This window comes from Candidatus Eremiobacteraceae bacterium (assembly GCA_035314825.1).
Classification (GTDB): domain Bacteria; phylum Vulcanimicrobiota; class Vulcanimicrobiia; order Eremiobacterales; family Eremiobacteraceae; genus JAFAHD01.
This window is the reverse complement of record DATFYX010000044.1, coordinates 1-57,671: the sequence shown is the minus strand read 5'-3', so window position 1 is coordinate 57,671 and position 57,671 is coordinate 1. Positions and strand designations below refer to the sequence as shown.

The following is a 57,671-nucleotide window of genomic DNA, read 5'->3' as shown; positions in this document are numbered from 1 at the left end:
CCGCGCTCTATGCTACCAAGTTCTTGAGGACCTTGCCGCCCTGGATGACCAGCACCACTCGCGTGGGGTCGTCGAAGAGCGCCGGCTCCGCCAGTGGATCGCCGCGGACCGCGATGACGTCGGCGAGTTTGCCTTTCTCGACCGAACCGAGGCGCGCGTCTTGGCGCATGATCTTCGCATTGGACAGGGTGGCGCAGACGATCGCTTCCATCGGACTCAGGATCTTGGCCTTGATGACCAGTTCGAGTCCGCGGCGGTTCTGCTCCGAACCGAGCAGATCGGATCCCGACCCGGTGAGGACGCCCGCAGCGCGCGCGATCCGGACAGCGTCGGACATCATCTGCTCGCAGCGCTCGATGCGCGGCACGACCGATTCCGGCAGTTTCCATTCGCGCCAGGAATCGGCCATGAGGCGGCACACGGCGAAGGTCGGATCGAGCGCAGCACCCGCGCGCTTCATCGCGGCTGCGGTCTTCTCGTCGAGCATCGTGCCGTGCTCGAAGCATTCCAGCCCAGCCTCCAGGCCGTTCATGATGGCTTGGCAATTGTGCGCGTGGCCGGAGACGTACGTATCCCGCGCGCGCGCTTCGAGCACCGCCGCGCGCAGCTCTTCGACCGTGAGCTGCGTGTCTTCGAGCCGGTCGGTGGTGGACACGACGCCGCCGCTGATGAACGCCTTTAGCTGCGTGGCGCCGCGCCGGAAGTTGAGGCGCGCCTGGTGGCGCACTGCGTCGGCGCCGTCGCACAGCGCGATCATCTGCACGAGGCCCGGAAACTCCAACAACTGGTCGACCTGGCAATACGGTCCGCTGATGTGGCCGTGCCCGCCGGTCTGCACGATGGCCGCGCCGGACGGGAACACGCGTGGACCGCGCACCAGGCCGCTCGCCACGGTGTGCGCCAGGCCGCCGTCGACGCCGCACATATCGCGCACGGTCGTGAAGCCCGCGTCGATGCACAGCTCGCAATTGCGGAACGTGCGCGCAGCGATCTCAGCCGACGACATCGCGCCGGGATCCGCCGTGAAGTCGGTGACCAAGCCGAGATGCGCGTGCGCGTCGATGAGACCCGGCAGCAGCGTGAGCCCCGCGAGGTCGATGGTTTGGCCGCCCGCTCGCCGCGTGCCGCCCTTGCCGACCGACGCGATGGTATCGCCGTCGATCGCGACGCTCGCGTGAGCGAGCGGGTCGGCGCCGGTGCCGTCAATGAGTGTCGCGCCTTCGAGTGTAAGTGCCATGTCATGCCCTCTGCCCGCCCTGTACGCTTTCGAAGCGTCGCGTGCCTCGTGCTGCTGGCGATCGTGTCGGCCTACGGCTGCGGGCCGCAGGCGACCAAGGGCGAGTCCGACACCCTCGTCTTCGGACGCAACAAGGATGCGCTCACGCTCGATCCGGCCGTCTCATCCGACGGCATGTCGCTGACCGTCACGCACGTCATCTACGAGGGCCTCACCCGCTACAGACCCGGGAGCTTCGATATCGAGCCTTCGCTTGCCACCTCGTGGTCGTCAAGCGCCGACGGCCGCACGTGGACGTTTCATCTGCGCCGGAACGTCCGGTTCCACGACGGCACGCCATTCGACGCCGCGGCGGTCAAGTTCAATTTCGAGCGCTGGCGCGACCCGCGCAATCCCTATCATGCCTGGGGATTTTTCACCTACTACGGCAGCCAGTTCGGCGGGTTCCCCGGGCGCATCAAAGCGGTCGTCGCGCGCGACGCGCAGACGGTGGAGATCGTCTTGAGCGAGCCGGTCGCGCCGCTGCTCGCCGACCTCGCGATGCCCGCGTTCGGCATCGCATCCCCGACGGCATTGGCGAAGGAACGCGAGCATTTCGCGCAAGCGCCCGTGGGCACTGGGCCGTACGAGTTGGCCGAGTGGGTGAAGGACGACCACATCACGCTGGCGCGCTTCGACGGATACTGGGGACGCAAGGCGCGGATCCGCACCGTCGTGTTGCGCGACATCCCCGATGCAGCGACGACGATGCTGCTGCTGCGCCGCGGCGATCTCGACGGGTGGGAGTATCCGACGCCTGATTCGCTCGAGCAGGTCGCAGCCGATCCGCACCTGCGCATCTTTCACCAGCCGCCCAACGCCGTGAGCTTCGTCGCGCTCAACAATCTCAAACACCCTTTCGACGATGCGCGCGTGCGCCTCGCCATCAACCAGGCGATCGATCGCGCTTCGATCGTCGCGCATTTCTACGACCCGACGGCGTCGGTCGCGCGCGACTTCTTGCCCGCTGCGGTCTGGCCGAGCGGCGGCGAGGTCGCGCATGCATACGATCCGGCCGCCGCGCGCCGCCTGCTCGCGCGAGCCGGCTATCCGCACGGCTTCACCACGACGCTTTGGTACGCGACCACGCCGCGGCCGTATCTGCCGGAACCTGAGCGCGTCGCGGAGGCGATCCAAGCGGACCTGCGCGACGTGGGCATCGACGCGCGCCTGCAAGGTTTCGAGTGGGGCGTCTACCTGCAAAAGGTCGAGAACGCCGAACACGATATCTGCCTGTCCGGGTGGACCGGCGACAACGGCGACCCCGATAATTTCCTCTACGTCCCCCTGGACGAGGACAACGCACATCCACCGGGCGCCTACAACCTGGCCTTTTGGCGCAACAGCGCCTTCCACGCGGACGTCATCGCCGCGCAGCGCGTCTCGGGCCTTGCGCAGCGAAGCCGGCTGTATCTGCAGGCGCTGGCGATCGTGCGCGATCAGAGCCCGGTCGTCACGATCGCTCACACGAGTGCGCCGATCATCTTCCGCGCGGACGTCCGCGGCTACGTGCCGTCGCCCGACAGCATGGTCTCGTTCCAAGACCTCTCGTTCGCCGGGCGGTAGGGCGCCCGCCGCCCGTCCGATAAGAGTCCGTCATGCTGCGCTTGCCGCCATTCACCTATATCCCGGCGCACACCGCCGACGAGGCCGTCGCGCTGCTGGCCCAGCACGGCGCGGACGCGCTGCCGGTCTCCGGCGGCACCGACCTGTACGCCAACATGAAGCAGCGCCTGTTCACGCCCAAGGTACTGGTCGGGCTGCGGCCTATCACCAACTTAGGCTTCATCCGCTACAACGACGTCAGCGGCCTGACGCTCGGCGCGCTCGCATCGCTCAGCTCGATCGCGGACAGCGACGTCGTGCGCAGCCGCTATCCCGCGCTGGCGATGGCCGCAGCATCGATCTCCACGCCGCAGCTGCGCAACATGGGCACCATCGGCGGCAACATCTGCGTGGACACGCGCTGCAACTATTACAATCAGAACCTCGATTGGCGCAAAGCGTTGGGCTACTGCATGAAAAAGGATGGCGACATCTGCCGCGTCGCCACCAGCAGCCCGAAATGCCTTGCGGTCAATTCCTCCGACACGGCGCCGGTGCTGCAGGCGTACGGCGCGCGCGTCCATCTCGCCGGTCCCGGCGGCGAGCGCGAGCTGTCGATCGAGGACTTCTACGTCAATGACGGCATCAACGCGTGGGCCAAGGGTCCCGGCGACATCGTGACGCGCATCTCCGTGCCGCCGCATGGCGCGCGCACGCGCGGCTCGTATCGCAAGCTGCGCCTGCGCAACTCCTTCGATTTCCCGATCCTCGGCGTCGCTGCGGTCGTGGAGCTCGACGACGCAGGCGTGTGCGTCGACGCGCGACTCGTCCTCAACGCGGTCGCTTCCAAACCCGTCGACGTCCCCGCCGCGGCCCGCTGCCTGATCGGCACGCGCCTGGAGAGCGAAGCGCTCGAGGCTGCGGCCGACGCCGCATTCGCCGCCGGCAAGCCGCTCGACAACACGAGCGCCACCATCCCCTATCGCAAGCGGATGGTGCGCGTCTTCGCGCGCCGCGCCTTAGACGACGTGGCGGCGGTCTAGCGCTCGGGGCTCTTGGTGAAGATGTAGGTCACGTCGAAGTAGAAGGCGCGCCGGTCGTGCCCCACTGGGCATTCGGCGGTGACCTTCGCGTAGTTGTGCCGGTGCTCGGACGTGATGTCTTGTCCGGTGACCCGATACTGCGAGGCGCCGCCGGCGCACGAAACGTTTTCGACGAACTTGTACATGTAGTCGAAGCCGGTCGCCATGTCGGGCGCGCGCACGACGATCGCGGTCTCGATCGAGCTGCCGTCGGCAGGTTGCGGCGTCGGCGTGCCTGCTGCGCCTGGCGCGGCAGGTGCCGTCGTCGCGGCGGCGACCGGCGTTGCACTCGGCTTGGGCGTCGGGCGCGGCGGACCTGGACTGGGATTGGGCGTGGCGATGGCGATGCCCGGCACCGGCGTCGGCGAACTGGTCGCTTCAGGTGTGGCGCCGGCATTTGGCGCCGGCGTGTGCGTGGTCGGCGCCGGCGTGCCGTGTATCACGGCGACGTGATGCGTCGGCGGCGGCGTGCCGCGCAACACAAGACCGGGCCGGCCCGGCGGTCCGGCCGGCTGCGACGGTTTGGGCGCGACGAGCGTGATCGCCACGATCACGGAGCTGTGCACCGAATAGATCCAGCGATCGTCGTCTGGGCCGCCGAAGATCGTCGACGAATCGTCGGGACCATCGTCGTACATGCGGTTCGGCTCGCCGCGGATGGCGAGCAGGCGCGTGACGCTGTCGCCTAGATTGACGCCGAACGGATCTCCGATCGGCAGGCTCAGCTGTCTGGGCGCGGCGGCTTCGACGCGGATCGACGTCACCTGCTTGTCCGTCGTCTCGAGGACGAGGGAACCTTCGCCGCCGTGGATCGGATACTCGACCAGCATCGATCCCTGGATGACTTTGCGATTGAAATCAGGGGCGCCCAGCCGCGCGCGCACTGCCTCGATGCTCTCGCCCAAGGTGACGCCTTGCCATTGCAGCGGCTTGATCGTAGGGGCCGGGGCCGGAGCCATCGCCGCGGGTGCGGCCGATGCCGCGGGCGAGGGTGAGAGGTCGGCGACGACATCGGGGCGCGGCAATAGGCCGGCCAGCGCAATGAAAAGCACGAGCTGGATCATGATGTGCGCTTAGGCGAGCAGGCCGTCGCGACCTTGCCTCGCGGTCCTCGGTCGACTAAAGTCGACCGCTCCATTGGATCAGCGACTGCGCGTCGCGTACAGGCGCAGCAAGAGCATGTCGTCCGGAAGGTCGGCCGCTTGCGGATCGAGTTTGGGCCGCACCACGGCGGCCACGCGCGCCGCTGTCGCGGCCGCGACCGGCGGCGGTAAGGTCGCGCGCCGTTCGACGTAACGCACGATCAACGCCCACTCGTCCGGGCTCAGCGCTTGGCTGCCGGCGAGCGGCGGCACGTCGGGGGCGTTGTCGCCATGCAACCACGTCTGCGGCGCGGTGACTTCAAACGCCTGATCGCGCACCACGATCGTGCCCGCTGCATAGTCGCCGATGCGCTTGTTCTGCGGCGACAGAATCGCGCAGACGGCCGACGGCACGTAGAAGAACGCCAACTCGGCGATGCGGATGAGGTTGCGCAGCACCGAGCTGCCCAGATCGATCGGATAGCCGCCGTCGCGCACCACGCGGATGCCGAACAGCCGCTTGCCCGGTGTCTGGCCGTTCCAAAGCATTTCGAAGACCACGAAATAGGCGAAGAAGATGATGAACAAGAGGATGACGCCAAGCGCGGCAAACGCCGAGGCGATCTGTGCCCCGTTTAAATGCAGTGCTGCGCCGATCTGGGCGCCACGCAACCCCGCGAGCGAGATGAGCAAGATGACCACGATCCCGAGAAGCACTTGGATGATGAAATCGATCGCGACGGCCAAAAAGCGGCTGCCAAGCCCAGCCAGCTCGTAATGGAAGGCGATACTCTCGGGCGTCCGTACGGTGACCGTTCGTTCCACTGTGCGCTCCGTCGCCGCGCTGGGCCAGAGGCGCATTCGCGCAGGCGCGAGAAATCGCCCGCATGCGGCAATCGGTTTTCGTCGAGCGCCGGCGGCCCGGCTGGCAGCGCCTGGAGGTACTGCTCGCCGCGGTCGAGCGGCGCGGTTTGCGCGCGTTGCCGCCCGAGGAGATCGAAGAGCTCGGCCGGCTGTACCGCTGGGTCACGTCGGACCTCGCGTTCGCCGGCGGACGCAAGTACGATTCGAACCTACAGGCCTACCTGCACCGCCTGACCGCGCGCTCGCACGCGCAGGTGTACGCGGGCAACATCGAGGGTGGCTGGAGCCGCATCGTGCGCTTCGTCGTCCACGATTTCCCCTCGGAGGTGCGCAGGTCGCGCTGGTACATCCTCGCGTGCGCCGGCGTGTTCGTCGTCGCCGCGTTCGCTTCGTACGCGCTTGTCACCGCGGTGCCTACCGACGCGTACGTCATCTTGCCCGATCAGTTGATCCGCCCGATCCACGAAAAGATCCATGACACGAACTTCGGCTTTGACCGAGATTATGCGTCGACGATGTCGGCCCTCATCATGACCAACAACATCAAGGTCGCGATCACCGCCTTCGGCGCCGGCCTCGTGACGCTGGGCGTCATCACGCTGTATCTCGTGTTCTTCAACGGCGTGATGCTGGGCGCGATGGGTGCGATGTACACAGCCAGCGGATTCGGCTACGATTTTTGGGCGACCGTCGCGCCGCACGGCGTCATCGAGCTGACGGCGATCCAGATCGCTGCCGCCGCAGGACTGCTGCTTGCCGCCGCGATCCTCAACCCGGGCCGCTTGCGGCGACTCGACGCGCTCAAGCGCAACGCGCGGCGCTCGCTCACGCTCATCGTCGGCGTCATGCTCATGCTCGGATGCGCCGCGCTCATCGAGGGATTCGTCTCGCCGCAACGGGTGTCGCCCGAGCTGCGGCTCGCCGTCGGCGGGTTGACCGGGCTGGTGCTGCTCTTCTACTTCGTGTTCGTCGGGCGTGCTCCCGACGGGCAGCCGGTGGACTCGCACGCGGCGTTATAACAGGTCGCGCGCCTTCACGTCGATATACGCGTTGATCAGCGACACGGTGAGCTGCGCGGCAGGCACGTCGATCACCGCGATGCCCCGCTGCTGCAGCAATGCGGCTGCCTTGCGCCGTTCGGCCGCGAGCGTGGCGGCGACGCTGGCCCGGTAGGCATCGGCCGCCGTCTCCGGAACGGCCTGCAGCGCCCTCGAGACCGCTTCATCATTCATCAGCACGCAGACGACCAAGTGGCGGGGCGAGAGCACCGCGACATTGGCCAGCACGCTGGCCGACGCGACCGGATCGAACATGTCGGTGAAGAACACGACCAAGCTGCGTTTGGGCTGGCGCCGCCGCAAATAGGCGAACGCGCCCGCATAATCGGATTCCTCAAAGCGCGGCTGCAGGTCGTACAGGCGCTGCACGAGGCCTGCGACGTGGCGGCTGCCCGCGCGCGGCGCGATGTGCTCGCGGATATCGCCGGCAAAGGCGAGCACGCCGACCTTGTCGTCCACGAGCGACGCGATCGAGGCCACCGACAGCGCCGCGGTCACCGCGTAGTCGAACTTGCGCTGCCCCCCGATGCGCGGCGTCATCAAGCGTCCGGCGTCGAGCACGAGCATGACCGTCTGGCTGCGCTCGACGTCGTATTGCGCGACCATGAGCTTGTTGCGCCGCGCCGTCGCTTTCCAATCGATCGAGCGGAACTCGTCGTCCGGCTGCCACTCGCGCAGGCTGTCGAACTCGCCGCCGCCCCCGCGCAGGCGCAGTTTGCGGAAGCCCGCCTCCACGAGCCGCCCGCGCCGCGCCAGCATTCCGTAGCGCTCGACCGCGGACAGATCCGGATAGATATGCGCGGGGGTGTCCGCCGGGATGCGCCAGCGCCGGCGCACCAGGCCGAGCGGATTGTCGGCGCTCAGGTAAAGATCGCCCAGCGTCGTATCGCCGCGCTCGAGCGGCGTCACCGCAAGCTCGACGACCTTGCGCCGATCCGGTCCGACGCTGCCCTGGACTGCGTCTTCAGGCATGTCAAGGATGTCAACCGGCGTATCGACGAGCGAGTAACGCACCGGCATGCGGGCGCGATTGACGATCGCGTAGCGCAGCGCACCGGTCGAGCGCAGCGCGAGGTGTTCGATCGGCTCGCGTGTGACCGTGATGTCACCGCGGCGCGGGCCGGACGCGAGATCGACGGACAGGAAGCCGAGCAGCACGAGCAGGCCGAACGATCCGAGATAGACGAGCGGTGTCCATAGAGCGCCGAACCCGATGACGAACGCGATCGCCACGAGCCAGGCGACGAAGCGCGGTGTGACCCACGGGAACGCCGCATCGAGACCGTAGCGGCGCGGTTTCGTGGGCGCGCTGGACTTGGCCACGCTACTCGCCGGCGGTCGCAGGCGGCGTGACGGCTTCCTTCGGCACCGGCACCGCGTCGAGCACGCGCCGCACGACGTCGCCGGCGGTCAAGCCCTCCACTTCGGCCTCGGGGCGCACGAGCAGGCGATGGGTCAGCACCAGCGGCGCGGTTGACTTGACGTCGTCTGGCGTCGCGAAAACGCGGTCGTCGATGGCCGCGGCGGCCTGCGATGCGACCAGCAACTGGATGCCCGCGCGCGGGCTCGCTCCCAGGCTCGTGTCGGCCGCCTCGCGCGTGCGTTTGACGATCTCCAACACGTAACGCTGCAGCGCCGGCGCGACGTGCACCGCGCGCACGTCTTGGCGGGCTGCGATGATCTCGGCCTCGGTGACCGCGGCGACGATCCCCTCGCGCTCGAGAAAGCGGGAATCGAAGCCTGCGGCGACGCGCTCGAGCAGTTGCGTCTCCTCGGCCACGCTCGGATAGTCGGTGCTGCATTTGACCATGAAGCGGTCGAGTTGCGCTTCCGGCAACGGATACGTGCCCTCGTATTCGACCGGGTTCTGGGTCGCGCACACCATGAACAGCGGCGAAAGCGGGAAAGACACGCCGTCGATCGTGACCTGGCGCTCCTCCATCGCCTCGAGCAGCGCGCTTTGGGTCTTGGGCGGCGTGCGGTTGATCTCGTCGGCGAGCAGCAGGTTGGTGAAGATCGGGCCCTTGCGCGTGAAGAACTCGCCCGACTTGGGATTGAAGACCGTCGTGCCGACGACGTCGGACGGCATCAAATCGGGCGTGAACTGGATGCGCCGGAACTGCGCGCCCAGCAGCAGCGCCAGCACGCGCACGAGCAGCGTCTTGGCCGTGCCGGGCACGCCTTCGACCAGCGCGTGGCCGGACGAGAGCAACGCGATCTGCAGCGCGAAGATCGCCTCGTCCTGGCCGACGATGACCTTACGCAGACCGTCGGAGAGGCGCTGCGCGACGACCGAAGCCGATGCGGCCATAGGGCGCGTATTCCTTTCGTAGTGCTGCGCACAGCTGGGCTGCGCGCAGGAGATCTTTGTCGTTCGGGCCCGACAGCGTCCGCAGCCTGTCCAACTCCTCGAGCTGCGAGGCGCGGGCGTCGCCGTCTTGTGCGACCTGGACGCGCGCGACGATATCGCGAATCGAAGCCCGGTCTGAAAGCCCCAGCCCAGTCGCCACGTCGTTGAGCGTGACCGTCGCCAGGTCGCGCAAGGCTTTTCTTGCGGCGTGACCGCGCGCCAGCAACTGCGCCATCGACGAGAGATATTCCGCCGACGTCCGTTCCGTCGTCTCGGGCAGGCGCGCCGTCGGGCCGAACCGCAACGCCGCGCCGAACAGCAAGAGCAGCAAGCCGGCGCCGATGACGATCAAACCGGCCCGCACCGGAACCGGCAAAATCGTCCACCACGACGAACCGGACACGTATCCGTGGACATATTCGTCGAACGCCACCGCGCCGGCGCTACCGGCGGCCAGATCGTAGGCGAGGCGCGCATTGTCGCCATCCGACAGCCGTTTGTTGTCGAACAGGCTTTGGTCCGTGACGACGACGATGCTGCCTTTGCCGAGGCGGCGCAGCGCGACGACCGCGCCCCCGGAGTCAGCGATGAGCGGCACGTACGCGGGAGATCCGCTCACGCGCCGCCGGCTCGTGCCCGAGACCGCGTTGACCCCGTCGGTCAGCGGCGCGAGCGCGACCGTGACCGCTGCGTCGTGCTCCGGCCCCGCTTCACTATCGGTGTCCAGGTCCAGCCAGTCGTCCCATGTACCGTCTGTGATCCAGATAAGGCGCCCGCCGTTTTTGACCCAGGCGCGCAGATTGTCGAAGTCGATGGCCTGCGGCTGTCCGATCTGCTGATGGGTCTGCTCCGTACGCAGGACCGACTCGCGCAGATTCGGCGCGACGATCAGCGTGCCGATGGAGTCGTCCAGGAAGGCCGGGCGCTGCTCGAAGCGCTCGACGCGCATCCCCTCGCGGCCCAACAGCTCGTACCACGCCCGATAGCCGCCCGAATGCGCGTCGAATGAGGAGAACGTGTCGAAGCGCGGCGCGATGGCCTGCTGGTGCCGGTATCCGGCGTAGATCGTGCCCAGCATGATCGCGCCGGCGATCGCGAGCACGACGATTTCGGTCCAAGGGAAGTCGCGCGCTCTCATGCAGCCGGCCTTGCGCCGCGCTCGATCACGGCAGGCTCGAAATCTTGGTACGCGATATCGGCGGCGTACCAATCGCTTTCGGCGACCGGTGCCTGCGCGTAGGTCGCCAGCGTGAACGTGTGCGCCAGCGCATCAAAGGGCTTCGCGGCGACGGCGCAATCCCTGCGCACCGCACGTCGATATTCGCCCGCGGTGCGCGCGGCGTCGTACGCTATGACGCCGCTGGCATCCAGCCGGCGCAACGCGGCACGGAACAGCATGGAGATCGCGCGCGCATAGTCGCCGGCCCTCGCCGCCGCGCGCGCCATGTCCAGCAGCTCGGACGGGCTGGCGCGATGAACGAGCAGTTCGCCCTCGTCCTCATCCGAGGCGACGCGGCGCGTGCGCAAGAGGTAGCGCGCGAGCCGCGTGGCGACATACACGATCAACGCGGCGAGCGCGGCCAGCGTCACGTACACGACGAGCTTGCCGATCCATGGGATTTCCGCCGCCGCCGTGAACAGCCCGCCGAAGAGCCGCTGGAATAGTCCCGCGAGCCAGTCGAGGAAGCGCTGCCACCACGTCTCGTGCACTTGCGCCTCAACCGCGGATTCGGTCTCATGATATGCGGGCTGCGCGAGGATCGCCGCCAAGGTGGGCGCGAGATCGCGCGCGGGACCCTGTGACCCGGTGGAGCCTGCGACTCGAGCCGCTTCGCGCAGCGAGGCCGCGGCATCGCGCAGCATCTGCGCGCGCCGCTTCGCATTTTTCTCTTGGCGCACCGTGGTGAGCAGATCGTGCAGCCACCCGCCGAGCGACGGAGAGAAGCGCGGCGGACCGGGCAGCGGCGCCGGCGGCACGCTGATCTCGGGCACGCTGGCACCGGCACGCTGGTGCGCTGCCGCGACATCGAGCGCATTCGCGGCTGACCGCAGGGCGCTGACGTACGAGGTGGCGACGTCCCGATCGTCCGCGAAGGCCGCGGTCGTCATCGCAAGCGCGAGCCCGACCGCGTAGACGAGGGCGCGCATCACGGAGCCGGCGGCGTCGGCGGTGCGGTCGCTGAGAGCTGCTCGGCGAGCAGTTGGATATCGAAGCCTTCGCGCCGGATGCGGATATCGTAATAGTACAGCGACACGAGCACGAAGGCGAACCCGACGTAGAACACGTTGATGATCTGCGCGATGGCGAGGTACAAGAACCAGGATTTGGTGAGATACAGCGCGAGCAGCGCCAGGAACGATGCCACCAGCGAGAAGCCGACGAAGACCAGCGCGATGAAGAGAGCGACCGCCATCGAGCGCCAGAAAAGCTCGCGCCCGAAGATGCGCGTGACGCCGACGGTGAACGCACGGACCGGGTCGACCTTCTCGAGCACGCAGGCGATGAATGACGAAGCGAACGCCATGTAGCCCATGACCGCCAGCCCGACTGACGCGATCACGAAGGCGATGCCGATGAGGGCGCCGATGATCGCGCCGACCACGTGCAGTCCGGCTGCGAGAGCCACGATGATGAACGTCAGCAGCAAGAAGACGACGAAGAACGCCATCCCAAGGCCGATCAGGACGAAGACCCACAGCAGCGAGAGCAGCATCACGTAGCCCCAACGCTTGATCGCGTCGGCGTAGCACAGCTTGAAGCGGACGGGCAGCCCGAGGTACGCGCGCGATACGCCCGAGACCACCGCCGCGTTGGCGAGCGGCAGAACGATCAACGCGACAAGATAGTTGAGTCCCGACAGCGCGTAGACCGCCAGCATACTGGCCGGATTGAAGCCGGCGACCGCCGCTTGCACTTTGGTGAGGTCCGGCGGCGTGCCCGGGTGTCTGATGGCCGAATCGAGCAGCCCGGCATACGCGTCGAGCACGTCGCGCTGCAGCAGCAGCTGGAAGTATGCGATGATCACCAGCGGCACGGTGGCGACGAACAGCACGGCCGCGAACGTCAAGATGTGCCGGAAATACAGCGTGAAGCCGCGATCGAAGAGCTCGCCGATGCTCAACGGGCGCAGGACGGGAGGCCCGGACGGCGCGAGCATGGACGCAGGCGTTTGAGGCGCATCCCACGACATGGCGCCCGTGGCTTCTTGGGTCTTACAAGGCCGACCTCTGCATCGAGGCTTTGCACGTCGGGGATGCGAACGACGGTGGCCTTGAGCGACACGCATCACGTCCCTGCGCCGTTCGACACAGGAAGCCGGCCGGCCGTGCTCGTCACCCGCGGCGGCATCGTCGAAAGCGAGCATTTCGTCCGTCACGCGCTCGCGCGGCCCGACGGCACGATCCTCTCATCGACCGGCGACATCGACGGGCCGACGTTCATGCGCTCGTCGGCCAAACCGCTCATCTGCGCGGTGGTCGTCGCGTCCGGCGCCGCGGATCGTTTCGGTTTCACCGATCGGGAGCTCGCGGTCGCCGCGGGCTCGCATAGCGGCGAACCCTATCACGTCGCCGCGGTGCGCAGCATGCTCGCGAAGATCGGGCTTACCGAGGACGCGCTGGCCTGCGGACCGCATCCGCCGCTGCATGAGGGTTCGGCGCGCGCGCTCGGGGCGTCGGGCGTGCAGCCGGGCCGCATCCACAACAATTGCTCCGGAAAGCACGCCTCGATCCTCGCCCTCGCGGTGCTTCGCGGCGCGTCGCCCGGCGGGTATCTGGCGGCGGACCATCCGGCGCAAGTCGAGATCATCGATGGCTGCGCGGCGCTGCTCGGCATTCCCGCCGCGTCGATGGCGATCGGCGTCGACGGCTGCGGTATTCCGGTGATCGGCGTGCCGATGCGCGCCGCCGCGACCTGTTTTGCGCGCTTCGCGGAGCCGGAGTCGTTCCCCGCGGCGTTACGCGCGCCGATCCGCCGCGTCGTCGGCGCGATGACGGCGTATCCGCGTTACGTGGCAGGCACCGGACGGTACGATACGGATCTCATGGAGGCCGGCGCGGGCGGAATCGTGTGCAAAGGCGGCGCCGAAGGCTATCACGCGACCGGGGCGCTGCACGCGCGGCTCGGGTTGAGCGCAAAGGTCGCGGACGGCAACTACCGCGCGATACCGCCGTTCGTCACCGCGATGCTCGCGCGACACGGAGCGCTCGACGCCGCGCAAACGGAATCGCTGGCGCGCCACGCGCGGCCGATCATCAAGAACTATGCCGGCGCGGAAGTCGGGGAGATCCTGGCCCTCTAGTCGTTCGTGTAGACGAGCTCGCCGCCGACGAATACGTGCGAGATGCGGTTGCGGCGGTCCCACACCGCCAGATCGGCGCGCAGACCTTCGCGCAGCATTCCCATCTCGGCATCCAAACCGATGGCCCTGGCCGGCGCCCACGTCGCGCAGGCGATCGCCTGCGCAAGCGAGACGCCGGTCGCGTTGACGAGATTGCGCACCGCCTCATCGGGCTGCAGACGGCTGCCGGCGATCACGCCGTCCATGTCGCGCACCACACCGCCGTCCTCGACCAAGCCCTCGGTCACCGGCATCGCGTCGGTCGCCAGCACGAGATTGACGCCCTTCAAACGATAGAGCAGCGCGATGTGCTCGGGCGAGACGTGCGCACCGTCGGCGATCGCCTCGCAGAAGACCGCCGGGTCGAGCATGTAGGCCACTAATATAGAAGAAGCGCGATGGTGCAATCCCGGCATCGCGTTGAATGAATGGGTGAGGATGCGATAGCCGTCCTCGATCGCGTCGAGGCCGACGGCGAAGGTCGCCGCCGTGTGGCCGGCCGACAGCACGACGCCGCGCCGCCGCAGTTCGGCAGCCGCGCGCGGTGCGTCGTCCACCTCAGGCGCCATCGTCACGCGGCATCGCCCGCTCGTCCACGTCTCGAGCAGCGCCTCGATCCGCCCCGGTGTCGGCGTGAGCAGATACTCGGCGGGATGGAAGCGGCGATACTCGGCACTGAGAAACGGCCCTTCGAAGTGCACGCCGAGCGCGCGCGCGCCGTCGGACGGCAGTTCGATCCGGCGATAGATCTCTCGCGCGCAGTGCAGCATCCGATCCCACGGTCCGGTGATGATCGTCGGCAGATAGGCGGTGAGCCCGGAGCGCAGGCCGTTGGTCGAAAGCGCGCGCATGGCGTCGAGCGGCTCGCGGTTGAACCAGTGCCCGGCCGCCCCATTGACGTGCAGGTCGATCAGTCCCGGCGTGATCGTGCTCCCGACCGGCAGCTCGTAGTCGAGATGATGCGGTCCATCATCGAGACGAGCGATGAGCCCGTTCTCGATGCGGATGCTGCCTTGATGCGAGGTGCCGTCGCCGATCGCCAGAAGCGCGTGACCGATCGTCCGTCCGCCCATGCCCGACGGTTTAGCGGACAAGCCTCAGAATTCCGCGCTCAGGCGGCCCGGCGCAAAGGCTGGTTGCCGACGAAGAGCGCTGAGTAGAGCGCCAAGAGCGCTCCCGCCAGGATGAACAGGGGTCTGACGGTGAGCGCGCCCACCGCGAAGCCCGCCACCGCGCTCGAGAACGGCAGGGCGGCGGTGTTGAGGATCATCGAGGCACTGATGGTGCGGGCGAGCAGCTCGGGGGGCGGCGTGCGCTGGCGCAGCTCGGACATCCAGATGAAAAAGCCTGCGTCGATCACGCCGATCACGAACAGCACCACGCACGCGAGCGCCAGGGTCGGTGTGAACCCGAGCAGGAGGAGCAGCAACCCGACCAGCGCCGACGAGACGATCAGCGAGATGCCGCGCGGGTATGGCCAGCGGCCGGTGCCGAGCGCGATGCTGGCCAGCAGCGATCCGACCGACACCGCTGCCAGCATGAAGCCCTGGCCGGCCGCACCGGTGCCGAATGCGTCTTTGCTCAGGAACGCCAGACCGACGACGCAAGCCCCGAAGAGGAAGTTGCTAAAGGTGACTAAGAGCGTCAATCCGCGCAGCAGCGGCTGCTCGAAGATGTAGCGCGCGCCGGCGAGCTCTTCGCCGAGCGAGAGCTCTCTCGCCGCGGGCGGGATGCCGGCGTCGATCGCGCCTGCCGGGATGAATGACGCGATCGCCACGAACAGCATGAAGCACAGCGCGCCGATCGCCATCGTCCAATTGGTTCCCAGGCTTGCGGTGACGACGCCGGCGAGCGCAGGCCCCGCGATTCCGGCGAGCTGATACAGCGACGAGTCGACCGCAAACGCGGTCACGATCAGCTCCTCGGGCACCATCGTCGGCAGATAGACGCGCATCCCGACGATCGTGATCGTGCTCGAGATGGCGGCCAGGCATGCGAGCCCGGCGAGCAGCCAGATATTGAGCACGTGGCCGAATCCGGCGAGCGCGATTCCGCCGACGCACAATGCGCGCACGAGGTTGTCTGCGAGCATGAGCGGCTTGCGCGGGTAGCGGTCCAGCAGCGACGCGGCGAAGAAGCCGGCCGCGATGACGCCGCCGGTGTACGCCATGAGGACGAGGCCGGTGGCGGTGGCGCTGTGCGTCAGCTCGAGCGCGGCCCAGAGCAGACCGATCGCGACGAACTGATCGCCCGTGCGCGCGAACGTCTGCGCCGTCACGAGCAGCGCGACGGCGCGATTGGCGAACAGCGCGCCGTAGCGGTCGAGACTCAAGCGCCGGCGCTACTCGCGTATGATCGACAGGAGCGCATCGCGTTTGGCCGCCAGCGTCGCGGCATCATCGGCTTCGACGTTGAGCCGGAGCAGCGGCTCGGTGTTCGAGGGCCTGATGTTGGCCCACCACGTCGGATATTGGATGGTCAGCCCGTCGAGATGGTCGATCTGCGCGTCGGGGAAGCGGCGTTCCAGCTCGACGAGTTTGGCCGGCGCATCGGCCACCTTGCTGTTGATCTCACCGCTGCGCACGCGCGTGTCGATCGGGCGCAGCAGCTCGCTCACCGGTTTGTCCTCGAGCGAGAGCAGTTCGAGCACGAACAGCAGCGCGATCATGCCGGAGTCCGCGAAGAAGTTGTCGCGGAAGTAGAAATGCCCGGAATGCTCGCCGCCGAAGATCGCGTTCTGTTCGCGCATGATCGCCTTGATGTGCGAATGCCCGACGCGCGTGCGGACGGGCACACCGCCATTTGCCGCGATGACCTCGGGCACCGAGCGCGAGCAGATCAGGTTGTAGAGGATCGTGGCGTGCGGATGGGTGCGCAGCAGGTTCTTGGCGACCAGCGCCGTGACCATGTCGCCGCCCACGAGTTTGCCGTGTTCGTCGGTGATGAACACGCGGTCGGCATCGCCGTCAAAGGCGGCGCCGAGATCCGCTCCGTTCTTGACGACCGCGGCTTGCAGCGCCGTCATGTTCGCGGGTTCTATCGGGCTCGCAGGGTGGTTCGGGAACGTGCCGTCGAGCTCGAAGAACAGCGGTATGAGCTGAACGGGCAGATGTTTGAAGACCGCCGGCACGATGAGACCCGCCATGCCGTTGCCGGCATCCACCGCTACCTTCAGCGGTTTGATCTCTTTCACGTCGATGAAGGACAGGCAGTGCTGGACGAACGCGGGCAGCGGGTCGCGCGCACTGATGGTGCCGGGCTTGGCAGCCGGCACGAAGTTATCGGCCATCGCCAGGTCGCGGATCGCGAACACGCCGGTCTCGCCCGACAACGCGATCGCGTTCTCGCGGGTCAGTTTAAAGCCGTTATAATCGCTCGGGTTGTGCGATGCGGTGATCATCACGCCGGCCGGATAGCCGAAATGCCCGATCGCGAAATAGAGCTCATCGGTGGAGGTCAGCCCCAGATCGACGACGTCGGCGCCTTGCATGGTCGCGCCCTTGGCGAAGGCTTTGAACAGCGGCTCCGACGACGGGCGCATGTCGCGCCCGATCGCGACCGTCGGCGCGTGCAGGTACTCGACGAATGCCCGCCCTACACGGAACGCGACGTCCTCGTTGAGCTCTGCCGGATAGATACCGCGGATGTCGTAGCTCTTGAAGATATCAGGATTCAATGCGCACCGTTGAGGACGGCATAGCGGTGCAGCCACCAGATGGCGAAGATGGCGAGCGCGAGCAACAGCAGCAAACGCCACAATTTCGGCGGCTTATCCATGGCGCTTCAGCTTGAACGAGGCTTGACGTGTGCCCTGTCTATTTCGCCGGGACGTGCGCCGCACTTCGGTACTGGGCGTTGGGCTCCAGGACGATGCGTGAGTTCGGGTAGTCGAAGTAGAGATTGAAGTAGTGCAGGAACTGATAGCCGATGAGCCCGTCGAGGTCGTGATCCGGGTACTTCGCATCCGATTGGAACACTTGCACGATGAAGTTGCTGAACGGCACGCCGAAATTGAAGACCTTCAGCTGGGTGGGGACGACCTCTTGGACCCCGCTGACGCCGATGGCGTAGTTATCCCCGAAATCGATCTGGCGCTTGCGCCCAAGGCCCTCGTCCGAGAGCACGTCTTTGTGTTGGCGCGCGAACGCAGGGAAGATGTACACGTCGTCAGCGCCGGTGTCGATCAGGAAGTGATCGCTTGCTGCGTTGCCGATCGACGCGCTGACGTACGGGACGAGGTCGTCAAGCAGCACCGGCAGGGTGACCGCCGTCTGCGGCATCGGCATTGTGCCGGGCGCGAACGCAGTGACTTGGCGGTTGTCCCAGTCGACCTTGAGGCCCACGTTTGAGATGAAGTCGTAGCCGAGTATCCCGACTACTTTCTCGGTGTCGGCCATGCGCATGCCGAACGGTTGGGAATACACGACGATGTTTTTCATGGTCAGATCGCCGACCCGTAATTCGGGCAACGTGACCAGCGAAGCTCCGGTCGGGCCTCCGAAGATCTGGCTGCCCAGCGGATACTGAGTCAGGTTGAGCTCGTCGACGACATCCTTATCGATCAAAATGTTGCTGGCGCCCGAATCGAGCAAGAAGTCCAGTCCGCGTCCGTTGATCATCACGCGCACGACGATGTGCCGCTTGAACGCGCTACCTGCGGTGGTGAAGTCGTTATCCAGGAGAACGACTTTGTTGTGGGCCGGATCCGGCATAGAAACGGGCAGCTGCACGCTCGTCACGCCGGCCGGAAAGTCGACGAGCCGGCGCGTGCTCTGCGGCAGATTGATCTGTGAGGGTTGCACGGGAACGTTCAGGCGCAACGATACGAGCGTCTCCGTCCGATCGCCGGCGAACTCTCCGTCGGTCGTCTCGACCACCCTCGCCACGGTCGCGCCATCGGTCGTCCGAAAATCTTTGAACGTCCGAGTGAAGCGGATGTCGTTGGAGATCCCTTCCTCACGTGCGATCAGTCCCGTTGATTTGTCGATGAACAGCCAGGTTGGCGGGTCGCTGGGCGGCTGCACTTGCACGATGTACGCGGCAACCGGTGACGTCACTTCGCCGAGCAACGTGACAGCATCGCCGGCGGTGCCGGCGCGCGCAGCGGCCATCGTGTCGTCAAAGCGCTCGTCCTCCTGGTGGATGCCGCCCTGTATCACGAGCATTCCGTTGACGTTCTGGCGCCAGCGGACACCGCCGATGCGGCCTTCGCGGCTGACGATTGGACCCCAGGCGTCCGTCGTTTCGAAATCCTTGCCTGACCAGACCGTCGTCGTGATCTCGTCGGAGCCGCCGGAGCGCGTCGACCATTCTTCGATGCGTGTCGCGAACGAATCCAACTGCTTGCCCTCGCCCTTCGCGTTGAGCGCCATGACGTCGGCGAGTGTGGCGGTCGTCGGCGTGATCCCATCGGGCGGGCCGAGCCGCCGGTCGAGGTCGGCCAAAGCTAAGGCGGGCGCCGTCATAAGAAACGCCGCAAACAGCGGAGCGAAGTATCCCTTCATGCTGCGTGACCTCTGCGGCGGTGGCTTCGCGTCGCCCCCGGGGCGCCCTTTTGGAGCCGCCTACCTTAGAGGTCGAGCCGGTAGGTCCGGTCGCACGAGCCACCCGGCTCAGGACCGCGTTTCCAACCGGTGGATTCGTAGAGATGAACGGCTGCCTCGAATTGAGCACGCGTCTCGAGGTCGAGGGTGCGCAAACGTCGCCTTCCGGCTTCATCCACCGCGAGCCGCAGCAGCGTTTTGCCGATGCCGCGGCCTCGCGCCGCTTGCTCGACGAACAGTTTGGAGATCCGTCCGCTGCCATCGCCCCGGTCGCGCAGCGCGATCGAGCCGACCACGCAGCCGCCCGTCTCGGCGACGTATTCCACGACCGCCGGATCCTCCACGCGGCCGAACTCCATCGCGTCGGCATCGAGACCCATCGGTTCGGGTTCGATGCCGAACGAGCGCAGCGTGTCGAAGATCAGCGCGACGACGGCGTCGCGATCATCGGGCCGCGCCCGCCGGAAGGCCGTCTCACAGGTCGTAATAGAGGTAGAACTCGTATGGCGTCGGCCGGATGCGCACTTCCTGGAGCTCCTTGGTCCGCTTGTAGTCGATCCACGTGCGGATCAGGTCCTCTGAGAAGACGCCGCCCGCGAGCATGAAATCGTGATCGCGTTCGAGCGCCGCCAGGGTCTCATCGAGGCTGCCGGGCACCGACTTGATGCGCCGCGCCTCGGCCTTGGGAAGTTCGTAGATGTTCTTATCGAGCGGACCGAAGCCGGCCTTGGTCGGGTCGATCTTGCGTTTGATGCCGTCCAAACCGGCCATCAGCATCGCCGAGAAGGCGAGGTATGGATTCGCAGCCGGATCAGGCGGGCGGAACTCGATGCGCTTGGATTTCGAGAAGCGTGGGCCTTTGAAGAAGATCGGGATGCGCACCGCCGCCGAGCGGTTGCCCATCGAGAACGCGACGTTCACGGGCGCCTCGTAGTGCGGCACCAGTCGCTTGTACGAGTTGGTGGTCGGCGCGCACAGCGCGAGCAGCGCGTCGATGTGCGTGAGCAGCCCGCCGATGTAGTACAGCCCGAGCTTCGACAGCTCGGCATAGCCCTTCGGATCGTAGAACAGATTGGTGCCGGCTTTCCAGATGCTCTGGTGGACGTGCATGCCCGATCCGTTATCGCCGAACAGCGGCTTGGGCATGAACGTCACGGTCTTGCCGTGCCGGCGCGCGACGTTGCGCGTGACGTACTTGTAGACCATCACGTTGTCGGATTGCTGCAGCAAGGTGTTGTAGCGGATGTCGATCTCGGTCTGCCCGCCGGTCGCGACCTCGTGGTGGTGCATCTCCACCGGCACGCCCCACTCTTTGAGGCTGAGCACCATCTCCGAGCGGATGTCCATGTGCTTGTCCGACGGCTGCACGGGGAAGTAGCCTTCTTTGGGACGCAGCGTGTAGCCGAGGTTGGGCTGATCGTCGTTGCCCGAGTTCCAGTGCGCCTCTTCCGAGTCGAGCGCGTAGCCGCTCATGTACGGCAAGTTGTCGTAGCTGACGTGATCGAAGATGTAGAACTCGAGCTCGGGGCCGAAGTATGCGGTGTCGCCGATGCCCGTCTTCCTCAAGTACGCCTGCGCGCGCTTGGCCACGTTGCGCGGGTCGCGGTCGTAGAGCGTTTGGGTGCGCGGGTCGAACACGTCGCAGATGAACGACGCGGTCGGGATGGAGCAAAAACCGTCGAGGCGGGCGCTCTCCGGGTCGGGGAGCAGCACCATATCGCTCTCTTGGATCTCTTGGAAGCCGCGGATGCTCGATCCGTCGAACCCGATGCCGTGTTCAAACGTCGCTTCATCGACGACATCGGCCGGAATCGACGTGTGCTGCCACATGCCCGGGATGTCGATGAACTTGAAGTCGACGATCTTCGCGTTGTGCTTCTTGATGAAATCGAGCGCGCTCTTGCTCGAGTTGCGAGGCGGCACTGGCATCCTCCCTCTCGGCCGCATGCATCCGGCCGCTCACAAAAAAAAGAAAATCCGGGATCAGGCGATCCCGGGAAGAAGCATGCGACGCCGCGCGCCGCAGGGCATTTATCCTTTGGTGTAAGCGCGCGTCAGGTCGGTTGGCCCAGCGTTGGGATGTGCATAACTGCGTGCGTTGTGGATAACTCTAACGCGCGACGACCGCCTCGGGCTTGGACGAAGCCACGTTGATCCCATACACGTTTGCCGGGGCGTATCCCAAACTGCCGTCGCTCTGGATGGCGAACAGCGTCACGCCGCTATTCAACACGTCCACCACGACGAGCAGGTTGCCGGCGGAGCTGACGGACAGATATGCGCTTTGCACGGCCTGGGTCTGGAAGGGCGCTCCGTTGACGCGCATCAGCGCGCCACCGACGCCGACGGCGTACGCGTCGACCGCTTGCGAGCCGGCGCACGCGAGATATAACGTCTGACCGTTAGGGCGCAGTGCGACGCCGATCGGAGCGGTTGCCGTGTTGGTGAAGAATGAGACGACGAGTTGACCCCCGGGGGCGATCGCGAAGACGCCGACGCCGTTTTGCGCCTGGCTCGCTGCGAAGGCGATTCCTGCAGAAGAAACCACGATGCCTTGGAAGGTTGTAGCCACTCCGTTCGTCGTCTGCGCCAGCGTGGTCAGCGCGCCGGTGGGGCTGACGTTGAACTCGGAGATCCCGGCGTTCAATGATGTGTTGGTGACGTACAGATGCATGCCGTCGGGAGAGAAGGCGCAATCCGCCGGGGCATTGAGCATATTCTGTCCGGAGGTAGTCATGCTCGCGAATGTGAGCGCGCCGGTGCCTCCGATGGAATAGGTCTCTACCTGGTTGCTGCTGCTGTCGACGACGGCTGCGAATGTGCTCGTCGGGTTGATGCAAATGCCTTGCGGCAAAGTACCCGCCGTCGTCACCGTGCCCAATGGCGGCGTGACGAGCGTGCCGTCAGGGTTGACGGTAAATGCGTCAACGCTGCTGCTGTCATAGTTGACCTCGTAGAGAACCGTGCCACCTTTCGCGAGGGCCATGCCGAACGGTGCGCCGGACATGCTGCTGGCAGACCCCAGATACGGTGAGTTTGGAAGAGGCGATGGCACGCCGCCGGACGCTATCGGAGCCGAATTGAATGCCGCGACCCTGTTCGGGTTGGTGCCGGCGTTGACGTAGTAGATCCCGGCCGGGATCGGCGGGGTCGGCGTCGGGTTGCCGCCGCCTCCGGGCCCTGTGCTCGAATTGGTACAGCCGGCCCCGGCAGCGATGGCGCCGGCCAATCCGACCGCCACGCAAAACTGGATCAGATGCTCTCGTGTCATGCGTTGCGGTTCTGCGTCGCCTAACCTAAACCTGGCACGCGCGGCAATAGTAGGTCGCTTCGCCGCCCGGATGCACCACCGAGACGCGGTGCCCGCAGCGCGGACACTCGGTCTTCTTGCGCCCGTGTATTTTCATGAAGCCGCGGTCCTGTTTGTGCAGCGGATGCTTGCGATCCGCGTATTGCTGCGCGGTGATCTCCGTCGCGTCGCGCAGCGTCGTGCGCATCGCGTCGTAGAGCGCGCGGCGCTGTGCGTCGTCGAGCGTGCCTGCGCGGCGCAGCGGCCGTAGCCGCGCCGCGAAGAGGATCTCATCCGCGTACGCGTTGCCGATCCCTGAGACGAACACTTGATTGCGCAGCGCGTTCTTTAGCTCTCCGCGGTGTTTGCGCAGCCGGGCGGCGAACGCGTCATACGTCAGATCCGGATCGAGCGCGTCAGGACCCAGCTGCGCGAACGACGGCACGTCGTTGTCAGGATCGGCGGTCAGGTAGATGCGCGCCATCAGCGTCGAATCCAAAAAGCGGATGTCCATGGCTTTGCCCAATTGCATGGTGAAGCACGTGGATGGCAGCGACGGGGCCGCTCGACTGCACACCGCGAACCGGCCGCCGAGCATCGGGTTGACGATGAGCTGCTTGTCGAAGCCGGCAAAGGAGAAGATGAGGAATTTCCCGCGCCGCTGCACGCCGGCGATCGTCTTGCCGCGCAGCTCGCGGGCGAACTCGAGCGGCGGATACCGGATGATGAACGCGCGTTTCGGATCGAGGACGACGCTGAGGATCGTGGCGCCCGCGCCGTGCTTGTCCAGCGTGGCGCGCAGCAGCTCGAGTTCTGGCAGCTCAGGCATGCCGGCGCGCCGCCGCGATCAGCTCGACGGGTACATCAAGATGGTGACGGGGTAGTTCTGGTTCTCCGTCGTGACGTTGACCGGCACCGCCGGACCGTTCAAGCCGGGTGCCGACGCATACACGGACTGCGGGCCGACCGGCACTTGGACGATCGTGCACGTTCCGCCGGCAGCTGTGGTGCAGTTCCCGCTCGGCCCGGTATTCAGGATGACGAGCGCGCCGACCACCGGCTGGTTGTTGCTGGCCAGCACGACGGTCGCCGTGACGGTGCCGAATTTCTGCACACCGATGGCATTGGGATTGGGGCAGCCCGTGAGCCCGAGCGCGGCCAGACAGACGGCCGCGAGCAACGCGTGACGCATGGGTTGGTCGGTTTGGCGCGGGCCATGGGGAGCCCTGGCGGGGCGGTTGTGCGTTGCACCGGCGGCCCCGCCGGGGTATACTTCAAGGTACACGGGCGCACTCACCAGCCGAAGCGAGTATTGACGCCATGTCCACCCGATTTCATGTGCCATTCTTCTTAGCTGCAGTGGGGGCCGCAGGCATTCTGACGGCGCCCGCGCTGGCTCGTGCCGACAGCGCAACGCCTGGTCCGAGCTATCCGTCCATGGCCGTGCCCGCCGGCGCCCATTCGGCGTCGGCTTCGGCGCTGCTCACCGCCGCCCAGGTCGACGCGGATCGGGGCGACAACGAAGCCGCCGCCGAGAAGCTGCATCGCGCCGCGGCGCTGGAGCCGCGCAACATCGAGATCCAACGCTTGCTCGGCGACGTGGAATACCGCCTGCAGCAGTATCAAGCTGCAGAGGCCGCCTATCAAGCGGTGCTCGCCGTCGATCCGGGCAACCGCGACGTCGAGAACCGCCTCGGCGGCGTCTACTCCGCGGAAGACCGCTACGACGACGCGATCGCCGCGTTTCGCAAGAGCCTGCCGTCGAAGGAGGGGTTTGCGAACCTCATCCTCGCGTATCAGGACGAGGGCAGACTTGGCGAACTTGAGTCCGAGTACAAGCTCGAGGAGACGCGCAACCCGTACGAACCATCCAATCATTATAACCTCGCCTCGATCTACAAGGCCGAGAAGCACTACGATGCGGCGATCGCGCAGCTGCAGTACGCGCTTGACCGCGATGCGCGCTACGTGGACGCATACAACCTGCTCGGCAACGTCTACGGCGAGCTGGAGCGTTATGACGACGCGATCGCGCAGTATCACAAGGCGATCGCCATCGATCCCCACTACGCGTTCGCCTGGAACAACTGGGGCGTCGAGCTGATAAACGAGGGTGAGTATCGCCAGGGCATCGAGAAGGTCGAACGTTCGATCGCGCTGGATCCGCAGCTCGCGCTCGCCTACGAGAACTTGGGCGTCGCGTACGACAACCTGGACGACTTCACCCAAGCGGTGGAAGATTTCCAACGCGCGGTCAGCCTCGATCCGCACGATCGAAACGTGTTCATGAATCTCGGCGCGCTCTATTACAGGCACGGCCAATACAACTTGGCCGAGGCAGCGCTCATCAAGGGATTGTCCATGCAGCCCAACAGCACGAAGCTGCACTATGGGCTCGGGCTGACCTACGAAGCGCAAAAGAAGTATGCGCTCGCCGAGGATCAGTTCAAGATCACGCTCTCAGAAGATCCCAAGGACTCCGATGCGGCATCGGAGCTGGCGTCGCTCGAGTCCGCGCAAAAACACTAAGGCTGGACGGCGATCGCCTCGATCTCGACGAGCGCGCCCAACGGGAGCGCGGCGACGCCGACGGTTGAGCGCGCGGGACGATGCCCCCCGACAAAGCTTTCGTAGATCGCGTTGACCTTGCCGAACTGCGTCAGGTCGGTCATGAAGATGGTCACTTTGGCGACATCGGCAGGCCCGAGGCCGGCGGCCTGCAGCACTGCGCCGACGTTCGAAAACGCCTGGGCGGTCTGTGCGTCCAGGCCCTCCACGAGGGCACCCGATGCCGGATCGATGCCGATCTGGCCGGCTGTGAACACAAGGCCGCGGGCCTGCGTCGCCTGCGAATAGGCGGCCACGGGGACGGGGGCGGAGGGGGTGGCGATGAGCTTCATGGGCCGTCGCTACGCGCGCTCCCCGGGCCGGACCTGCCGATAGAATAAGAAGATAGCGGCTAGCGTATGCGGCCGTGTTCGCAACGATGGAATACACACCGGCTCGACCGTCTTTGGAACAGGAACGCGCGGCTGAGACCAGCCTTCTGCGCGTTCGCCTCATCACGGTGTTCATCGCCGCGGCGGTGGGCGCGTCGCTGCCTGAGTCCCATCCGTCGTGGGTGCGCCCGACGGCGATCGTCGTATGGCTGCTCGCCAGTCTGATCGCCTATTACATCAACGCGCGCGCGCGCAGCGTGACCGTCATCCGCTGGACAGCGCGGTCGCTGCTGATCATCGACTTCATCGCGCTGTCGGCTGTGGTCCTCGCCTACGAGTCCATCTTCCCGGCAACTTGGGTCGGCTTGGTCATCTTCACCGCGATCGCCGCGGCCCGGGAACGCTACACCGGCGCACTCATCTCGGGTGCCGGCGGAACGCTGGTCATCATCATCGGCCACGCCGCGCACATCGTGCCGGCATCCGACGTCACGGGCGTCGGCAATCTCTTCTTCCAGATCGCCGTGCTATGGCTCAATGTCCTCAACGTGGGCCTGCTCGTGCGCGAGATCGACGAGCGCAATCAAGCGCTCGCCAAGCGCAGCGAAGAGCTGTCGCGCGCCGCGCAAGTAGAAGAGGCGATGCTCGCGGAGACCCGGGCGCAGGCCAGCACCCTGCGCAAAGTCGTCGAGCTGAGCGTCACGCTGATGCGCGAACGCGAGCTCTCGATGCTGCTCGACCGCATTCTTGAAGCGGCGATCAAGGCGTTCGGTTTCCGTGCCGGCTCCATTCTCGTCGCCGACCGCGACCGCGAGACGTATCGGTACAGCGCGGTGCGCGGCTACGCGCCTAACATCGAGCTGACGCTGCGCCATCGCGAAGTCGCGTTCGCACAGGCGCAGTTGAAGATGGACAAGCGCTTTGCCGTGCGCCACTGGGTGTTCTATGCGCCGGTCGAAGAGCAGACCTGGTACACCGATCCCGCGCTGGTCTACGATCACGAGCGCCTGGGCGAGCCGCGCAGTCGCCAGGACGAATGGAACGAATCCGACACGCTCATCTTCCAGCTCCATTCCTCGTCGGGCGATGTGATCGGCCTGCTCGTGCCGGATGCGCCGGCCGACAACCGCGTGCCCTCGAAGACGACCATCGACAACGTGGCGCTCTTCGCGCATCTGGCCGCGGCCGCCATCGAGAACGTCCACCTCTTCACGACCGAGCAGCGGCGCGCCGAAGAGCTGACCGAGACCAATCGCGAGATCCAGCGCCTCTACCGCGAGGCAGAGCTGGCCGCCGAAGGGCGACGCAAACAAGCCGCGCGCTTGGGCAGCATCTTGGACCTCACCGCCGCGATCTTCAAAGAGCGCGACCTGGATCGCATGCTGCGGCGCATCCTCGAAGTCGCCGTGGGCCAATTCAACTTCACCGCCGGTACCATCGTGCTGCGCGACCCGACGCGCAACGTCTTCGTGCGCCGGGCAGCGCTAGGCTATCCGGACAGCGTGGTCGGAAAAGAGATCTCGGAGGCGGAGCTGCACGCGTCCATGTCCCCACGCGCGCGCATCCGCGACACGTACTACTACACGCCGATGGAATTGCACGTCGGGGGCGGCGTAGTACGCAATCCGCAGCTTTCGCAGCTGCCGCGCAGCGCGCCGGGCGAGTGGCACGAGGACGACCTGCTCATCTTCCCGTTCTTCGACTCCGACGGGACGCTCATCGGCGTCTTGTCGCCGGACGAGCCGCGCGATCACAAGGTTCCGGACGAAGCGACCATCCGTACCATCGAGGTCTTCGCCCAGCTCGCCAGCGTCGCCGTCGAGGGTGCACGCCTGCGCGAGGCCGCAGGCGGGGCCGCGCTCCGAAGCTAACTTCCAAGAATCTTCACACCGCGCGATGGCGCCGCTGGTATCATGGTGGGCGCATGAGCGACAAACACGAGGATGAGCCGCTCCCGGCAACCGCTCTATTCCTGACCGGTCTTGGTATTTTCTTGGTCGTCGTCTGGGCGCTGATGTGGGCCTTGATGACGAGCCGGTGGTGACGTGCACATCGACCGCCTCGAGCGCATCTGGCTGATCTTCGGGATCACCGCGCTTATCGTGTTCCTGGGCATCATCGGCACCGCGGCGATCAGCGAAGGCATCCTGCCGCCCAGCCATGTCCAGACCATCGATCCGACCAAGGTGGCGCAGACGCCGCCGTTCGACAATCCCGGCCTGCGCAAGATCGGCCCCAACGAGTATGAGGCCTACGTCATCGCGCGCTATCCGGCGTTCACGCCGCACCAGATAACCGTGCCGGCGGGCGCCAAGGTCACCTTTTTCGCCACCAGTCCAGACGTGGTCCACGGTTTCTTCATCACCAACACCGACGTCAACATGCTGGTCGTGCCCGGTTGGGTGAGCACGTCGACCCACGTGTTCCGCACACCCGGCCAGTATCTGCTGCTGTGCAACGAGTACTGCGGTTTGGACCATCATTTCATGTACGGCACGATCGAGGTCCAATGACATGGCGGTGACGCAGGTGGCGCGCGAGAACGGCCTCTCCCTCGCCTATGTCTACACCGCGACCGGCGCGATTGTGGTCGGCGCGATCTTCGGCGTGCTCCAGGCGCTTTCGCGCGCGCAGGCCTTCGTCGCGCCGGCCTGGTTCGATTACTATCGCATGCTCACGGCGCACGGCGTGCTCATGGCCATCGTGTTCACGACGTTCTTCATCTGCGGGCTGTCGCTGTTCATGGTCTACCGCGCGGTGCCGCGCGACCGTTCGCTGACGCTGGGCTGGTCCGGCTTCGCGCTGATGCTGTTCGGCACGCTGATGGCGACCTGGGCGATCTTGTCCGGCAACGCGTCCGTGCTCTACACGTTCTATGCGCCCCTCAAGGCGCATCCGGCCTTCTATATCGGCGCCACGCTGCTGGTTATCGCGACGTGGTTCGTGCTGGCCGAGATCTTCGAGAACATCATCTATTTCCGGCGCACGCATCCAGGCGAACGGCTGCCGCTGGTCGTGCACGGCGTCGCATGCACCTTTGCCATGTGGTTCATCGCCACCATCGGCGTCGCGACCGAAATGCTGTTCTATCTCATCCCGTGGTCGCTTGGCTGGGTGCCCACGGTCGACGTGATGATGACGCGCATGCTGTTCTGGTACTTCGGCCACCCGCTGGTGTATTTCTGGATCATGGGCGCGTATCTGATCTGGTACAACGTCGTGCCCGTGTTCTATGGCGGCAAGGTGTTCAGCGACTCGCTGACGCGGCTCGCGTTCCTGTTGCTCCTCATCCTGTCCACGCCGGTCGGCATCCATCACGAGTTCATGGAGCCCGGCATCTCGGCGGGCTGGAAGTGGGTCCATACGATGACGACCTATGGCGTCGTCATCCCGTCGATCATGACGGCGTTCGCGATCTTCGCCTCATTCGAGATGGCCGCGCGCCGCAAAGGCCAATCCGGGTTCTTGGGCGTCATCCGCTCGCTGCCGTGGGGCAATCCGGCGTTCGCCGGTCCGGCGCTGGCGATGGTGCTGTTCATCTTCGGCGGCGCCGGCGGCATCGTCAACGCGTCGTATAGCCTGGACACGCTGGTGCACAACACGATGTGGATCGTCGGCCACTTCCACGTGACGGTCGGCGGTCCGGTAGCCCTCTCGTTCGTCGGCATCGCTTACTGGCTCGTGCCCGCGCTGACCGGCCGCAAGCTGTGGGCGCCAAAACTGGCGCTCGCGCAGGTCTGGGCATGGTTCATCGGCATGGCGATCATGTCGACCGGCATGCACTGGGCGGGCATCTTGGGCTCGCCGCGCCGCACCGACAACGTCTCGTATTTCGGCGTGGCGGCCGCGCACTCGTGGCAGCCGGAGATGATCGCAGCCGCCGTCGGCGGGGTCATTCTCTTCATCAGCATCCTGATGTTCGCGACCGTCGCGATCGGCACGCGGCTAAGCAACGAGCCGGGCGACACCGCGGTGGAGTTCGCGCAGGCCGAGCCCGAGGCGATGCCGACGCCGGCGTACTTGGACAACATCGGCGCGTGGGCGGCCGCCGCGGTCGTCCTCGCGGTGCTGGCCTATATCGGGCCGATCCACGAACTCATCGCGGCGCACCCATATGGAGCGCCCGGCCTGCGGACCTGGTGAGCGCCTGCTCGTACGCTGTCCCGTAATATGTCGTTTGTCGCAGCCTTCACAGACCTTCCCACCCACTTCACGCCCCGCTCATCGGCCCGCCACCCCGGTCTGTGAGAATACGCTCTAGGAGGTACCTGTCATGGCTTTTTCGATTTCACGGCACCTCGCGGCATTAGCCGGCTTTGCCGTTCTCATGATCGCCGCGCCGGCTTTCGCGCATCCCACGGTCGACGTCGTCGCGGCGAACTGGAAGTTCACGCCGGCGACGGTCGAGATGCATGTCGGTGAGACGACCGTTATGCACATGACCTCGAGCGGCGGCGTCCACGGCATCCAGTCCGACGATCTCGGCATTCCGCAGACCGTCATCAAACCGGGCGAGTTCGTCGACGTCAGCGTCACGCCGAAGAAGGCGGGCACCTACGTGATCCACTGCACGATTCCGTGCGGTAGCGGTCACGGCGATATGGTGCTGACCATCGTGGTCAAGCCGTGAAGGCGCATATCCGGGGGACCGTCAAGGCGACGGTTCTCATCGTCGGCGCGGCGCTCGCGGTCGCTTTCGTGATCGAGAGCGTGCGGCCGACCCAAGCCATGCCGCCCTTCGCACAGGCGTACGGCATCAACTGCGAGGTATGCCATTCCAACGTCCCGGCGCTGAACGACTACGGGCGGTACGTACAGCGCACGGGCTATGCATCGCTGGATCCGAGCGTCATACACGGCGTCAACCCGCTGTGGGTCCAAGCAGCAGCCGCCGTCGACACGCAGGACCCCACGTTCCCCGGTAAGGTCCTGTTCGGAAATCTGAACATCCAAGCCGCTGGGTATATCGGCAGCGACGTCACCGTGCACGCCCAGCAATGGATCGTGCAGGGCAACGAGCCCGGCGGCACGGATACGCTATGGCTCACTTACAACAATCTGCTGCACCGGGACGGCCACTTCACGGTGGGCAAACTGGAAGTCCCCGCGCCCTCGCCCTTCAGCCAGTGGTTCGAGATCGCGCCGTTCGCCCCGCCGGAAATGACGGTGGGAGAACATGTGTATGAGCTCGATGCGAACCGTTGGGGCTACAAGTTCGGCTACGTGCGTCCCGGCTATCTCATCGAGGGCGCGTATACCGGACCCGGCGGAGATCTCAATACCGCGTTCGACTTCACGACGCCGACCGACAAGACGTTTCAGTATCGCGTGGCATATGCCCGGCCCGACAAGCCGGTCGAGGCGGGCGTCTACGGCGCTGCCGGCTCGTGGCCGCTGTCCGACGGCACCTACGATGAGTACACGTCGATCACACCATACGTCGAGATCGATTCACAGCACAACGTGCCGGGACTGTTCGCGATGTACGCAAGCAATCACGACTCGAATGCCGGGCCCGGATTCGGGCCTGCCAACAGCAGCGGATACACCATCGACGTCTTCGAGCCGTTCCTCGACAGCAAGGTGATGTTGGGCGGGCGGTACGAGATGACCAACGACGGGCTCGGCACCGTCACCCACTATGGCTACGTCAATCTCGGCGTGATGCTCGCGCGGCGCGTGTCGTCGGCGAACGCCAATGCGCTGATGCTCAACGGCGAGGTCAGCATGGCGAGCGGAACGACCGCGCCCGGCTGGCAGGCGTCGCTGACGTGGAATACGACGCTGGGCAACATGAGGGGCCTGTCTAGATAACAGACCCCCTTAGTCCCGCGACCTCGCCGCACGACGGCGGTGCGGCGCGCAGCTCCCGGCCCGGCGGATCGCGAACGAATATCCGGCGACCGGGAGCTTTCCTTTTATCGGGAGCGGCCGAGGTGCTCGCAAGCCAACCGTTCAAGCTGGCGGTCCTGTGAAGCGCATTGCGGACAGCGCGCCGTGGCAGGGTCTCACCCTAGCGCAGGCGGCGACGATGCAGCCCGCCGCGGTCGTCGCGCAACTCGATCGCGTTCGGCGAGCGGACCGGCCGTCGCGTCATTTGCTGCGGCACCGGAGAGCGGCGCATGCAGCCTGACGCGACGGGCTCGCAGATCGCCGAGCCGGTCCATGACGTCACGCGCGTGCGCGCGCAGCCGCTTGCAGCCATCTTCGAGCCCAAGACCGTCGCCGTGATCGGCGCGACCGAACGCGATGCCAGCGTCGGACGGCGCGTGTTCGAGAATCTCGTGACGGGGACGTTCGCCGGCGAGGTCTTCCCGGTCAATCCGGCGCACGCGGCCATTTTCGGCAAGACGGCGTATCCGAGCGTCGGCGCCGTCCCCGCGCGGATCGACGTCGCGATCATCGTGACCCCCGCGGCGGGCGTTCCTGCGGTCGTCGAAGAGTGCGTCGGCGCGGGCGTGCGCGGCGCGATCATCATCTCGGCCGGATTCCGCGAGGTCGGCGCGGCCGGCGCGCAGCTCGAACAGCAGATCCTGGCGACGGTCCGCGCGAGCGGCATGCGCGTGGTCGGCCCGAACTGTTTCGGCGTGATGTCGCCGGGCATCGGCTTCAACGCGACCTTCGCGCGCGCGCCCGCGCGCCCCGGCACGCTGGGGTTCGCCAGCCAGAGCGGCGCGCTGGGCAGCGCTATCCTGGACTGGAGCCTCGACCAAGATTTCGGGTTCAGCCGCTTCGTCTCGGTCGGCTCGTTGCTCGACGTCGGCTGGGCCGACATCCTGTACTATCTGGGCGACGATCCGCAGACCAAGAGCATCATCGCCTACATGGAATCGGTCGGCGATGCGCGTTCGTTCATGTCGGCGGCGCGCGAGGTCGCGTTGGTCAAGCCGATCATCGTCATCAAGGCCGGCCGCAGCGACGCGGGTGCGAAAGCGGCGGCCTCGCACACCGGCGCGCTGACCGGCAGCGACGCGGTGCTCGACGCGGCCTTCGCCCGCTGCGGCGTGCTGCGCGTCGACACGATCGAGGACGTGTTCTTGATGTCAGAAGTGCTCGCGCGCCAACCGCGTCCGCGCGGCAAACGGCTCGCGATCTTGACCAACGCCGGCGGGCCTGCAGTGCTCGCGGCCGATGCGCTCGTCCAAGGCGGCGGCGAGATGGCCGTTCTCGGGGCCGCCACCATGGCGCGGCTGTCCTCGTTCCTCCCGCCGGCATGGAGCCACGGCGATCCGGTCGACATCCTCGGCGACGCCGACGGCGAGCGCTACGCGTCGGCGATGGCGGCGGTCAGCGCGGACGACGCCAGCGACGGCGTGCTCGTCATCTTCGCGCCGCAAGGGATCTCGGATTCGGACGACATCGCGGCGCGGCTCGCGCCCTTCGCCCGCGTGCCGAACAAGCCCGTGCTCGCGAGCTGGCTGGGTGGCGCGGGTTCGTCGGCCGGCGATCAGCGCTTGCGCAAAGAGGGCATACCGACCGTGCCCTATCCCGATGCCGCCAGCCGCATGTTCAACTACATGTGGCGCTACGACGACGCGCTGCGCAGCCTGTACGAGACGCCGGTGGAGCAAGAAGAGGCCGGTATCGATCGCGCGCGGGCGAAAGAGATCATCGCGTCCGCGACCGGCGCGGGCCGCACGCTGCTGGCCGAGATCGAGGCCAAGTCGCTGTTCGCCGCATACGGCATCCCCACCGTGCCGACGCTGCTCGCGGCGTCGGCACAAGACGCCGTTCGCGCTGCCCGTTCGCTCGGGTTTCCGGTGGCCGTCAAACTGCATTCGCACGTGCTCACGCACAAGAGCGACGTCGGCGGCGTGGTCCTCGACGTGGCGCACGACGCCGATGTCGTCGCCGCCTTCACGCGGATCGAGCAGGCCGCACGAAAAGCGGGCGGCGCCGCCGCCTTCGAGGGCGTGACGGTGCAGCCGATGATCACGCGCGAAGGCTACGAGCTGATCGTCGGGAGCAGCGTGGACGCTCAGTTCGGTCCGGTGCTGCTGTTCGGCCTCGGCGGAACGCTCGTCGAGGTCTTCCAAGACAGCGCGTTGGGTCTGCCGCCGCTCACGTCCACGCTTGCGCGCCAATTGATGGAGCGCACCAAGATCTTCCGCGCGCTCGAAGGCCTGCGCGGCCGCGCGCCGGTCGACATCGCCGCGTTGGAACGCGTGCTGGTGAACGTCAGCAGGCTCGTCGGAGAACAGCGCCGCGTCAAGGAGCTCGATATCAACCCGTTGCTCGCATCGCCGTCCGGACTCGTCGCGCTCGATGCGCGCGTGGTGCTGCACGACGCGAGCGTGCCGGACAGCGCACTGCCGAAGGCCGCCATCCGCCCCTATCCGCGCCAATACGAAGGGCGCTGGAGCGCCGCCGACGGCACCGGGTTCACCATCCGCCCGATCCGCCCCGATGACGAGACGCTGCTGCAACGCTTCCACGAGACGCTGTCGGAGAGCAGCGTCTACCGCCGCTACGCGCACGTCGTGCGGCTCGACCAGCGCGTCTCGCATAGCCATCTCATCCGCTCGTGCTTCATCGACTACGACCGCGAGATGGCGCTAGTCGCGCTGCCGGAAGCCGGCGGTCCGGCGATCGTCGCCGTCGGCAGGCTGATCAAGTCGCACGAAGGCGACGAAGCCGAGTTCGCGCTTGTCGTGACCGACGAAGTACAGCGGCACGGCCTAGGCCGCGAGCTCTTGCGCCGTCTCATCGACGTCGGGCGCGCCGAGGGCGTCGGGCGCATCGTCGGCCATATCCTGGCCGACAACAGCGCGATGCTGCACGTGTGCAAAGAGCTGGGATTCACGACCGCGTTCGAAGCCGACGCGTCGATGCTGGACGCGTACATCGACCTTTAGAAGTCCGTTAGAAGTCCGTCAGCCGGCCGATCGGAAAACCGACGCGCAGCGCGTTGAGCACGGCGGCGACGTCGATCACTTCTTGCGTCACCGCCCCGGCGATCGGCGGAAGATAACCCGCGACGGCCAGACCCATGCCGATGCAGCTGAGCGCCATGCCGCCGATCGCGCTTTGCAGCGCGATCGCTCGCATCCGCCGCCCGATGTGGATGATCTCGTCGATCTTGCCCAGCGACGGCTCCATGATCACCGCGTCCGCTGCTTCAGCGGTGATGTCGCTGTTCTGTCCGAACGCCAGCCCGACCGTCGCCGCTTGCATCGCCGGCGCGTCGTTGATGCCGTCGCCGATGAACAGCGTCGGCTCCTCGCGCGTGAGAGCCGCCACGATCGCGACCTTCTCCTCAGGCGTCTTGCTGTAATGCAGTTCCGCGATCCCGACGCGCTCCGCCAGGTAGCGAACCTCTGATTCGCGATCGCCGGAAAGGATCATCACGCGATCGATGTGGTGGCGCGGGATGAGGTGGCGGATGAAGGGACCGCCTTCGACGCGCGGCTCGTCGCGGAAGCGCAGCGCGGCGGCGAGCGCGCCATCGACGAAGACCAGCGACTCAAGACCGCCGGCTCGCGCAGGCAGCGCTTCGGACCGACGCCCATCCCGCGAGGCGCTCTGGCGGCCGAGGATTTCGACCGTCCGCCCGTCGACCAGGCCGCGCAGCCCGGCCCCAGGTTCTTCGCTGATCTGCGCGACCTGGTCGAGCGGCACCCCCGCCGCCTCGCTCGCGCGCACCACCGCGCCGGCGAGCGGGTGCTTGGAGTAGCGCTCGAGGCTGGCGCTCAGCGCGAGCACCTGGTCGCGCGTGAACCCGGACAAGCACTCGACGTCGGTCAACGCCGGCTGTCCGTATGTGAGCGTGCCGGTCTTGTCGAAGACCATCGCGCGGCACGAGTCGATGCGCTCGAGCATCGCCGGATCCTTGACGATGATCGCGTGGCGCGCGGCCAGCGAGATCGCGCCGATGATCGCGACCGGGATGGCCAGCAGCAGCGGACAGGGCGTGGCGATCACCACGACCGCCAAGAAACGCTGCGCGCTGCCCGTCACGAGCCAGCCCGTTGCGGCGATGGCAAGCGCGATCGGCGTATACCAAGCGCCCAACCGGTCCGCGAGCCGGCGCAACCGCGGGCGCTTCTCCTCCGCCTCGCGCATCACGCGCATGATGCGCGCGTAGCGCGAATCCACGGGTAGGCGTGCGGCCTGGATCGTCATCGCGGCATCGCCGTTGATCGCGCCCGAGAGCACTTGGGAACCCGGCGCCTTGGACGTGCGATACGGTTCGCCGGTCAAGTACGATTCGTCCATCCATCCGTGGCCGAGCGTCACCGCGCCGTCCACCGGACACAGCTCGTGCGGCAGGACGGTGAGCGCATCACCGACCACGATGTCGTCGAGCGCGACGTCGACGATGCCGGCCGCCGTTGCGCGATGCGCGACGTTCGGCATGCGGCGCGAAAGCGCTGCGAGGATCGACGACGCGCGCCGCGCGGCGAACTGCTCCAGCGCTTCGCCGCCCGAGAGCATGAGCACGACGATGCAGCCGACGATATACTCGCCCAGCAGCACTGACGTCGCGATCGAGATGCCGGCCAAGAGATCGGATCCGAAGTCGAGCGCGATGAGTTTGCGGATGAGCGTGTAGAGCAGCGGCACACCGCCGAGCACCAACACCGCATACAAGGGGAGAACGGAGACAGACCGAGGCAGGGAGAGGCCGTACTGCATGACCAGGCTGGCTGCGATGCCCGCCGTCGCGAACGCCGCGATGTAGATCTCGATCGGCGTGCGGACGCTGGCCTGCGCGTTGGCGGGCCCGTTCATGCGTGCGTTCGGATCACGCTTTGGGCGCTTTGGTCACGAGCACGGGCACCGTGCAGTGGCGCAGCACGCCTTCCGCGACGCTGCCGAGCACCAGACGCGTGAGGCCCCCGCGTCCGTGACTGCCGATAACGATCAGGTCGATTCCGGCGCCGACAACCGCGTTGACGATGCACGGCACGCAGTCGCCTTCGATGAGTTGCGACCTCGCTTTGACGCCTGCTCCCTGCGCTTTGCCCTCCGCGCTCTTGAGCATGTCCTTGCCGGCGGCGCGCATCGCGTCGATGGCGGGCGCCGGATCCGAGTAGCCCTGCCCCGGCATCACCGAGGCGAGGATCTTGTCGGTCTCGACGACGTTGACGAACATCACCGAGGCCTTTTGGTCGGTCGCAAGCGCGATCGCCAGCGCGCACGCCGCGTCCGACGGCTCAGACCCGTCGATGGGGACGAGCAATGAGGTGAAGACTGACATGATCTCGATCTCCTCTCGCGCGCGTCCGTGGCGCGCTCTCTCTACACTTGCGGTGCGGCTTGCGCCACGGCGAGCGCGCAATCGCGGGCCATGGCCCACGTCTCGCGCGCGCGCACGACGAAGATGCGGACCCGCGACGATGCGCGTGCGACATCGCAGTCGGGTCGCGCCGCGGCGTCTTTCTCCTCATCAAGGTCGATGCCCAGGAATTCGAGCCCCGTGCAGACGGCGCGCCGCACCTCGTGCGCGTGCTCGCCGATGCCGCCGGTGAAGACGATCGCATCGAGCCCGCCCAGGCTCGCCGCCATCGCGCCGATCCCGGCGCGCACGCGATGGACGAAGACGTCGAACGCGAGGCTCGCGTGCGGATGGCCGGCCGCGACGGCTTCGAGCAGCTCGCGCATATCGCCGGAAAGACCTGAAATGCCCTTCAAGCCCGACTCTTCGTTGAGCACGCGCGCGAGCTCCCGCGCGGTGTAGCGCCCGCGTTCCATCAGGTACAGCATCACGCCCGGGTCGAGGCTGCCCGAGCGCTGGCCCATGACGAGCCCCTCCATCGGGGTCCAGCCCATCGTCGTGTCGACGCTGGTGCCCGCGGACGTCGCAGCAAGCGAACATCCGTTGCCGAGATGGCAGGTGACGACCTTGAGCGCGCGCAGCGGCACATCGGCGAGTTGGGCCGCGCGCTGTGCCGCATAGCCATGGCTGACGCCGTGGAAGCCTAGCCGGCGGATGCCCCACACCTTATACCACGACGCGGGCACGCCATAGGTCGAAGCGGCAAGCGGCATGTCCGCGTGATATGCCGAGTCGCTGATGATGAATTGCTCGACGCCGGGGAATGCTTCGTCGACCGCTTCGATGCCGGCCAACGCGATGGCGTTGTGCTCGGGTGCGAGAGGCAGCGCCGACGCGATCGCACGGCGCACCGCGCTCGACACGCGCGCGGGCGAGCGCTCGAACTGGCCGGTGTGCACGATGCGATGAACGACGTGTTGCACCGCGGGTGGTTCGGGCGGCGCGCTCGCCTGCATCGCGCGCAGAAGTCGCGCCGGAGCCTCGAGCGCATTGTGCAACGAGGCCTGGCTCTCGGCGCTGCGCGCGTCGTTCCAGCGCGAGCTGATGCCGGCGCTGCCGGGCAGCCTGCGCCATGAAATCGCGCCCTCCCAGCGCGCCGGCTGCGGGTCGCGCGGCACCGCAGCGCCGAACTCGAACAGCGCCGCCTTGAAGCTGCTCGATCCCGCGTCGCACGCCAGATATGCCGCCGCCGCCGTCAGCCCGACGGCGTCATGCCGGCGCGGCATCGGTCCAGCGCCAATCGGCGATCTCGGGCATATCGACGCCGTGCTCGACGACATATTCCTTGTGCGCGGCGAGGCGGTCGTTGAAGAAGTCGGCGGCGCGCGCGGCTGCGGGACTGGACAGCTGAGCGCAGGCGATCGCGTCGAGCGCCAAGTGATAGCGGCTCATCCGGTTGCGAACGACCATGTCGAACGGCGTGGTGGTCGAGCCCTCTTCTATGTAGCCGCGTACGTGGAAACGCGCGGGGTCTGGCCGCCGATGGAGGAGCTCGTGGACGACGCGCGGGTATCCGTGGAAGGCGAACACGATCGGGAGCGCCGGTCCATACGCGCGCTCGAACGCGGCATCGTCCATGCCATGCGGATGTTCCGCGCGCGTCTCCAATGAGAACAAATCGATGATGTTGACGACGCGCGCGCGCAGCTCGGGCACATGACGGCGCAGCAGCCATACAGCCGCCATCGTCTCGAGCGTGGGCACGTCGCCCGCCGCGGCCAGGACCACCTGCGGATCGCCGCTGTGGTCGCTCGCCCATTCCCAGACCGACGCGCCGCGCGCGAGGTGCTCCTTGGCCTCATCCATCGACAGCCACACCGGCGCATCGTTCTTCGACGCGATGATGAGGTTGATGAAGTTGCGGCTGCGCAGGCAACGATCCGCGGCCACCACGAGGCAGTTGGCGTCCGGCGGCAGGTAGGCGCGCACGACAGCGGCCTTCTTGCTGACGAGATTGTCGATGAAGCCGGGCCCTTGATGCGAATACCCGTTGTGGTCTTGGCGCCACGCATGCGAGGTCAGCAAGATGTTGAGCGATGGCACGGGGCGGCGCCAGGCGATCTCACCTGCGGTCTTAAGCCACTTGGCGTGTTGCGCGACCATCGAATCGCAGATGGTCGCGAAGGCCTCGTAGCACGCGAACATCCCATGGCGCCCGGACAGCGTGTAGCCTTCCAGCCAACCCTCGCATGTGGTCTCGCTCAAGATCTCCAGCACGCGCCCATCGCGCGAGAGGAGCTCGTCAGACTCGACCAGCGGCCACATGAAGGCGCGGTCGGTGGCTTCGAAGACCGCCTGCAGCTTGTTGGACATCGTCTCATCCGGGCACGTCAAGCGGAAATTGCGCGCCTCGTGATTGAGCCGGAAGGTCTCGCGCAGGTAGGATCCCAGCATTTGCGTGGCCGACGCCTGCGGCGCGCCGCGCGCGTTCACGTCGACGGCGTGTGCGTCCGGATTGGGCAGCCGCAAGGCCGGCGCGTCAGCAGGGCCGCCGTTCGCGAACTCGTTCGCGCCCATGCACAGGTTGGCCGATGGGACCGCGGTCTGCAGATCGCTGTCCGGCGCGCCGCGCTCGTCGAACAGCTCCTGCGGCCGGTAGCTGCGCAGCCACGCCTCAAGCGCGCGCAGGTGCGCCGGTTTTTCGCGCGGATCCGGGATCGGCAGCTGGTGGGCGTGGAACGTGCCCTCGATCAGATGGCCGTCGAGCTCGTGCGGACCGGTCCACCCCTTGGGCGTACGCAGCACGATGAGCGGCCAGGCCGGCGGCGAAGTCGCCCGCATCTCTCTCGCGTCGGTCTGCAGCGAACGGATGCGCTCGTACGCCCAGTTCATCGCCGCCCACAGCTGCCGGTGCGCGTCGTCAGGATCGCTCGCCGTCACATGGCGCACGTCGTAGCCGCACCCGACGAAATACTGATGCAGCTCGAGGCCGGTCATGCGCGCGAAGATCGATGGCCCCGACAGTTTGTAGCCGTTGAGGTGCAGGATCGGCAGCACCGCGCCGGAGTCCGCTGGATCGAGGAACTTGTTGGATTGCCACGACGCTGCGAGCGGGCCGGTCTCGGCCTCGCCATCGCCGACGACGCAGGCGACGATGAGATCCGGGTTGTCGAAGGCGACGCCAAAGGCATGGCTGAGGCTGTAGCCGAGCTCGCCGCCTTCGTGCAGGGCGCCAGGCGTCATCGCACTGACGTGGCTTGGCAGTCCGCCGGGCCATGAGAAAGCGCGGCTGAGCCGGCACACGCCGTCGTACGTGCGCTCGAACTCCGGGTAGACGCGCGCGAGACTCCCCTCGAGGAATAGATTGGCGTAGATCGCCGGCGCGCCGTGACCAGGCCCGACGACCAGAACGATGCGCGCTCCGGTGTCTTGGATCAGCCGGTTGAGGTGGGCATAGACGAGATTGAGCCCGGGCTGCGTGCCCCAATGGCCCAGCAGCCGCTCCTTGATATGCTCGCGCAGCAGCGGCTCGCGCAGCAAGACGTTGTCTTTGAGATAGAGCTGAATCGCGCCGAGATAGTTCGCCGCCCGCCAATATCGGGCGAGCTGCTCCAACCGCGACGCGCTTGCCCGTTCGAGAAGCGGCATCATGACGACACAATCCTAGCGCAGGCGTCTGTCAACGCGGCGAAAGGGGTGTGAAGCCCCCCTTCACATCGGGGGGTCGTGGTCCGGGACGGCTAGGGAGAGCTTGGGTAGGGCAACTCGCCGGGCAGCCGCACGACGAAGCGGGCGCCGCTGGGTGCGGTCTCATCGAGGCTGATCGAGCCGCCTTGGGCTTCGACGAGTTGTTTGACGACGGAAAGTCCAAGCCCCGAACCGGCATGTGCGCGGGCAGCGGCACCGCGGAATCCGAGCTCGAAGACGCGTTGCGCCTCCGTCTCCGGCACGCCAGGGCCGGTATCGGAGATCGTGACCTGAAGCTCGTCGGCGCGGCGGCGGCAGTCGACGGAGACGCTGCCGCCCTGCGGCGTGAAGCGCACCGCGTTGATCAGCACGTTCTTGACGATCTGGCCGATGCGCGTCGGATCGCCCAAGAAGCGTTGGCACGCCGCGGCTGGATGGGGGCAGCGGAAGACCGACAGCGACACCTGCTTCTCGAGCGCGACCGCTTCTATCGACGCGAATTCGCGCTGCAGCAGATCGCACACGTTGATCTCCGACAGCGTGAGCGCGTGCTCGGCGCGTTTTTCGCTCAACGCCGGGTGCAGCACGCGCAGATCCTTGATCAGCTCTTCGAGGTGGTGCAGCGTCTGCACCACGCTTTCGAGCCGCTGTGCGGTCGGCGGCAGCTTGCCGTCGATGAACGCCTCGAGGTTGGCCTTGGCGACCGAGAGCTGGTTGCGCATCTCGTGGATCAGCTCGGAGAGGCGCTGGTCGTCGCGGTCGATCATGAAAGCTTCGCCATCTTGTATCCGACGCCGAACACGGTGACGACGTAGCGCGGCGTGGCCGGGTCGGCTTCGATCTTGTGGCGCAGATTCGCGACGTGCCGGTCGAGCGTGCGGTCGTAGATCTCCAGCTCGTCGCCCTTGATCTTGTCGAGCAGCTGCGCGCGCGTGAACGTGCGCCCGGGATTGGCGGCGAGCAGCTCGAGGATGCGGAACTCGGTCGGCGTGAGCGCGACGGACGCGCCGCGCACGCGCACCTCGTGCTCCTGGGGATCTATCTCGATATCGCCATTGCGGACGATGGCGGCCGGCTCCGTTTGCGCCTTGCCTTCGGCCGGCGGCGCGTGCACGCGGCGCAAGACCGCCTTGATGCGCGCCACCACTTCGCGCGGGCTGAAGGGCTTGGTGATGTAGTCGTCCGCGCCCAGCTCCAGGCCGACGACGCGGTCGACCTCTTCGCCGCGCGACGTCAGCATGATGATCGGGATCGTCGAGGTGGCCCGGATCTCGCGGAACGCCTCGTAGCCGCTCATGCCCGGAAGCTTGAGATCGAGCAGGATGAGGTCGGGTTTTTCGGTGGCGGCGACGCGCACGGCGCTCGGGCCGTCGTAGGCCTTGTGCACCACAAAGCCCTCGTCGCTGAGATAGCGTTCGAGGATCTCCACGATCTGCGGCTCATCGTCCACCAGGAGCACGGATGTCGTCGGACTCACAACGTTAGATATGCGTCCAACTCCCATGGGTGCACCTGCGTGCGGTAGGACTCCCATTCGGCGAGCTTCGCTTCCCGAAATCGGTGATAGGTATGATCTCCCAAGGTCGAGCGGACCAACGCGTCGGCATCGAGGGCGGCGATGGCCTCTTGCAGCGAAGCCGGCAGTTGTTCGACGCCCAGGCTCGCGCGCTCGTCCTCGCTCAGCTGCGCCAGATTCGTCTCGATCGGATCGCCCGGAACGAGTTTGCGGCGGATGCCGTCCAAGCCGGACTTGAGGATGCACGCGAGCGCCAGATACGGATTGCACGACGGGTCGGGCGAGCGCACTTCGATGCGCACGCCGTCGCGACCGGCGGGCACGCGCACGAGAGAGCTCTTGGCGCGCTGCGACCATTGGACGTACGAGGGCGCGTCGTATCCCGGTACGAGCCGCTTGTACGAGTTGACGGTCGGATCGGTGATCGCGGTGAAGCCGCGGGCGTGCGCGAGCAGCCCGCCGACGCATGCCAGCCCGGTCTCGCTCAAGTGCAACGGATCCGACGGATCGTAGAACGCATTGGCGCCGTCACGCGTCAGGTACTGCGCGATGTGCAGTCCGCTGCCGTCCTGGTTGAGCAGCGGTTTAGGCATGAACGTGGCGTGCAGGCCGTGGCGCGCCGCGACCGTCTTGACGACGACTCGCGCCGTGGCCAGGGCGTCGGCGAGCGACAGCGCGTCCGTGTACGCGAGATCGATCTCGTGCTGGCCGTGTGAGACCTCGTGATGGGTCGCGTCGACGCGGATGCCCATCTCTTCGAGCACGAGGCTGACGTCGCGCCGCGCCATGTCGCCTCGGTCGATGGGGCCGAGATCGAAGTAGGAGCCGCGATCGCTGGTGATCGTCGTCGGCTGGCCGGCGGCGTTAGGTTCGAACAGGAAGAACTCGAGCTCGGCGCTCGCGTGGGCGCCGAATCCCATCTCGGCGGCTTCGTCGACGACGCGGCGCAGCGCGCTGCGCGTGCAGCCCTCGAACGGCGAGCCGTCAGGATTACGCACGTCGCACATGAGACGCGCCTCCAGCGGCGCGCCGGGCATGCCCGGCAATACCGCGAAGGTGGCCGGGTCGGGGGCGAGGCACATATCGGATTCTTCGTGGCGGACGAATCCCTCGATGCACGAGCCGTCGAAGACGACCTTGCCGTCGAGCGCGAGCTCAAGCTCGCGCACCGGGATGGCGACGTTCTTGGTGACGCCGTGGATATCCGAGAACTGGAGGCGCACGAACGCGATGCCCAGCTCTTTGGCGCGGCGCGCGACGTCCTTCTTGCTCACGTCTCTTCGCGCTCCATGAGCCAGATGGCGAGCGCGGCGCGCAAGGACAGCTGGTCTTTCGGCGCGTGCAGATCGACTTTGAGGATCTGCGAGATCTGGTTGAGCCGATAGAAGATCGTGTGGCGGTGGACCGACAGCCGTTCGGCGGCCTCTTTGACGTTCTCGCCGATGTCGAAGTACAGGCGCAGCGTCTTGAGCAGTTCGGTCTTGTGCTTGCGGTCGTATTGGGTCAGCGGCGCGAGCTGCGCTTCGGCGAAACCTAAGAACGCCTCGCGCCCGCCGCCCGCGTGCAGCAGCGCGTAGACGCCGAGATCGGCATAGAGGGTGACTGATCCGCGCCCGTATAGGCGCCGACCGAGCGCCAGCGCGCGCCGGCCCTCTTCGAGCGATTGCGGACCTTCGAGGATGTCGGCGTGATACGCGCCGATGCCACAGCTGACGGAGCGCGCGGCTGCCAACGCGGGCACATCGCGCACCGCATTGGTCGCGGCTTGACGCGCGCGCGATACGTCGGAGGCGTGGCGCATCGGGAACAGCGCGACGACTTGGCCGGACGTGGGCGCGAGCGGGCATACGCCGTCCGCCGGCGCGAGCGCTTGCGCGACCGCGTCGCGCGCGACGCCCGGGGGTGCGCCCTCGACGTCGAACACCGCGCCGAGAAAAGCGGCCGGCAACGCGAGTCCGGCAGCGGCTGCATCTTCTTTGAGGGAGGCCGGATCGCTCCATTCGCCCGCCAGATAGCGTTCCCAGAACGCGCGCCGGGCTTGGGGCCGGCCGGCCCCGCGGCGCGACAGCTCGATGCCCGCCGTGCTGGCGACCAGGCGCACCCCAGCCGCGGCGAGCGCCGCAGGCTTGGTGCGCGAGAACAGCGTCACATAGCCGGCCGGTCCGTCGCCGTCGCCGCCCGCGGACGGCAATGGCGCGCACAGCGCGTGCAGCCCTTGGTCGAGCGCAGCGCGGGCAGTACGTCCGTTCGCGCCTTTCGCAGGCTTGTACCATTGCGCGAACGACGCGGGGACGGTGCCGGTGCCGCGAGATTGCGCCACTGCGAGATTGCGCCACTGATCGTCCTCGATAAGGACGGCGCCATGCGCGGCGTCAGCCAGCGCCTGCGCGAGCGCCTTGAGCCCTCCGCCGCCGGCGACGATTCCCGCCGCGCGTTCTCCGAGCTCGGCGAGCTCCTCTGCGGTCACGTCCGTCAGCCGCCCGGCGCGCTGTGGTGTTTGGAGCGCGACTTGCCGACACGCGGGATCATCTTGCGCAGCCGTTCCGGCAGCAGTACGTCGATCACGTCGTCGACGGTGATGATGCCGCGCATGATGCCGGCGTCGTCGACGACCGGTACGGCGACGAAGTCGTAGCGCGCGATCGTGGTCGCGACCTCTTCGCGCGACGCGTCGACGGCGACGGTGACGACATCGGTGTTCATCACTCCGGTGATGGGCGCATCGGGCGGCGACTTGAGCAGGTCGCGCAGCGAGAGCACGCCCAAGATGTGCTCGTGCTCGTTGAGCACGTAGATATAGTAGACGAGCTCCGCATCTTCGGCCGCGTTGCGGATGTGCTCGAAGGTCTGCGCGACCGTCACGCCGAGCGGCACCGAGAGATACTCGGTCGTCATGATGCCGCCGGCGGTGTCCTCGTCGTGGCCGAGCAGCTCGCGCACGTCCTGCGCCTCTTGCGGCTGCATGAGCCCGAGCAGCTGCTGCTGCACTTCGGGCTCGACTTCGCCCAGCAGATCCGCCGCGTCGTCCGACGACATGTTCTCGATGATGTCGGCGGCGCGATCTGGTTGCAGGTCCTCGAGGATCGAGAGCTGCGTGTCGACGTCGAGCTGCTCGAGCGCTTCGGCCGCGGTGTCCTCGGGCAGAGAGCTGAGCAGCGATGCCTGATCTTTGGTGTTGAGGTCCTCGATGATCGCGGCAAGGTCGGCAGGATGGATGCGTTCGATGCGGTCGTGCGGGAGCCGCAGGCGCACCGCGTCCCCGGGTCCGACGCTCGAAAGCGGCGCAACCGCATCCCACGAGATCAGCGCTTGGCGCAGGCCCGGACGCGAGGCTCGTTCGAGCCAGCGCCGGCCGAGCGCGTGCAGCCCGAGGCGGCGCAGCAGGCCCGCCAGACCGACGTCGACCGCGATGAGCCGCAGGTGTTCGCCGGTCGGCACCAGCTTGAGGTCGTTGACGCGCACGACCTTGCGCCCATCGACGTCGAGTATCTGCTTGTCGAGCAGCTCGCGATTGAGCAGCAGCTCATCGTCCGCCGACGGTGCGTACGCTTTGTCGTGCGGCGCCTGATTGAGGATGATCGCCTTGTCCGACATCGTACGGACGGCGCTAAAAGGCGCGTAGCGGATGATGCCGTCGCGGCATTTGACGTAGATGCCGGTGACGGGCGGAAAGCTCTCGCGGCCGTCGACCACCAGGTCCTGCACGCTGCCGATGGGCATGGAGGAGCCGTCGGTCCACAACTCGATCGATCGCCCGGTAAGCTCGCTGACAAAAGCTTCCTGCAGCTCCAAGAAAGGCGCCCTCCACAGGCCATTGTAAGGGGACGCTCGCGCGCGCGTCAACCTTCAGATGTTATGTAGCGGTCGAATTCATTCGACCGTTGTAGCGGTCGAGTTCATCCGGCCATATGGAGCGGTCGAGTCTATTCGACCGTCCTGGTCTAGGCCTCGCGGATAGACCGGTCGAGCACGGCGACGGCGTGATCGATCTGCTCGCGGTCGACGACGAGCGCGGGAGTGAAGCGGATCGCCGAGAAGCCGCACGGCAAGACCATGAGGCCGTGCACGAAACAACGGCCGACGACGCGGTCGCGGAGATCTGGGTCGGGCGTGCGCGACGCGCGATCGGTGACGAAATCGATCGCCAACATAAGGCCCTTGCCGCGCACGTCGCCGATCGACTCGTGCTGCAGCTGCAGTTCGCGCAGGCGTCCGATGAAGTATTCGCCCAGCTCCGCGGCGCGCTCGACCAGGTGCTCCGATTCGAAGACCTCGAGCGTCGCGCCGGCAGCCGCCAGCGCGATGCCGTTGCCGCCGAAGGTGTTCGAATGGGCGCCCTGGACGCCGAAGTCGAGATCGGCGTCGAGCACTTGCGCCGCCACCGCCACGCCGGAGCCGAGCGCTTTGCCGAGCGACGTGCAGTTGGCGGTCACTCCGTGGTGCTCGATCGCGAACATTTTGCCGGTCTTGCCCATGCCGGCCTGCACTTCGTCGTCGACGTACGGGATGCCGTGGCGCGCCGCGATGTCGCGGACGATCTGGATGAACTCCGGCGGCGGCACGATGTAGCCGCCCTCGCCCTGGATCGGCTCGACGAAGATCGCCGACACCTCGTCCGGCGGGATGAGCTGTTTGAAGTACAGCTCCTCGAGGATGCGCGCGCACCAGATATCGCAGTTCGGATACGACATCTTGTACGGGCAGCGGTAGCACGTGGCGTACGGCAGATGATGCACGTCGGGGATGTTCGAGGTGAAGCGCGCGCGCTGCGCGAGCTTGCTCGCGGTGAGCGAGTTCGCGCCCATCGTGCGGCCGTGGAACGCGCCGATGAAGCCGATGAGGCGCTTGCGCGTCGGGTTGTTCCAGCGCGTCGCCTTGATCGCGGCTTCATTCGCCTCCGTGCCGCTGTTGCACATGAAGACTTTCTTGGCGCCGATGCCCGGCACGAGCGCGGCCAGCCGCTCGACCACGCGCGCTTGCAGCGGCGAATAGAAATCCGGGCTGTTGATGAACAGCCACGATTCCGCTTGCTCGCTGATCGCCTTGACGATCGAAGGATGGCAATGTCCGGTCGCGGTCACCATGCCGCTGGTGAAATCCAGGAACACGTTGCCGTCGACGTCCTCGACCATCAGGCCACGGGCGTGCTTGACGACGATCGGCGCGGTCTTAGTGCCGGTCGTGTCGAGACGCCGCTCGGTACCGACGACTTCCGCGCCGATCGGCCCTGGCAGGTCGTAGGTCGGGATGGTGCGCTTGGTCTCTTTCAGCACTACCCGACATATTTCCACGTGGTGAATGATGAACCTTGTCCGCGCTCGAAGCGGCTCGCATGGCGTGGACCGAACGGCTTACGCTTGCCGAGCGCGCCGCGCGTGAGGCCGGCGAATTGCTCCGGACCAAATTCGGACGCCACCTTCAGATACGCTCGAAGGGCGTTCGTTCGAACTTGGTGACCGATGCCGATACGGAGTCGGAGACGCTCATCCGCGCGATGATCGCGCGCCGTTTTCCGGGCGACGCGGTGCTCGGAGAAGAAGAGGGCCAGAGCGGTTCGAGCGGCGAGCGCTGGATCATCGATCCGCTCGACGGCACGACCAATTTCACGCACGGCTATCCGTGTTTCGCCGTCTCGATCGCATTCGAGGTGGATGGCGTGGTCGTCGTCGGCGTCGTGTACGACCCGCTGCGCGACGAGCTGTTCGTCGCCGAGCGCGGCAAGGGTGCGCGCTGCAACGGCGCCGACATCTCGGTCTCGAAAGTCGCCGAGCTGCGCGACGGTCTGCTGGTCACCGGGTTTGCCCCGTTCTCGGGCGGAGAGCCGCCCAACCTCGCGTTGTTTCGCGAGTTCACGCAGCGCGCGCAAGCCTTGCGCCGCGACGGGTCGGCGGCGCTCGATCTGTGCTACGTCGCGGCCGGCCGGTTCGACGGTTTCTGGGAGTCTGATCTTCATCCATGGGATGTGGCCGCCGGTGCGCTGATCGTGGAGCAAGCGGGCGGCAGCGTCAGCGACTATCGCGGTACGCCGTTCAGACTCGATGGCCGGCCGATCGTGGCGAGCAACGGCGCGATCCACGACGACATGATCGCCGTGCTCAAGGACATGGCGTGATGGAGCGGTCGAATTCATTCGACCGTCCCCAGGCGTGCGCGACCTGGCGCGAGGCGTTCGATCTCGGGCCGCAAGAACACATCGCGCTCGTCGGCGGCGGGGGAAAGACGACGACGTTGTGGTCGCTCGGGCACGAACTTGGGGCGCTGGGACCGACGATCGTGACGACGACGACCAAAGCCGGTGCGCCGCCCGATGACGTGCCGCTGGTGGCTTGGGAGCGCGCGCTGCCCGACCGGTCGCTGCACGAGATCGTGGCCGCTGCGTTCGCGCGCGGTCCGCTGATCGCGGTCGGGTCGGGCGTGCGCGACGGGCGCTTGCGCGCGGTCACGCCCGAGATAGCCGACGAGTTGTTCTTCCGCTGCGGCGCGCGCTACGTCGTCAACGAGGCGGACGGCGCGCGCATGAAACCGTTCAAAGCCCCCGCCGAGCACGAACCGGTGTTGGCGTCGACGACGACGTTGATGGTCGTGGTGGTGGGGATCGACGCGCTCGGCGCGCCGATCGACGACGAGCATCTTCACCGCCCCGAGCGGATCATCGCGCTGAGCGGGGCGAACGCCGGGCAGGCGCTCGAAGCGGCGCACGTCGCGGCGGTCGTGCGCGAATATGAGGCGCGCTGCGAGGACGTCGACGAGGCCGCCCGCTTCGCAGTGCTTATCAATAAGGTAGAGAGCGGACCGGACGATCCCCGGGTGGCGGCGCTGGCGGCACAGCTGCGCGACGTCGAACTGAGCACACTGGTGGCCGCGTCACAAGCCGGGACGACGCGGCGCTGGAGGCTGCGCTGACACCGCGCATCGGCTGCGTCGTTCTCGCGGCGGGCGCGGGCCGCCGATTCGGCGGCGGCAAGCTGCGCGCGCGCTTGCACGGCACGCCGCTGCTGCAAGCGGCGATCGACGCAGCGTGCGGCTCGGGCGCATTGGCGTGCACGCTCGTCGTCGGCGCTGACGCGGCCCACGTCCTGGCCGCGGTGGACACGCGACGCTGCCGCGTGGCCATCAATCCGAAGTGGAAGACCGGGTTGGCGTCGTCGCTCCGCTGCGGTCTGCGCGCGCACGCCGGCGACGACGCGTGTATCATCATGCTCGGCGATCAGCCCCTGGTCACGTCAGCAGACTTGGATCATCTCATCGCCGTATGGAGCGGTCGAATTTATTCGACCGCCTCGACCCGTCGCGGCGCGGCTCCGATCGTCGCGCTGCGCGCCGGCGACGTCTGGGGCGCGCCGGTGCTGTTCCCGCGCCGCGATTTCGCGGCGCTCTTGCGCCTGACGGGCGACGCCGGCGCCAAGCGTCACGCCGCACAGCACCGCGATCGGCTCGCGTTCGTGGACGCGCGCGACGCGCGCGCGTTTGAGGACGTGGACACACCTGAGGACCTTACGCGTCTGAACGGACGCGGAACTCGACGAACTCGCCGCTAGCCGACGCTTTGGTCTCGTCGACCTCGCGCACGTTGGCGCCGGACGGCCCATGCTGGCACCACGAGCGGAACACCGAAAGCGAATCTGCGCTGCCCTCGGCGATGACTTCGATGCTGCCGTCGTGGCGATTGCGGATCCAGCCGGTCAGTCCGAGATCGCGCGCCTGCTCGACCGCGCTCGCCCGGTAGAAGACGCCTTGCACCCGCCCGCGGATGCGCAGATGCACCCGGGGCATCAGGAGGGAGTGGGATTCGAACCCACGAGACCTTTCGGCCTAACAGCTTTCAAGGCTGCCGCATTCAACCGCTCTGCCACCCCTCCGCTCCTCACCCATCAGCGCCGGACATCCGAAGACGGAACGCCACCCCGCATTCTGCCCGCGCTTGCGACTCGCCTACGCGGGGCCGGACCTCACGTCTTGTCGGCGGGTTTGAACGCGAGCGCAAGCGAGTTGATGCAATAACGTTGTCCGGTCGGCCTAGGGCCGTCATCGAAGACGTGGCCCAGATGCGAACCGCAGCGCTTGCAGCGCACCTCGACGCGATGCATCCCGTGGCTGTCATCGTCGATCAGCGTGACGTTGGCAGTGTTCGCCGGCTCGGTGAAGCTCGGCCAGCCGCTGCCCGAATCGAATTTCGTGCCCGAGGCGAACAGCTCGTTGCCGCACGCGGCACACTCGTACACGCCGCTGGCCTTGTTGTGCAGCAGCGCGCCGGTGAACGGCCGCTCGGTTCCCGACCGGCGCAGCACCTCGAACTGCTCGGGCGTAAGCTCCCGTTGCCACTCCTCGTCGGTCTTCTTAATGTCTTCCATTAGGTTCTCCAATCTGGCGCTCATTCTGGCGCGCTCGGCGTGTCCTATAACTAAAGGTAGCATGAGTAGGCGATCGCGAGGGTTCACGCTCATCGAACTGATGGTGGTGATCGCCATTCTGGCGATCCTCGCAGCCATCCTCATACCGAACTTCATCCACGCGCGCGTCGAGTCTCAGACGGTCGCGTGTGAGGGCAACCTCAAGCACATCGCGACCGCGCTCGAAGAGTATGCCGTGGACCATAACGGGCAGTATCCCGGGGCCGGCGGCGCGGTCGATGCGAACCTGTTCGGCGGCGCCAACAACCCGTACATGTCCAACACGCCCGCCGATCCCGCCGGCGGCGGATATCGGTACGTCACGCCTGGGAACGGCGTATGCGTGGCCTCGGACGCCTATAAGGTCGTCGACGGCGACATGCATGAGACCGACACGCTCGCGAACCTGCCCGACTACAACGGTGCGACCACCGGCATCCGCTATTGCCAAAGCTCCGGACTGCACGCGGCGCTGATCGGACAGTAGCCTAGCGCTGGCCGGCGACGCCTACGACACCGACGCCGGCGATATATACGACGTACTTGCAACCCTGATCGCACGGCGGGCCGTTGGCCCCGCGCGGCAGCAAGCCCATCGTCGTCGAATCCATCGAACCGTCATCCCACACTTCGTAACTGCCCCCCGACTGCAGCGTCGCCGGGTGATGGTAGTCGTAGGCCCCCGTATTGTCGCCGCCCGGCACGACGGGCAGCTTCGCCAGATAGGTCGGCACCAATTGCGGCAGGTTGTCGGGATACGTGCCGTTGTGGTCCACGGCGTATCGTTCGAGCGCGGCGGCGATAGTCTTGAGATTGTTCTCGTCGGCGACGAGCGTGCTCTCGGCGCGCGCGTGGATGAAGTTGGGGATAAGGATCGCCGCGACGAGCCCGAACACCGGTAACGCCAAGAAGCACACCGCGGCCACGATCAGCAAGACGATCAGCCACGACGGCATACCTTTGGACGGCGCCGGCGCGCTTTGCAGCCCCGTCGCCGCGCCGCATTTCGGACAGAAGTTGGCGTTCTCGGGCAGCGGGGTGCCGCAATTGGCGCATGGCGTCGTCATGATGGTCTCTTCGTGCAGGTGCGATCGGACAGCCCTGAATCGGTCTTGATGAGCCAGGTGCCGTCGGGTTGCTGCTGCCAGATCGTCAGATAGCGCCCGGTGAGGACGACCGCCGGTTTGCCGGGCGCTTTGAGCGTGAACGAATAGCTTCCCATCTCGTAGCCGATCGAGTCCTCGACGACGAGATCCTCCGTGGTGATCGTGCCCTTGAGCAGGGACGAAGTCGCGAAGGCCTTGGCCTGCGCCGCCTCGATCGCGGCGCGGCCGCGGGTGATCGTGCCGTCGTCGGAGATCGATGCTGCATCGGGAGTGTAGAGCATCGCAAAGGCGTGCGCGTCGCCGTGCTGCCATGTCGAGATATAGGCCGCGTTGCCGGCGTCGATCGCCTTTTGGGCGGCGGCCTTGTGTGCCGCCGCTGCAGCTTGCGCGGCGCTCGGCGGCGCCCCAGTCGGCGCGCTGGCCACGAGCACGGCGGCGAGAATGATCGGGATCATGCGGGCACCTCCGGTTTGCGCGCGGCGATGATGGCGAAACAGGCGCGCAACGAGCGGACGCGGTCGCCGTCGGATTCGATCCTGAAGAACTGGGCGCAGCGCTCCGGAGCTGCGAGCAGCCAGCGTTCCAGCGCGTCGCGCTGGTCTGCCGGCATGCTCGCACGCGCTGTCCAGTCCGCGAAATCGTACGATCCGCGCTCGATCTCTTCCACCAGCTCGACGCGCATGCCCGCGGCCTCGATCCACCCTTGCCATTCCCGTGCGGTGTAGGCGCGCACGTGGCTCTGATCGCGCCACATCTCGAACCGGTTGACGAACTCGTCGAGCTGCGGGTCGTCAGGCGCCATCTGGTCGTCGAGCAAGAAGCGGCCGCCCGGACGCAGCACGCGCGCGACTTCGTGGACGAACGCGACCGGATCGGCGAAGTGATGCGGCGCCACGCGGCAGGTCACGAGATCAAAGCTGGCGTCGTCGAACGGCAGCGCCTCGGCTTGCGCCTGGACGAAGCGCACGTTGCCCACGCCGCGTTTCGCGGCAAGCTCCTGCGCGACTTCGAGCATGCGCGGCGTGAGATCGCTGGCGACGACCTCGGCGACGTGCGGCGCGAAGGCGAGCGCGGTATGGCCGGCGCCAGTCGCGATGTCGAGCACGCGCTCGCGCCCGCCTGGCTGCGCGAGCTCCACCAGCCGGGCCAGGTCGTCGCCGTTTGCATGGCGCGCGCTATCGACGTAGCGCTCCGCGGTCGCGGAGAACTGCGCGCTCGCCTTTGCCTGGATCTCCCGCCTATCCACAGGTTCCAAAACGCATGCTCGTTTGCCGCGCCGCCAGGGAACCACCTTCGCGGTCCCGCGTGACGCGACTAAAATCGCGTTTTTCACTGCGCCCACGAAGGCCGGGCGGGGCCTGGAGCCAAACTACGCGCCCGGCACGCTTTGCATGTTGCAGGCGGCGTGCGCCCGTCTGCGCCGCCGGACGTCGCACCTCGGAGGTAGTTTTCGTGTCGGAAGATCCCACCGCTCCGCAAGCACCAAAAGACCCTGAGGAGATGGGCCGCCGCCGATTCATGGCGCAAGCGACGGTCGCCATCGGCGGCTTCGTCAGCCTGGGCCTGGCGATTCCGCTCGTGACCGCGCTTGTGCCCAGACCGGAGCTGCTCAACGCCAACAAGGGCTGGTCGCCCTTGTCCCCTGACGAGTTCAACGCGCTCAAAGCGAGCATCGATAAGCCCGTCAAGATCCACTTCACGAAGAAGAACGTCGTCGACGGATACCTGGTCAGCGATAACGATTACTACGTCTGGGGCATCCACATGAACGCCGACGAGGAGCGCCAGTTCCGCGAGCAGCGGCCGGATCTGTTCGATCCAGCATCGCGCGGCGACGTGTCGTTCGACGTCGGCGTGCTGGGCTTCGTCGTGTTCAGCTCGGTCTGCCCGCACCTGCAGTGCAAGTTCGATTGGGACGACGGCCTCAAAGCCTTTCTGTGCCCGTGCCACGGTTCGCAGTTCAGCAAGCTCGGCGTGCACATGAAGAAGCCAGACGGCTCGTACATCGGTCCGGCGCCGCGCGGACTCGATCCCGTGCCGTTCCGCACGCAGGACGGAATGGCTGAAGTCGAGTGGGTGAAGTACTTCGCCAATGTGCCTTATCGCATGATCGTCTCGTACTCGTAAGGGAGCGCCGGACATGTTAGCTTGGATCGAACAACGCACCGGTCTGGTCTCGGCGCTCAAGGCGGCCCTCACCGAGGACATACCCGGCGGTGCCAGCTACTGGTACGTCTTCGGCAGCGTGACGCTCATCTTGCTGACGATGCAGATCGTGACCGGTATCTTCCTCACGTTCTACTATGCGCCGTCGTCGGTCACCGCTTGGGAATCGACCAGATTCATCTACGAGCATGTGACGTTCGGCCAGTTCATGATCAGCCTGCACGACTGGGGGGCGTCGGCGATGATCATCCTGGTGACGCTCCACTTGCTGCAAGTCCTGGTGTTCGGGGCCTACAAGCGCCCGCGCGAGATCCAGTGGGTGGTCGGCGTCACGCTGTTCTTCTTCACGCTCATCCTCGGCTTCACCGGATACCTGCTGCCCTGGGATCTCAATGCGTACTACGCGACCCAGGTCGGCATCAATATCGCCGCCACCGTGCCCGTCATCGGTCCGCAGATCGCGAGCTTCCTCAACGACGGTTCGACGCTCGGCACGCTGACCGTCGGCCGCTTCTTCGGCATCCACGTCTGGATGACGCCCGCGTTGCTCGTGGGGCTAGTCGGTCTTCACCTGTTCATCTTCCGGCACAACGGTCCGGCAGGTCCGGCGCAGGACGAGAAGCCGAAGACTGTCGGGTATTTCTATCCCGAGCAGATCTTTATGGATTCTATCATCGCGTTCACCGCGTTCCTGGTCATCGTTGGGCTCGCCATCTTCATGCCGACGCCGCTGCTGCCGAAAGCCGATCCGAACTTTGGCGGCTTCATCCCGGCACCGGCGTGGTATTTCTACTCGCTCTACGGCATCTTGCGGCTCGCGCCCGCGGGCGTCCTCACGCTGGTCGCGACGGTCGTCCTGCCCGGCGTGTTTTCGCTCGTGCTCTTACTGCTGCCGTGGATCGACCGCAATCCGAGCCGGGCGATCGCCAAACGGCCGTTCATGATGGGCGTCACCGCGTTGACGATCATCACGATCGTCGGACTGAGCATGTACTCGGCCAAGGCGATCGATGCGGAGCGCAAAGCAAGTCCAGCTGGTTTGACGCCGGTCGCCGGGCTCGGTGCGATGCCGGCGACGCCGTCACCGTCGCCCGGTGCGAGCGCCGCGGCGGGCCCTGACGGCTCTGCCGTCTACGGCACCAATTGCGCGAGCTGTCACGGCGCGAGCGGCCAAGGCCTTGCCGGCGCGTTTCCGGCGCTGGCCGGCAATCCGGCGGTGACAGGTGATGCCGGCGCCGTCATCGGCATCGTCGCGAACGGCCTGCACGGCCAGATCAAGGTCAACGGCCAGACGTTCAACGGCGCCATGCCCTCGTGGCACGGCAAGCTGACCGATGCGCAGATCGCAGCGGTGATCACCTACATCCGCACGTCGTGGGGCAACAAAGCTTCGCCCGTCACGGAAGCACAGGTCAAGGGGCACAAGTAGCTTCGGAGCGTATCGGCGGCGGCTAGCCGCCGATATGCGACATCTCGACCTTCGGTAGCTGGGCCGTTTCGTTCGTCCGCAGTTCTGAATACCGGTCGTCGCGCGCGCGCCACACACCGCCGATGAAGTCCGCGACCTCGGCATCGCCCGCACCGCCGCGCAGCAGGCCGCGCAGGTCGCGCCCGGCGGCCGCGAAGAGACACGTGTACAGCAGCCCTTCAGATGATAGCCGCGCGCGCGAGCAGTCGCCGCAGAACGGCTGCGTGACCGACGCGATGACGCCGATCTCGCCGGCTCCGTCCCTATACCGATAGCGATTGGCCACCTCGCCGGGATAGTTCGGCGCCAGCGGCTCGAGCGGGAAGACCGCGTCGATCGCGCGCACGACCTCGGCGGCAGGTACGACGTCGTCCAGCCGCCAGCCGTTGGTCGTGCCCACATCCATGTACTCGATGAAGCGCGCGATGTGCCCGCTGCCGCGGAAATGAGCGGCCAGCGGCACGATACCGCCATCGTTGAGGCCGCGCTTGACCACGACGTTGATCTTGATCGGCCCCAATCCGGCTGCCGCAGCCGCATCGATGCCGTCGAGCACGCGCTGCACCGGCACGTCGACGTCGTTCATCGCGCGGAAGACCGCGTCGTCCAACGAATCGAGGCTCACGCTCACGCGCTGTAGTCCCGCGCTCTTGAGCGCGGGCGCCAACTTCGCCAGGAGCGCGCCGTTGGTCGTCAGCGTCAGGTCGCGGATGCCGGGTATCGGCGCGAGCATGGTGATCAGCGTGGGAAGATCGCGGCGCAACAGCGGTTCGCCGCCGGTGAGGCGCAGCTTCTCGACGCCCAGGCCCGCAAAGATGCGCGCAAGGCGGGCGATCTCCTCAAACGTCAACAGCTGGGCGGCGGGCAAGAAATGGAAATCGCGGCCGAAGAACTCCTTCGGCATGCAATAGGTGCAGCGGAAGTTGCAGCGGTCTGTGACGGAGATGCGCAGGTCGCGCAGGGGGCGGGACCTGGTGTCGGTCGTGGCTGTCATGATTTGCGCCGGGGTACGTTCGGCGCACCGCCGCGCGGCTCCGCCAGGCTTGTGCGCGGCGACGCCGAAACCGGACCGGACACGGGAGTCCCCGCGTAGCGCGGACTGAGAGGGCAGGTCGAAACGACCGCCGACCGTTGGAACCTGATCCGGGTCATTCCGGCGAAGGGAGCGATAGATGAGCCTCACCCTCGAACCCCACGCCGTGGCGTCCAGCCACAAGATCTACGCGGACGGACCGCACGGCATCCGCGTTCCGATGCGCCAGATCCACCTGACCGACGGCAGCGATATCCGCGTCTACGACACGAGCGGCCTGCACAGCGATCCCGGCTTGCAAGTCGACGTGCGCGCGGGCCTGCCCAAGCTGCGCGCACCCTGGATCGCCATGCGCGGCGACAGCGAGGAGCTGGCGGGCCCGACGTCCGCGTACCGCCGCGAGCGCGACGCCGATGCGACGCTCGACGCCATCCGCTTCGAGCGCTCCGTCAAACCTCGGCGCGCCAAAGCGGGCGCGAACGTCACGCAGATGCACTACGCGCGCCGCGGCGAGATCACGCCCGAGATGGAGTTCATCGCGCTGCGCGAGGGCGTTGCCGCGGAGTTGGTGCGCGACGAGGTCGCGCGCGGCCGCGCCATCATCCCCGCCAACATCAACCATCCCGAATCCGAGCCCATGATCATCGGGCGCAATTTCCTGGTGAAGATCAACGCCAACATCGGCAACTCCGCCGTCAGCTCGTCGATCGAAGAAGAGGTCGAGAAGATGACCTGGGCGACGCGTTGGGGCGCCGACACCGTCATGGATCTGTCGACCGGCAAGAACATCCACGAGACGCGCGAGTGGATCTTGCGCAACTCGCCGGTGCCGATCGGCACCGTGCCCATCTACCAAGCGCTCGAGAAGGTGCGCGGCAAGGTCGAGGATCTGAGCTGGGAGGTCTATCGCGACACGCTCATCGAGCAGGCCGAGCAAGGCGTCGATTATTTCACCATCCACGCCGGCGTGCTGCTGCGCTACGTGCCGCTGACCGCCAAGCGCGTGACCGGCATCGTGTCGCGCGGCGGCTCGATCATGGCGCAGTGGTGCCTGCTGCACCATCGTGAGAACTTCTTGTACACGCGCTTCGAAGAGATCTGCGAGATCATGAAGGCGTACGACGTCTCATTCTCGCTCGGCGACGGACTGCGTCCGGGCTGCGGCGCGGACGCCAACGACGAGGCGCAGTTCGGCGAGCTCGAGGCCCTTGGCGAGCTGACCAAGATCGCGTGGGCGCACGACGTGCAGGTCATGATCGAAGGCCCGGGCCACGTGCGCATGCATCAGATCAAGGAGAACATGGAGCGCCAGCTCGCGGTCTGCCACGAGGCGCCGTTCTACACGCTCGGCCCGCTGGTCACCGACATCGCGCCCGGTTACGACCACATCACCAGCGCCATCGGTGCCGCGATGATCGGCTGGTACGGCACCGCGATGCTGTGCTACGTCACGCCCAAAGAACATCTCGGCTTGCCCAATAAGAAAGACGTCAAGGATGGCGTCATCGCGTACAAGATCGCAGCGCATGCCGCCGACCTCGCCAAGGGGCACCCGGGCGCGCACGAGTGGGATGACGTGCTTTCCAAAGCGCGTTTCGAGTTCCGTTGGGAGGATCAGTTCGAGCTGTCGCTCGATCCGACCACGGCGCGCGAATTCCACGACGAGACGCTGCCCGCGCAAGCGGCCAAGGTGGCGCACTTCTGTTCGATGTGCGGGCC

Annotated in this window: 52 protein-coding genes, 1 tRNA gene and 1 riboswitch; of the genes, 18 read left to right on the top strand and 35 right to left on the bottom strand. The window is 66.6% G+C overall.

Annotation, left to right across the window (positions count from 1 at the left end; genetic code table 11):
- Positions 1 to 7 precede the first annotated feature (7 nt).
- Positions 8 to 1,237, bottom strand: a complete 1,230-nt coding sequence (locus VKF82_06010) for an amidohydrolase family protein (protein HME81613.1) — start codon at positions 1,235 to 1,237, stop codon at positions 8 to 10.
- A 48-nt stretch (positions 1,238 to 1,285) separates the two neighbouring features.
- Here VKF82_06010 and VKF82_06005 point away from each other — a divergent pair, with 48 nt between their 5' ends.
- Both VKF82_06005 and VKF82_06000 read left to right on the top strand, forming a co-directional pair.
- Positions 1,286 to 2,842, top strand: coding sequence for an ABC transporter substrate-binding protein (locus VKF82_06005; protein HME81612.1), 1,557 nt, complete (start codon positions 1,286 to 1,288; stop codon positions 2,840 to 2,842).
- Between the two features lie 32 nt (positions 2,843 to 2,874).
- On the top strand, positions 2,875 to 3,864 hold the full coding sequence (locus tag VKF82_06000) for an FAD binding domain-containing protein (protein HME81611.1): 990 nt from the start codon (positions 2,875 to 2,877) through the stop codon (positions 3,862 to 3,864).
- Here the strand turns inward: VKF82_06000 and VKF82_05995 are convergent.
- Both VKF82_05995 and VKF82_05990 read right to left on the bottom strand, forming a co-directional pair.
- Positions 3,861 to 4,967: a hypothetical protein gene (locus tag VKF82_05995; protein ID HME81610.1), complete on the bottom strand. Its 1,107-nt coding sequence runs from the start codon at positions 4,965 to 4,967 to the stop codon at positions 3,861 to 3,863. The two genes, VKF82_06000 and VKF82_05995, sit on opposite strands and share 4 nt — an antisense overlap.
- A 78-nt stretch (positions 4,968 to 5,045) precedes the next feature.
- On the bottom strand, positions 5,046 to 5,810 hold the full coding sequence (locus tag VKF82_05990) for an RDD family protein (GenBank protein HME81609.1): 765 nt from the start codon (positions 5,808 to 5,810) through the stop codon (positions 5,046 to 5,048).
- Positions 5,811 to 5,872: 62 nt separating this feature from the next.
- Between VKF82_05990 and VKF82_05985 the strand changes: the two genes are divergently transcribed.
- Positions 5,873 to 6,868, top strand: coding sequence for a stage II sporulation protein M (locus VKF82_05985; protein HME81608.1), 996 nt, complete (start codon positions 5,873 to 5,875; stop codon positions 6,866 to 6,868).
- Here VKF82_05985 and VKF82_05980 read toward each other — a convergent pair.
- From VKF82_05980 to VKF82_05960, 5 genes are read right to left on the bottom strand one after another with little or no spacing between them, the layout of a single operon-like run.
- Positions 6,863 to 8,230, bottom strand: coding sequence for a DUF58 domain-containing protein (locus tag VKF82_05980; GenBank protein ID HME81607.1), 1,368 nt, complete (start codon positions 8,228 to 8,230; stop codon positions 6,863 to 6,865). The two genes, VKF82_05985 and VKF82_05980, sit on opposite strands and share 6 nt — an antisense overlap.
- 1 nt (position 8,231) lies before the next feature.
- Positions 8,232 to 9,218, bottom strand: coding sequence for a MoxR family ATPase (locus VKF82_05975; protein HME81606.1), 987 nt, complete (start codon positions 9,216 to 9,218; stop codon positions 8,232 to 8,234).
- The gene (locus VKF82_05970) at positions 9,166 to 10,395 is read right to left on the bottom strand and encodes a DUF4350 domain-containing protein (protein HME81605.1); all 1,230 of its coding nucleotides are present in this window, start codon (positions 10,393 to 10,395) and stop codon (positions 9,166 to 9,168) included. The genes VKF82_05975 and VKF82_05970 overlap by 53 nt, the downstream gene beginning before the upstream one ends.
- Entirely contained in the window at positions 10,392 to 11,408 is a 1,017-nt protein-coding gene (locus VKF82_05965; protein HME81604.1) for a DUF4129 domain-containing protein, read from the bottom strand. The genes VKF82_05970 and VKF82_05965 overlap by 4 nt, the downstream gene beginning before the upstream one ends.
- Positions 11,405 to 12,448, bottom strand: coding sequence for a hypothetical protein (locus VKF82_05960; protein ID HME81603.1), 1,044 nt, complete (start codon positions 12,446 to 12,448; stop codon positions 11,405 to 11,407). Before VKF82_05960 ends, VKF82_05965 begins: the two co-directional genes overlap by 4 nt.
- Positions 12,449 to 12,529: 81 nt before the next feature.
- Here VKF82_05960 and VKF82_05955 point away from each other — a divergent pair, with 81 nt between their 5' ends.
- Positions 12,530 to 13,558 carry an asparaginase gene (locus VKF82_05955; protein ID HME81602.1) on the top strand — a complete coding sequence of 343 codons (1,029 nt, stop codon included), beginning with the start codon at positions 12,530 to 12,532 and terminating at the stop codon, positions 13,556 to 13,558.
- Here VKF82_05955 and VKF82_05950 read toward each other — a convergent pair.
- The 9 genes from VKF82_05950 to VKF82_05910 form a co-directional block, all read right to left on the bottom strand.
- Positions 13,555 to 14,691 carry an amidohydrolase family protein gene (locus VKF82_05950; GenBank protein ID HME81601.1) on the bottom strand — a complete coding sequence of 379 codons (1,137 nt, stop codon included), beginning with the start codon at positions 14,689 to 14,691 and terminating at the stop codon, positions 13,555 to 13,557. The genes VKF82_05955 and VKF82_05950 overlap by 4 nt on opposite strands.
- A 17-nt stretch (positions 14,692 to 14,708) precedes the next feature.
- On the bottom strand, positions 14,709 to 15,929 hold the full coding sequence (locus tag VKF82_05945; GenBank protein ID HME81600.1) for an MFS transporter: 1,221 nt from the start codon (positions 15,927 to 15,929) through the stop codon (positions 14,709 to 14,711).
- 9 nt (positions 15,930 to 15,938) lie between these two features.
- Entirely contained in the window at positions 15,939 to 17,273 is a 1,335-nt protein-coding gene (locus VKF82_05940; GenBank protein HME81599.1) for a hypothetical protein, read from the bottom strand.
- A 139-nt stretch (positions 17,274 to 17,412) separates the two neighbouring features.
- Positions 17,413 to 19,101 carry an aspartyl protease family protein gene (locus VKF82_05935; GenBank protein ID HME81598.1) on the bottom strand — a complete coding sequence of 563 codons (1,689 nt, stop codon included), beginning with the start codon at positions 19,099 to 19,101 and terminating at the stop codon, positions 17,413 to 17,415.
- Positions 19,102 to 19,166: 65 nt separating this feature from the next.
- Entirely contained in the window at positions 19,167 to 19,520 is a 354-nt protein-coding gene (locus tag VKF82_05930; GenBank protein HME81597.1) for a GNAT family N-acetyltransferase, read from the bottom strand.
- Positions 19,521 to 19,614: 94 nt separating this feature from the next.
- Positions 19,615 to 21,063, bottom strand: a complete 1,449-nt coding sequence (gene glnA / locus VKF82_05925; GenBank protein ID HME81596.1) for a type I glutamate--ammonia ligase — start codon at positions 21,061 to 21,063, stop codon at positions 19,615 to 19,617.
- Positions 21,064 to 21,250: 187 nt separating this feature from the next.
- The gene (locus tag VKF82_05920) at positions 21,251 to 22,411 is read right to left on the bottom strand and encodes a hypothetical protein (GenBank protein HME81595.1); all 1,161 of its coding nucleotides are present in this window, start codon (positions 22,409 to 22,411) and stop codon (positions 21,251 to 21,253) included.
- A gap of 25 nt (positions 22,412 to 22,436) precedes the next feature.
- Positions 22,437 to 23,258 carry a DNA-formamidopyrimidine glycosylase family protein gene (locus VKF82_05915; protein ID HME81594.1) on the bottom strand — a complete coding sequence of 274 codons (822 nt, stop codon included), beginning with the start codon at positions 23,256 to 23,258 and terminating at the stop codon, positions 22,437 to 22,439.
- An 18-nt stretch (positions 23,259 to 23,276) separates the two neighbouring features.
- Positions 23,277 to 23,621 carry a carboxypeptidase-like regulatory domain-containing protein gene (locus VKF82_05910; GenBank protein ID HME81593.1) on the bottom strand — a complete coding sequence of 115 codons (345 nt, stop codon included), beginning with the start codon at positions 23,619 to 23,621 and terminating at the stop codon, positions 23,277 to 23,279.
- 128 nt (positions 23,622 to 23,749) lie between these two features.
- Between VKF82_05910 and VKF82_05905 the strand changes: the two genes are divergently transcribed.
- A complete protein-coding gene (locus VKF82_05905) occupies positions 23,750 to 24,958 on the top strand; it encodes a tetratricopeptide repeat protein (GenBank protein HME81592.1) in 1,209 nt (402 codons plus the stop codon).
- Here VKF82_05905 and VKF82_05900 read toward each other — a convergent pair.
- Positions 24,955 to 25,329, bottom strand: a complete 375-nt coding sequence (locus VKF82_05900) for a Rid family detoxifying hydrolase (GenBank protein ID HME81591.1) — start codon at positions 25,327 to 25,329, stop codon at positions 24,955 to 24,957. The genes VKF82_05905 and VKF82_05900 overlap by 4 nt on opposite strands.
- 113 nt (positions 25,330 to 25,442) lie before the next feature.
- Between VKF82_05900 and VKF82_05895 the strand changes: the two genes are divergently transcribed.
- The 6 genes from VKF82_05895 (at position 25,443) to VKF82_05870 (ending at position 34,223) form a co-directional block, all read left to right on the top strand.
- Positions 25,443 to 27,239, top strand: a complete 1,797-nt coding sequence (locus VKF82_05895; GenBank protein HME81590.1) for a hypothetical protein — start codon at positions 25,443 to 25,445, stop codon at positions 27,237 to 27,239.
- 174 nt (positions 27,240 to 27,413) lie between these two features.
- Positions 27,414 to 27,881: a cytochrome c oxidase subunit II gene (locus VKF82_05890; protein ID HME81589.1), complete on the top strand. Its 468-nt coding sequence runs from the start codon at positions 27,414 to 27,416 to the stop codon at positions 27,879 to 27,881.
- Position 27,882: 1 nt separating this feature from the next.
- Positions 27,883 to 29,511 (top strand): cbb3-type cytochrome c oxidase subunit I, encoded by a 1,629-nt coding sequence (locus VKF82_05885; protein HME81588.1) that lies wholly within the window; start codon positions 27,883 to 27,885, stop codon positions 29,509 to 29,511.
- Positions 29,512 to 29,641: 130 nt separating this feature from the next.
- Positions 29,642 to 29,998: a cupredoxin domain-containing protein gene (locus VKF82_05880; protein HME81587.1), complete on the top strand. Its 357-nt coding sequence runs from the start codon at positions 29,642 to 29,644 to the stop codon at positions 29,996 to 29,998.
- Positions 29,995 to 31,182 (top strand): hypothetical protein, encoded by a 1,188-nt coding sequence (locus VKF82_05875; GenBank protein ID HME81586.1) that lies wholly within the window; start codon positions 29,995 to 29,997, stop codon positions 31,180 to 31,182. Before VKF82_05880 ends, VKF82_05875 begins: the two co-directional genes overlap by 4 nt.
- Positions 31,183 to 31,490: 308 nt before the next feature.
- On the top strand, positions 31,491 to 34,223 hold the full coding sequence (locus tag VKF82_05870) for a GNAT family N-acetyltransferase (GenBank protein HME81585.1): 2,733 nt from the start codon (positions 31,491 to 31,493) through the stop codon (positions 34,221 to 34,223).
- Positions 34,224 to 34,230: 7 nt separating this feature from the next.
- On the opposite strand, the gene VKF82_05865 is transcribed toward VKF82_05870, so the two are convergent.
- From VKF82_05865 to VKF82_05820, 10 genes are all read right to left on the bottom strand, one after another.
- Positions 34,231 to 36,099, bottom strand: a complete 1,869-nt coding sequence (locus VKF82_05865) for a heavy metal translocating P-type ATPase (GenBank protein ID HME81584.1) — start codon at positions 36,097 to 36,099, stop codon at positions 34,231 to 34,233.
- 13 nt (positions 36,100 to 36,112) lie between these two features.
- Positions 36,113 to 36,568 carry a universal stress protein gene (locus VKF82_05860; GenBank protein HME81583.1) on the bottom strand — a complete coding sequence of 152 codons (456 nt, stop codon included), beginning with the start codon at positions 36,566 to 36,568 and terminating at the stop codon, positions 36,113 to 36,115.
- A 41-nt stretch (positions 36,569 to 36,609) separates the two neighbouring features.
- Positions 36,610 to 37,872, bottom strand: coding sequence for an acetate/propionate family kinase (locus VKF82_05855; GenBank protein ID HME81582.1), 1,263 nt, complete (start codon positions 37,870 to 37,872; stop codon positions 36,610 to 36,612).
- Positions 37,856 to 40,237, bottom strand: coding sequence for a phosphoketolase family protein (locus tag VKF82_05850; GenBank protein HME81581.1), 2,382 nt, complete (start codon positions 40,235 to 40,237; stop codon positions 37,856 to 37,858). Before VKF82_05850 ends, VKF82_05855 begins: the two co-directional genes overlap by 17 nt.
- Before the next feature lie 89 nt (positions 40,238 to 40,326).
- Positions 40,327 to 41,040: a HAMP domain-containing sensor histidine kinase gene (locus tag VKF82_05845; protein ID HME81580.1), complete on the bottom strand. Its 714-nt coding sequence runs from the start codon at positions 41,038 to 41,040 to the stop codon at positions 40,327 to 40,329.
- Positions 41,037 to 41,750, bottom strand: coding sequence for a response regulator transcription factor (locus VKF82_05840; protein ID HME81579.1), 714 nt, complete (start codon positions 41,748 to 41,750; stop codon positions 41,037 to 41,039). The genes VKF82_05845 and VKF82_05840 overlap by 4 nt, the downstream gene beginning before the upstream one ends.
- Positions 41,747 to 43,063, bottom strand: coding sequence for a type I glutamate--ammonia ligase (gene glnA, locus VKF82_05835; GenBank protein HME81578.1), 1,317 nt, complete (start codon positions 43,061 to 43,063; stop codon positions 41,747 to 41,749). The genes VKF82_05840 and glnA (VKF82_05835) overlap by 4 nt, the downstream gene beginning before the upstream one ends.
- Positions 43,060 to 44,256, bottom strand: coding sequence for a helix-turn-helix domain-containing protein (locus VKF82_05830; protein HME81577.1), 1,197 nt, complete (start codon positions 44,254 to 44,256; stop codon positions 43,060 to 43,062). The genes glnA (VKF82_05835) and VKF82_05830 overlap by 4 nt, the downstream gene beginning before the upstream one ends.
- Before the next feature lie 5 nt (positions 44,257 to 44,261).
- Positions 44,262 to 45,581: a CBS domain-containing protein gene (locus tag VKF82_05825; protein ID HME81576.1), complete on the bottom strand. Its 1,320-nt coding sequence runs from the start codon at positions 45,579 to 45,581 to the stop codon at positions 44,262 to 44,264.
- 149 nt (positions 45,582 to 45,730) lie between these two features.
- Entirely contained in the window at positions 45,731 to 47,062 is a 1,332-nt protein-coding gene (locus VKF82_05820; protein HME81575.1) for an aminotransferase class III-fold pyridoxal phosphate-dependent enzyme, read from the bottom strand.
- Positions 47,063 to 47,121: 59 nt separating this feature from the next.
- Here VKF82_05820 and VKF82_05815 point away from each other — a divergent pair, with 59 nt between their 5' ends.
- The 3 genes from VKF82_05815 to VKF82_05805 are packed head-to-tail and all read left to right on the top strand — an operon-like array spanning position 47,122 to position 49,327.
- Positions 47,122 to 47,901, top strand: coding sequence for an inositol monophosphatase family protein (locus VKF82_05815; protein ID HME81574.1), 780 nt, complete (start codon positions 47,122 to 47,124; stop codon positions 47,899 to 47,901).
- Positions 47,901 to 48,692 (top strand): selenium cofactor biosynthesis protein YqeC, encoded by a 792-nt coding sequence (yqeC, locus tag VKF82_05810; GenBank protein ID HME81573.1) that lies wholly within the window; start codon positions 47,901 to 47,903, stop codon positions 48,690 to 48,692. Before VKF82_05815 ends, yqeC begins: the two co-directional genes overlap by 1 nt.
- The gene (locus VKF82_05805; protein HME81572.1) at positions 48,677 to 49,327 is read left to right on the top strand and encodes a nucleotidyltransferase family protein; all 651 of its coding nucleotides are present in this window, start codon (positions 48,677 to 48,679) and stop codon (positions 49,325 to 49,327) included. Before yqeC ends, VKF82_05805 begins: the two co-directional genes overlap by 16 nt.
- Here the strand turns inward: VKF82_05805 and VKF82_05800 are convergent.
- The 3 genes from VKF82_05800 to msrB form a co-directional block, all read right to left on the bottom strand.
- Entirely contained in the window at positions 49,284 to 49,562 is a 279-nt protein-coding gene (locus VKF82_05800) for an acylphosphatase (GenBank protein ID HME81571.1), read from the bottom strand. The genes VKF82_05805 and VKF82_05800 overlap by 44 nt on opposite strands.
- 1 nt (position 49,563) lies before the next feature.
- Positions 49,564 to 49,648: transfer RNA gene (locus tag VKF82_05795), tRNA-Ser, on the bottom strand.
- A gap of 90 nt (positions 49,649 to 49,738) precedes the next feature.
- Positions 49,739 to 50,140: a peptide-methionine (R)-S-oxide reductase MsrB gene (msrB, locus tag VKF82_05790; protein ID HME81570.1), complete on the bottom strand. Its 402-nt coding sequence runs from the start codon at positions 50,138 to 50,140 to the stop codon at positions 49,739 to 49,741.
- A 61-nt stretch (positions 50,141 to 50,201) separates the two neighbouring features.
- Here msrB and VKF82_05785 point away from each other — a divergent pair, with 61 nt between their 5' ends.
- On the top strand, positions 50,202 to 50,666 hold the full coding sequence (locus VKF82_05785) for a prepilin-type N-terminal cleavage/methylation domain-containing protein (GenBank protein HME81569.1): 465 nt from the start codon (positions 50,202 to 50,204) through the stop codon (positions 50,664 to 50,666).
- A 1-nt stretch (position 50,667) separates the two neighbouring features.
- Here the strand turns inward: VKF82_05785 and VKF82_05780 are convergent, their stop codons facing one another.
- Genes VKF82_05780 through VKF82_05770 form a run of 3 tightly spaced genes read right to left on the bottom strand, consistent with a single transcriptional unit; the run spans position 50,668 to position 52,531 of the window.
- A complete protein-coding gene (locus VKF82_05780; protein HME81568.1) occupies positions 50,668 to 51,246 on the bottom strand; it encodes a zinc-ribbon domain-containing protein in 579 nt (192 codons plus the stop codon).
- Positions 51,243 to 51,740 (bottom strand): nuclear transport factor 2 family protein, encoded by a 498-nt coding sequence (locus VKF82_05775; protein HME81567.1) that lies wholly within the window; start codon positions 51,738 to 51,740, stop codon positions 51,243 to 51,245. Before VKF82_05775 ends, VKF82_05780 begins: the two co-directional genes overlap by 4 nt.
- The gene (locus VKF82_05770; GenBank protein ID HME81566.1) at positions 51,737 to 52,531 is read right to left on the bottom strand and encodes a methyltransferase domain-containing protein; all 795 of its coding nucleotides are present in this window, start codon (positions 52,529 to 52,531) and stop codon (positions 51,737 to 51,739) included. Before VKF82_05770 ends, VKF82_05775 begins: the two co-directional genes overlap by 4 nt.
- A 206-nt stretch (positions 52,532 to 52,737) precedes the next feature.
- Here VKF82_05770 and VKF82_05765 point away from each other — a divergent pair, with 206 nt between their 5' ends.
- Positions 52,738 to 53,412, top strand: coding sequence for a Rieske 2Fe-2S domain-containing protein (locus VKF82_05765; protein ID HME81565.1), 675 nt, complete (start codon positions 52,738 to 52,740; stop codon positions 53,410 to 53,412).
- A 13-nt stretch (positions 53,413 to 53,425) separates the two neighbouring features.
- A complete protein-coding gene (locus VKF82_05760) occupies positions 53,426 to 54,880 on the top strand; it encodes a cytochrome b N-terminal domain-containing protein (protein ID HME81564.1) in 1,455 nt (484 codons plus the stop codon).
- Positions 54,881 to 54,902: 22 nt separating this feature from the next.
- Here VKF82_05760 and moaA read toward each other — a convergent pair whose 3' ends face one another.
- Complete coding sequence (gene moaA / locus VKF82_05755; GenBank protein ID HME81563.1) at positions 54,903 to 55,913, bottom strand: GTP 3',8-cyclase MoaA; 1,011 nt, start codon at positions 55,911 to 55,913, stop codon at positions 54,903 to 54,905.
- A gap of 71 nt (positions 55,914 to 55,984) precedes the next feature.
- Positions 55,985 to 56,099, top strand: a riboswitch (TPP riboswitch).
- Between moaA and thiC the strand changes: the two genes are divergently transcribed.
- Positions 56,092 to 57,671: phosphomethylpyrimidine synthase ThiC (gene thiC, locus VKF82_05750; GenBank protein HME81562.1), on the top strand; the 1,580-nt coding region annotated here is incomplete at its 3' end. Its footprint overlaps the riboswitch before it by 8 nt.

Coding starts and splice junctions, on each gene's coding strand:
- VKF82_06010 (HME81613.1), bottom strand. CDS start 1,237: ATGGCACTTACACTCGAAGGCGCGACACTCATTGACGGCACCGGCGCC.
- VKF82_06000 (HME81611.1), top strand. CDS start 2,875: ATGCTGCGCTTGCCGCCATTCACCTATATCCCGGCGCACACCGCCGAC.
- VKF82_05995 (HME81610.1), bottom strand. CDS start 4,967: ATGATCCAGCTCGTGCTTTTCATTGCGCTGGCCGGCCTATTGCCGCGC.
- VKF82_05985 (HME81608.1), top strand. CDS start 5,873: ATGCGGCAATCGGTTTTCGTCGAGCGCCGGCGGCCCGGCTGGCAGCGC.
- VKF82_05975 (HME81606.1), bottom strand. CDS start 9,218: ATGGCCGCATCGGCTTCGGTCGTCGCGCAGCGCCTCTCCGACGGTCTG.
- VKF82_05970 (HME81605.1), bottom strand. CDS start 10,395: ATGAGAGCGCGCGACTTCCCTTGGACCGAAATCGTCGTGCTCGCGATC.
- VKF82_05960 (HME81603.1), bottom strand. CDS start 12,448: ATGTCGTGGGATGCGCCTCAAACGCCTGCGTCCATGCTCGCGCCGTCC.
- VKF82_05935 (HME81598.1), bottom strand. CDS start 19,101: ATGAAGGGATACTTCGCTCCGCTGTTTGCGGCGTTTCTTATGACGGCG.
- VKF82_05930 (HME81597.1), bottom strand. CDS start 19,520: ATGGGTCTCGATGCCGACGCGATGGAGTTCGGCCGCGTGGAGGATCCG.
- VKF82_05920 (HME81595.1), bottom strand. CDS start 22,411: ATGACACGAGAGCATCTGATCCAGTTTTGCGTGGCGGTCGGATTGGCC.
- VKF82_05915 (HME81594.1), bottom strand. CDS start 23,258: ATGCCTGAGCTGCCAGAACTCGAGCTGCTGCGCGCCACGCTGGACAAG.
- VKF82_05910 (HME81593.1), bottom strand. CDS start 23,621: ATGCGTCACGCGTTGCTCGCGGCCGTCTGTCTGGCCGCGCTCGGGCTC.
- VKF82_05905 (HME81592.1), top strand. CDS start 23,750: ATGTCCACCCGATTTCATGTGCCATTCTTCTTAGCTGCAGTGGGGGCC.
- VKF82_05900 (HME81591.1), bottom strand. CDS start 25,329: ATGAAGCTCATCGCCACCCCCTCCGCCCCCGTCCCCGTGGCCGCCTAT.
- VKF82_05885 (HME81588.1), top strand. CDS start 27,883: ATGGCGGTGACGCAGGTGGCGCGCGAGAACGGCCTCTCCCTCGCCTAT.
- VKF82_05880 (HME81587.1), top strand. CDS start 29,642: ATGGCTTTTTCGATTTCACGGCACCTCGCGGCATTAGCCGGCTTTGCC.
- VKF82_05870 (HME81585.1), top strand. CDS start 31,491: ATGCAGCCTGACGCGACGGGCTCGCAGATCGCCGAGCCGGTCCATGAC.
- VKF82_05865 (HME81584.1), bottom strand. CDS start 36,099: ATGAACGGGCCCGCCAACGCGCAGGCCAGCGTCCGCACGCCGATCGAG.
- VKF82_05860 (HME81583.1), bottom strand. CDS start 36,568: ATGTCAGTCTTCACCTCATTGCTCGTCCCCATCGACGGGTCTGAGCCG.
- VKF82_05855 (HME81582.1), bottom strand. CDS start 37,872: ATGCCGCGCCGGCATGACGCCGTCGGGCTGACGGCGGCGGCGGCATAT.
- VKF82_05850 (HME81581.1), bottom strand. CDS start 40,237: ATGATGCCGCTTCTCGAACGGGCAAGCGCGTCGCGGTTGGAGCAGCTC.
- VKF82_05845 (HME81580.1), bottom strand. CDS start 41,040: ATGATCGACCGCGACGACCAGCGCCTCTCCGAGCTGATCCACGAGATG.
- VKF82_05815 (HME81574.1), top strand. CDS start 47,122: ATGGCGTGGACCGAACGGCTTACGCTTGCCGAGCGCGCCGCGCGTGAG.
- yqeC (HME81573.1), top strand. CDS start 47,901: ATGGAGCGGTCGAATTCATTCGACCGTCCCCAGGCGTGCGCGACCTGG.
- VKF82_05800 (HME81571.1), bottom strand. CDS start 49,562: ATGCCCCGGGTGCATCTGCGCATCCGCGGGCGGGTGCAAGGCGTCTTC.
- msrB (HME81570.1), bottom strand. CDS start 50,140: ATGGAAGACATTAAGAAGACCGACGAGGAGTGGCAACGGGAGCTTACG.
- VKF82_05785 (HME81569.1), top strand. CDS start 50,202: ATGAGTAGGCGATCGCGAGGGTTCACGCTCATCGAACTGATGGTGGTG.
- VKF82_05780 (HME81568.1), bottom strand. CDS start 51,246: ATGACGACGCCATGCGCCAATTGCGGCACCCCGCTGCCCGAGAACGCC.
- VKF82_05775 (HME81567.1), bottom strand. CDS start 51,740: ATGATCCCGATCATTCTCGCCGCCGTGCTCGTGGCCAGCGCGCCGACT.
- VKF82_05760 (HME81564.1), top strand. CDS start 53,426: ATGTTAGCTTGGATCGAACAACGCACCGGTCTGGTCTCGGCGCTCAAG.
- moaA (HME81563.1), bottom strand. CDS start 55,913: ATGACAGCCACGACCGACACCAGGTCCCGCCCCCTGCGCGACCTGCGC.